Annotated in this window: 55 protein-coding genes (1 of these 55 cut by a window edge); 27 read left to right on the plus strand and 28 right to left on the minus strand. The window is 74.9% G+C overall.

Annotation, left to right across the window (positions count from 1 at the left end):
- Positions 1–195 precede the first annotated feature (195 nt).
- A complete protein-coding gene (locus tag KMZ30_RS20960; protein WP_215514421.1) occupies positions 196–633 on the plus strand; it encodes a VOC family protein in 438 nt (145 codons plus the stop codon).
- A gap of 15 nt (positions 634–648) precedes the next feature.
- On the opposite strand, the gene KMZ30_RS20965 is transcribed toward KMZ30_RS20960, so the two are convergent.
- The 6 genes from KMZ30_RS20965 to hrcA all read right to left on the minus strand — a co-directional run bounded on the left by KMZ30_RS20965 (position 649) and on the right by hrcA (position 5444).
- Positions 649–1497 (minus strand): hypothetical protein, encoded by an 849-nt coding sequence (locus KMZ30_RS20965; protein ID WP_215514422.1) that lies wholly within the window; start codon positions 1495–1497, stop codon positions 649–651.
- On the minus strand, positions 1494–1847 hold the full coding sequence (locus KMZ30_RS20970; RefSeq protein WP_215514423.1) for an ArsR/SmtB family transcription factor: 354 nt from the start codon (positions 1845–1847) through the stop codon (positions 1494–1496). The genes KMZ30_RS20965 and KMZ30_RS20970 overlap by 4 nt, the downstream gene beginning before the upstream one ends.
- 211 nt (positions 1848–2058) lie before the next feature.
- Positions 2059–2343, minus strand: a complete 285-nt coding sequence (locus KMZ30_RS20975) for a DUF1905 domain-containing protein (RefSeq protein WP_215514424.1) — start codon at positions 2341–2343, stop codon at positions 2059–2061.
- Between the two features lie 120 nt (positions 2344–2463).
- Positions 2464–3207 (minus strand): 16S rRNA (uracil(1498)-N(3))-methyltransferase, encoded by a 744-nt coding sequence (locus KMZ30_RS20980; RefSeq protein WP_215514425.1) that lies wholly within the window; start codon positions 3205–3207, stop codon positions 2464–2466.
- A 32-nt stretch (positions 3208–3239) separates the two neighbouring features.
- Positions 3240–4367, minus strand: a complete 1128-nt coding sequence (gene dnaJ / locus KMZ30_RS20985) for a molecular chaperone DnaJ (protein ID WP_215514426.1) — start codon at positions 4365–4367, stop codon at positions 3240–3242.
- Between the two features lie 48 nt (positions 4368–4415).
- Positions 4416–5444: a heat-inducible transcriptional repressor HrcA gene (gene hrcA, locus KMZ30_RS20990; RefSeq protein ID WP_215514427.1), complete on the minus strand. Its 1029-nt coding sequence runs from the start codon at positions 5442–5444 to the stop codon at positions 4416–4418.
- Between the two features lie 169 nt (positions 5445–5613).
- Between hrcA and KMZ30_RS20995 the strand changes: the two genes are divergently transcribed.
- On the plus strand, positions 5614–6489 hold the full coding sequence (locus tag KMZ30_RS20995) for a DUF3097 domain-containing protein (protein ID WP_215514428.1): 876 nt from the start codon (positions 5614–5616) through the stop codon (positions 6487–6489).
- A 3-nt stretch (positions 6490–6492) separates the two neighbouring features.
- Here the strand turns inward: KMZ30_RS20995 and KMZ30_RS21000 are convergent, their stop codons facing one another.
- The gene (locus KMZ30_RS21000) at positions 6493–6795 is read right to left on the minus strand and encodes a TfoX/Sxy family protein (RefSeq protein WP_215514429.1); all 303 of its coding nucleotides are present in this window, start codon (positions 6793–6795) and stop codon (positions 6493–6495) included.
- Positions 6796–6942: 147 nt separating this feature from the next.
- On the opposite strand from KMZ30_RS21000, the gene KMZ30_RS21005 reads away from it, so the two are divergent.
- Positions 6943–7533 (plus strand): DUF4870 domain-containing protein, encoded by a 591-nt coding sequence (locus KMZ30_RS21005; protein ID WP_215514430.1) that lies wholly within the window; start codon positions 6943–6945, stop codon positions 7531–7533.
- Between the two features lie 40 nt (positions 7534–7573).
- Here KMZ30_RS21005 and hemW read toward each other — a convergent pair whose 3' ends face one another.
- Entirely contained in the window at positions 7574–8794 is a 1221-nt protein-coding gene (gene hemW, locus KMZ30_RS21010; protein WP_215514431.1) for a radical SAM family heme chaperone HemW, read from the minus strand.
- A gap of 78 nt (positions 8795–8872) precedes the next feature.
- On the opposite strand from hemW, the gene KMZ30_RS21015 reads away from it, so the two are divergent.
- Positions 8873–9655 carry a tyrosine-protein phosphatase gene (locus KMZ30_RS21015; RefSeq protein ID WP_308279899.1) on the plus strand — a complete coding sequence of 261 codons (783 nt, stop codon included), beginning with the start codon at positions 8873–8875 and terminating at the stop codon, positions 9653–9655.
- Positions 9656–9667: 12 nt separating this feature from the next.
- Here the strand turns inward: KMZ30_RS21015 and KMZ30_RS21020 are convergent, their stop codons facing one another.
- Positions 9668–10138, minus strand: coding sequence for a hotdog fold domain-containing protein (locus tag KMZ30_RS21020; protein ID WP_215514432.1), 471 nt, complete (start codon positions 10136–10138; stop codon positions 9668–9670).
- Between the two features lie 51 nt (positions 10139–10189).
- Between KMZ30_RS21020 and KMZ30_RS21025 the strand changes: the two genes are divergently transcribed.
- From KMZ30_RS21025 to KMZ30_RS21075, 11 genes are all read left to right on the plus strand, one after another.
- The gene (locus KMZ30_RS21025) at positions 10190–10771 is read left to right on the plus strand and encodes an NUDIX hydrolase (protein WP_308279900.1); all 582 of its coding nucleotides are present in this window, start codon (positions 10190–10192) and stop codon (positions 10769–10771) included.
- A 103-nt stretch (positions 10772–10874) separates the two neighbouring features.
- The gene (locus tag KMZ30_RS21030) at positions 10875–11444 is read left to right on the plus strand and encodes an AfsR/SARP family transcriptional regulator (RefSeq protein ID WP_215514434.1); all 570 of its coding nucleotides are present in this window, start codon (positions 10875–10877) and stop codon (positions 11442–11444) included.
- A 181-nt stretch (positions 11445–11625) separates the two neighbouring features.
- Complete coding sequence (locus KMZ30_RS21035; protein WP_215514435.1) at positions 11626–16191, plus strand: choice-of-anchor D domain-containing protein; 4566 nt, start codon at positions 11626–11628, stop codon at positions 16189–16191.
- A 156-nt stretch (positions 16192–16347) separates the two neighbouring features.
- Positions 16348–17265: an AfsR/SARP family transcriptional regulator gene (locus KMZ30_RS21040; RefSeq protein WP_215514436.1), complete on the plus strand. Its 918-nt coding sequence runs from the start codon at positions 16348–16350 to the stop codon at positions 17263–17265.
- 70 nt (positions 17266–17335) lie between these two features.
- Positions 17336–18028 carry a response regulator transcription factor gene (locus tag KMZ30_RS22570; protein ID WP_215514437.1) on the plus strand — a complete coding sequence of 231 codons (693 nt, stop codon included), beginning with the start codon at positions 17336–17338 and terminating at the stop codon, positions 18026–18028.
- A complete protein-coding gene (locus KMZ30_RS22575) occupies positions 18015–19355 on the plus strand; it encodes a sensor histidine kinase (RefSeq protein ID WP_215514438.1) in 1341 nt (446 codons plus the stop codon). The genes KMZ30_RS22570 and KMZ30_RS22575 overlap by 14 nt, the downstream gene beginning before the upstream one ends.
- A gap of 78 nt (positions 19356–19433) precedes the next feature.
- Positions 19434–19805, plus strand: coding sequence for a response regulator (locus KMZ30_RS21055; protein ID WP_215514439.1), 372 nt, complete (start codon positions 19434–19436; stop codon positions 19803–19805).
- 77 nt (positions 19806–19882) lie between these two features.
- Positions 19883–21589, plus strand: a complete 1707-nt coding sequence (locus tag KMZ30_RS21060) for a multicopper oxidase family protein (protein WP_215514440.1) — start codon at positions 19883–19885, stop codon at positions 21587–21589.
- Positions 21590–21594: 5 nt separating this feature from the next.
- Positions 21595–22146 (plus strand): signal peptidase I, encoded by a 552-nt coding sequence (lepB, locus tag KMZ30_RS21065; protein WP_215514441.1) that lies wholly within the window; start codon positions 21595–21597, stop codon positions 22144–22146.
- Positions 22143–22802 (plus strand): copper resistance CopC family protein, encoded by a 660-nt coding sequence (locus tag KMZ30_RS21070; RefSeq protein WP_215514442.1) that lies wholly within the window; start codon positions 22143–22145, stop codon positions 22800–22802. The genes lepB and KMZ30_RS21070 overlap by 4 nt, the downstream gene beginning before the upstream one ends.
- A complete protein-coding gene (locus KMZ30_RS21075) occupies positions 22799–24493 on the plus strand; it encodes a CopD family protein (protein WP_215514443.1) in 1695 nt (564 codons plus the stop codon). Before KMZ30_RS21070 ends, KMZ30_RS21075 begins: the two co-directional genes overlap by 4 nt.
- Positions 24494–24609: 116 nt before the next feature.
- Here the strand turns inward: KMZ30_RS21075 and KMZ30_RS21080 are convergent, their stop codons facing one another.
- The gene (locus tag KMZ30_RS21080) at positions 24610–25812 is read right to left on the minus strand and encodes an MFS transporter (protein ID WP_215514444.1); all 1203 of its coding nucleotides are present in this window, start codon (positions 25810–25812) and stop codon (positions 24610–24612) included.
- A complete protein-coding gene (lepA, locus tag KMZ30_RS21085) occupies positions 25809–27665 on the minus strand; it encodes a translation elongation factor 4 (RefSeq protein ID WP_308279901.1) in 1857 nt (618 codons plus the stop codon). The genes KMZ30_RS21080 and lepA overlap by 4 nt, the downstream gene beginning before the upstream one ends.
- A gap of 166 nt (positions 27666–27831) precedes the next feature.
- Here lepA and KMZ30_RS21090 point away from each other — a divergent pair, with 166 nt between their 5' ends.
- Positions 27832–28833, plus strand: coding sequence for a phosphotransferase family protein (locus KMZ30_RS21090; RefSeq protein WP_215514445.1), 1002 nt, complete (start codon positions 27832–27834; stop codon positions 28831–28833).
- 22 nt (positions 28834–28855) lie between these two features.
- Here the strand turns inward: KMZ30_RS21090 and KMZ30_RS21095 are convergent, their stop codons facing one another.
- Positions 28856–29212 carry a DUF2200 domain-containing protein gene (locus KMZ30_RS21095; RefSeq protein ID WP_207022904.1) on the minus strand — a complete coding sequence of 119 codons (357 nt, stop codon included), beginning with the start codon at positions 29210–29212 and terminating at the stop codon, positions 28856–28858.
- A 102-nt stretch (positions 29213–29314) separates the two neighbouring features.
- Here KMZ30_RS21095 and KMZ30_RS21100 point away from each other — a divergent pair, with 102 nt between their 5' ends.
- The gene (locus KMZ30_RS21100; RefSeq protein ID WP_215514446.1) at positions 29315–29866 is read left to right on the plus strand and encodes a type II toxin-antitoxin system PemK/MazF family toxin; all 552 of its coding nucleotides are present in this window, start codon (positions 29315–29317) and stop codon (positions 29864–29866) included.
- Between the two features lie 158 nt (positions 29867–30024).
- Positions 30025–30876 (plus strand): lysozyme, encoded by an 852-nt coding sequence (locus KMZ30_RS21105; protein WP_215514447.1) that lies wholly within the window; start codon positions 30025–30027, stop codon positions 30874–30876.
- 73 nt (positions 30877–30949) lie between these two features.
- Here the strand turns inward: KMZ30_RS21105 and rpsT are convergent, their stop codons facing one another.
- Both rpsT and holA read right to left on the minus strand, forming a co-directional pair.
- Positions 30950–31210 (minus strand): 30S ribosomal protein S20, encoded by a 261-nt coding sequence (gene rpsT / locus KMZ30_RS21110; protein WP_207022901.1) that lies wholly within the window; start codon positions 31208–31210, stop codon positions 30950–30952.
- A 199-nt stretch (positions 31211–31409) separates the two neighbouring features.
- Entirely contained in the window at positions 31410–32405 is a 996-nt protein-coding gene (gene holA / locus KMZ30_RS21115) for a DNA polymerase III subunit delta (protein WP_215514448.1), read from the minus strand.
- Positions 32406–32470: 65 nt separating this feature from the next.
- On the opposite strand from holA, the gene KMZ30_RS21120 reads away from it, so the two are divergent.
- Positions 32471–33034: a P-loop NTPase family protein gene (locus KMZ30_RS21120; RefSeq protein WP_215514449.1), complete on the plus strand. Its 564-nt coding sequence runs from the start codon at positions 32471–32473 to the stop codon at positions 33032–33034.
- Positions 33035–33143: 109 nt separating this feature from the next.
- Here KMZ30_RS21120 and KMZ30_RS21125 read toward each other — a convergent pair whose 3' ends face one another.
- The gene (locus tag KMZ30_RS21125; RefSeq protein WP_215514450.1) at positions 33144–35417 is read right to left on the minus strand and encodes an ATP-dependent DNA helicase; all 2274 of its coding nucleotides are present in this window, start codon (positions 35415–35417) and stop codon (positions 33144–33146) included.
- A 161-nt stretch (positions 35418–35578) separates the two neighbouring features.
- Between KMZ30_RS21125 and KMZ30_RS21130 the strand changes: the two genes are divergently transcribed.
- On the plus strand, positions 35579–37282 hold the full coding sequence (locus tag KMZ30_RS21130) for a formate--tetrahydrofolate ligase (protein ID WP_372447535.1): 1704 nt from the start codon (positions 35579–35581) through the stop codon (positions 37280–37282).
- Here the strand turns inward: KMZ30_RS21130 and KMZ30_RS21135 are convergent.
- Positions 37275–38372 carry a GNAT family N-acetyltransferase gene (locus KMZ30_RS21135; RefSeq protein WP_215514452.1) on the minus strand — a complete coding sequence of 366 codons (1098 nt, stop codon included), beginning with the start codon at positions 38370–38372 and terminating at the stop codon, positions 37275–37277. The genes KMZ30_RS21130 and KMZ30_RS21135 overlap by 8 nt on opposite strands.
- A 223-nt stretch (positions 38373–38595) precedes the next feature.
- The gene (gene hflX, locus KMZ30_RS21140) at positions 38596–40059 is read right to left on the minus strand and encodes a GTPase HflX (protein ID WP_215514453.1); all 1464 of its coding nucleotides are present in this window, start codon (positions 40057–40059) and stop codon (positions 38596–38598) included.
- A 93-nt stretch (positions 40060–40152) separates the two neighbouring features.
- Between hflX and KMZ30_RS21145 the strand changes: the two genes are divergently transcribed.
- On the plus strand, positions 40153–40758 hold the full coding sequence (locus KMZ30_RS21145; protein WP_215514454.1) for a class I SAM-dependent methyltransferase: 606 nt from the start codon (positions 40153–40155) through the stop codon (positions 40756–40758).
- Here KMZ30_RS21145 and ggt read toward each other — a convergent pair.
- Both ggt and dapF read right to left on the minus strand, forming a co-directional pair.
- Positions 40749–42632, minus strand: coding sequence for a gamma-glutamyltransferase (gene ggt, locus KMZ30_RS21150; protein WP_215514455.1), 1884 nt, complete (start codon positions 42630–42632; stop codon positions 40749–40751). The genes KMZ30_RS21145 and ggt overlap by 10 nt on opposite strands.
- Before the next feature lie 56 nt (positions 42633–42688).
- Positions 42689–43567 (minus strand): diaminopimelate epimerase, encoded by an 879-nt coding sequence (gene dapF, locus KMZ30_RS21155; RefSeq protein WP_215514456.1) that lies wholly within the window; start codon positions 43565–43567, stop codon positions 42689–42691.
- A 174-nt stretch (positions 43568–43741) separates the two neighbouring features.
- Between dapF and KMZ30_RS21160 the strand changes: the two genes are divergently transcribed.
- Together KMZ30_RS21160 and KMZ30_RS22580 are read left to right on the plus strand one after the other, a co-directional pair.
- Positions 43742–43963 carry a tautomerase family protein gene (locus tag KMZ30_RS21160; protein WP_215514457.1) on the plus strand — a complete coding sequence of 74 codons (222 nt, stop codon included), beginning with the start codon at positions 43742–43744 and terminating at the stop codon, positions 43961–43963.
- 52 nt (positions 43964–44015) lie between these two features.
- Positions 44016–45695 (plus strand): helix-turn-helix domain-containing protein, encoded by a 1680-nt coding sequence (locus KMZ30_RS22580; RefSeq protein WP_215514458.1) that lies wholly within the window; start codon positions 44016–44018, stop codon positions 45693–45695.
- Here KMZ30_RS22580 and miaA read toward each other — a convergent pair.
- Positions 45692–46612: a tRNA (adenosine(37)-N6)-dimethylallyltransferase MiaA gene (miaA, locus tag KMZ30_RS21170; protein WP_215514475.1), complete on the minus strand. Its 921-nt coding sequence runs from the start codon at positions 46610–46612 to the stop codon at positions 45692–45694. The genes KMZ30_RS22580 and miaA overlap by 4 nt on opposite strands.
- Entirely contained in the window at positions 46609–47247 is a 639-nt protein-coding gene (gene def, locus KMZ30_RS21175; RefSeq protein ID WP_215514459.1) for a peptide deformylase, read from the minus strand. The genes miaA and def overlap by 4 nt, the downstream gene beginning before the upstream one ends.
- Positions 47248–47391: 144 nt before the next feature.
- Here def and KMZ30_RS21180 point away from each other — a divergent pair, with 144 nt between their 5' ends.
- Together KMZ30_RS21180 and KMZ30_RS21185 are read left to right on the plus strand one after the other, a co-directional pair.
- Entirely contained in the window at positions 47392–47583 is a 192-nt protein-coding gene (locus tag KMZ30_RS21180; protein WP_215514460.1) for an antitoxin, read from the plus strand.
- 179 nt (positions 47584–47762) lie between these two features.
- A complete protein-coding gene (locus tag KMZ30_RS21185; protein WP_215514461.1) occupies positions 47763–47966 on the plus strand; it encodes a hypothetical protein in 204 nt (67 codons plus the stop codon).
- Positions 47967–48137: 171 nt separating this feature from the next.
- Here KMZ30_RS21185 and miaB read toward each other — a convergent pair whose 3' ends face one another.
- The 5 genes from miaB to KMZ30_RS21210 are packed head-to-tail and all read right to left on the minus strand — an operon-like array spanning position 48138 to position 54389.
- Positions 48138–49649, minus strand: a complete 1512-nt coding sequence (gene miaB / locus KMZ30_RS21190; RefSeq protein ID WP_215514462.1) for a tRNA (N6-isopentenyl adenosine(37)-C2)-methylthiotransferase MiaB — start codon at positions 49647–49649, stop codon at positions 48138–48140.
- Complete coding sequence (locus KMZ30_RS21195; protein WP_215514463.1) at positions 49646–51025, minus strand: DedA family protein; 1380 nt, start codon at positions 51023–51025, stop codon at positions 49646–49648. Before KMZ30_RS21195 ends, miaB begins: the two co-directional genes overlap by 4 nt.
- 55 nt (positions 51026–51080) lie before the next feature.
- Positions 51081–51920, minus strand: coding sequence for a transglutaminase family protein (locus KMZ30_RS21200; RefSeq protein ID WP_215520189.1), 840 nt, complete (start codon positions 51918–51920; stop codon positions 51081–51083).
- Position 51921: 1 nt separating this feature from the next.
- Positions 51922–52848: an alpha-E domain-containing protein gene (locus tag KMZ30_RS21205; RefSeq protein WP_215514465.1), complete on the minus strand. Its 927-nt coding sequence runs from the start codon at positions 52846–52848 to the stop codon at positions 51922–51924.
- Positions 52842–54389 carry a circularly permuted type 2 ATP-grasp protein gene (locus KMZ30_RS21210; protein WP_215514476.1) on the minus strand — a complete coding sequence of 516 codons (1548 nt, stop codon included), beginning with the start codon at positions 54387–54389 and terminating at the stop codon, positions 52842–52844. The genes KMZ30_RS21205 and KMZ30_RS21210 overlap by 7 nt, the downstream gene beginning before the upstream one ends.
- A gap of 272 nt (positions 54390–54661) precedes the next feature.
- Here KMZ30_RS21210 and KMZ30_RS21215 point away from each other — a divergent pair, with 272 nt between their 5' ends.
- Together KMZ30_RS21215 and KMZ30_RS21220 are read left to right on the plus strand one after the other, a co-directional pair.
- A complete protein-coding gene (locus tag KMZ30_RS21215) occupies positions 54662–55087 on the plus strand; it encodes a hypothetical protein (RefSeq protein WP_215514466.1) in 426 nt (141 codons plus the stop codon).
- A 70-nt stretch (positions 55088–55157) separates the two neighbouring features.
- The gene (locus KMZ30_RS21220; protein WP_215514467.1) at positions 55158–55568 is read left to right on the plus strand and encodes a YccF domain-containing protein; all 411 of its coding nucleotides are present in this window, start codon (positions 55158–55160) and stop codon (positions 55566–55568) included.
- A gap of 22 nt (positions 55569–55590) precedes the next feature.
- Here KMZ30_RS21220 and KMZ30_RS21225 read toward each other — a convergent pair whose 3' ends face one another.
- The gene (locus KMZ30_RS21225; protein WP_215514468.1) at positions 55591–56391 is read right to left on the minus strand and encodes a regulatory protein RecX; all 801 of its coding nucleotides are present in this window, start codon (positions 56389–56391) and stop codon (positions 55591–55593) included.
- A gap of 11 nt (positions 56392–56402) precedes the next feature.
- On the minus strand, positions 56403–56560 hold the final stretch of the coding sequence (gene recA / locus KMZ30_RS21230; RefSeq protein WP_030529245.1) for a recombinase RecA. The gene runs 901 nt beyond the window's last position; the window shows 158 of its 1059 coding nt (coding positions 902–1059); its start codon lies off the right edge, out of view; it ends in the stop codon at positions 56403–56405.

Consider the following 56560-nt stretch of genomic DNA (forward strand, 5'->3'; position numbering starts at 1 on the left):
TTCAGACGAGCGTTAGCGTGGGCCACGAGAACCTCCGGGCGGTGTAGGACCTAGACAATCCACACCTCACCCGGAGGTTCTCCTCGTCGTCAACGCCTACGCGTCACCAACGTCCCGGCCGAGTACACCTAGACGCCCGGGCGGGTGTCGGCGGGTCGTGCTGCACTGGGGCGGTCGACGACGAGGAGGAGCGGCATGACGGTGCGGTGGACGGTGACCGTGGACTGCGCGGAGCCCGGGAGGGTCGCCGCCTTCTGGCGCGAGGCGCTCGGCTACGTCGACGCGCCGCCACCGGAGGGCTTCGGCTCGTGGGAGGAGTGGAACCGCACCTTCGGGGTCCCGGAGGAGGAGTGGGACGACGGCGCGTTCCTCGTCGACCCGGACGGCGCGCTCCCCCCGCTCTCGTTCCTCAGGGTGCCCGAGGCCAAGGTGGCGAAGAACCGGCTGCACCTCGACCTCCAGGTGAGCGGTGGCCGGCACCGTCCGCCGGCCGAGCGTCGGGCCGCACTCGACGCCACCGTGCGCCGGCTGCTGGCGGCGGGGGGCTCGGTCCTCGCCGAGCACCACCACGACGGCGCGCTCGACCACGTCGTCGTCGCCGACCCCGAGGGCAACGAGCTCTGCGTCGTGTGACCCTCGCGGCCGGCGTCACATGGTCGGGCGCGCCTGCGCGAGACGCCAGGTCCGGCCCTCCGGGTCGACGACCTCGAAGAACGGCAGCCCCCAGGGGCTGACGACCTCCCCCACCGCATCGCCGCCACGGGCCGCCGCGCGCTCGCGCTCGGCGTCGAGGTCGTCGACGTAGAGCCACGGCTCATCGGCCACCGCGTCGAGCGTCGCACCCTCGGGCAGGGGCTCGACGACGACGGAGGCGCCCCCGGCCCGCAGCTCGAGCCACGGATGGCCGTAGGCGGTGTGGGGCAACGGGTCCGGCCCCTGCGGCAGGGGGTCCGGCCCCTGCAGGCCGAGCACGTCCGCGAGCCACCGGGCGGCGGCCGCCGGCCGCGCGTAGCGCACCGTCAGGCCGAAGCGGGCGATGTCGTGCACAGCCCGGTCGGCGCCCTCGCGACGCTGCACCCACGGCCCGAACCACTTCGGCACGGTGCGGACCCACGCGGTCCCGCCGGCGTCTCGGCCACCCGGACGCAGGGTGGCGATGACGCTCACCAGCGTGCCCGCCGCGACGGCCTCGAAGGTGACCTCGGTCGTCACGTCGTCGAGCGAGCTGTCGAAGGCGAGGCGCCGCCCGGGCTCCCACGCGGTGATGCGCGCGAGCTCGAGGACGTCCTGTCCCGCCTCGTCGTACACCTCGAGGAGCCGGCCGCCCGGTCCGGGCTCGCAGCGCATCGAGCGCAGCCGGCCCCCGTCGACGTGGTTGATCGGCCCGCGCACCCACCAGAGGTCGAGCTCGTCGGTGAAGACGGCGAACGCGACGTCCGGCGGCGCCGGGACCTCCACCCGCGAGGTCGTCGTCGTGCCCTGCTCCTGCTCGGTCATCCGTCCGCTCCCGTCGTCGTGCGCAGCTCGACGTGGCGGCGGTAGGCCGCGAGCTGCTCGTCCCACCCGGCCTGCACCCGGTCGAGCCAGGTGCGGACCTCCTCGACCGGCCCGCCGTCCAGCCGGAAGACACGCAGCCTCGCGTCACCCTCTCCGCGCGCGTCGACCACGAGGCCTGCCGCCAGCAGGGTGCGCAGGTGCTTGCTCATCGTCGGGGCGCTGACCCCGACCCGCCGGGCCAGCTCCCCGGCCGGCTGCGGTCCGGCGGCAAGCTCCTCGACGACGCGGGCCCGCACCGGGTCCGCGAGCGCGCGCAGCACGCTCGTCCTCGCCGTCACTTCCGTGCTCATGACGGCAATGTTTGCCGCTAATGGCAAGTGATGTCAAGGGCCCCCACCCGAAGAACCTGCGTGCGGACGTGCATCATCTGACGAAAGTGTCAGTTCCTGCACGCCTCGGCCCGCACGAGACGTGCATCACCTGACGAAAGTGTCAGTTCCTGCACGCCCCGCACGGCACCCCCGCGCGCAGGAGTCGACGAATGTGTCGGTTCCTGCACGGTCAGACGCCGAGCGAGACCGACACCGTCACGACGTCCCCGAGCTCGACGCCCTCACGGCGCCGCACCGCGAGCTTGAGCGGCAGGAGGTAGCCGCCGTCCTTGGGGAACAGCGACGTCGTGAAGTCGCTGCCCCCGAGCCGGCCCGCCACCGGGATGCAGCCCCAGCCGTAGGTCGCCAGCCGTGCGACCTCGTGGACGCGGGCCTCGGCCTCGGGCAGCGCGACGAAGTGGTGCGGCGCCGGGCCGCGCCACTCGACGACCTCCCCCGTGAACTCCAGGTCCATCGCGCCAGCGTAGGACCGTCCCCGAGCCCCGCGCCCATCGCGAACGCGTGTGAAACCGCCGGGCTCCCCCGGCGGTTTCACACGCGTTCGGGCAGAGGGAAGGGCGGCGGAGAGGTCGGGTCAGCGCCAGCGGGAGGCGGCGCTGAGCACCGCCAGCGCGGCCGGCCCGGCGCTCGAGGCCCGCAGCACGGTCGACCCCAGCCGCACCGTCCGCGCCCCGACCGCCTCGAGCGCCGCGACCTCCTCCGGGGCGATGCCGCCCTCGGGGCCGACGACGACGAGCACGTCCCCGGCGTCCGGCAGCGACACCCCGGCCAGCGGCGCCTCGGCGTCCTCGTGCAGCACGAGGACGAGGGCCGCCTCCCGGGCGCGCTCGACGAGCCCCGCGGTCGTCACGGTCGGGCCGAGCACCGGGCGACGGGTGCGCCGCGACTGCTTGGTCGCGGCGACGAGCACGGCGTCCCACTTGCGGCGTGCCTTCTCGCCGCGCTCCCCGCGCCACTGGACGATGCTGCGCGCGGCCTGCCACGGCACGACCTCGTCGACCCCGCACTCCGTCGCGGACTCGACCGCCTGGTCGTCGCGCTCCCCCTTGGCGAGGGCCTGGACGAGGACGAGGCGCGGCGCGGGCTCGGGCTCGTCGCGGACCTCGTCGACCCTCAGGTCGAGGGCGTCCCGGTCGACCCCGACGACCTCCCCCTCGACGGCTCGCCCCGACCCGTCGGCGAGCACCAGCCGCTCGCCGACCCGGGTGCGCCGCACCGCCACCGCGTGCCGCCCCTCGGCGCCGTCGAGGCGCACGACCGACCCGGGCCCCACGGCGTCGAGGGTCCCGGCGGGGACGAGGTGGACGGGCAGCGTCATCGGGCTGGGAGCGTCGTCGGACGAGCCGGAGGTCAGCGGGCCTTGAAGGCGTCGCGCAGCTTGCCGAAGAGACCGCCGTCGGCGGGGTTGGCCATCCTCCCCTGCGGACGCTCCTCGCCGCGCAGCGCCGCGAGCCGCCGCAGCAGCTCCTCCTGCTCGCCGTCGAGCCTCGTCGGGGTCTGCACGCTCGTGTGGACGATGACGTCGCCGCGCCCGCCGCCGCGCAGGTGGGTGACGCCCAGGCCGCGCAGGGTCAGGGTGTCGCCGGACTGCGTGCCGCGCTTGATGTCGAGCTCCTGCGCCCCGTCGAAGGTGTCCATCGAGAGGGACGCCCCGAGCGCCGCGGCGGTCATCGGCAGCTCGACGCTCGCGTGGAGGTCGTCGCCGCGCCGCTGGAAGACGGGGTGCTTGCGGACCGCGACCTCGACGTAGAGGTCACCCGCCGGGCCGTTGCCGGGGCCGACCTCGCCCTCACCGGCCAGCTGGATGCGGGTGCCGGTGTCGACACCGGCCGGGACGCGCAGGGTGAGGGTGCGGCGGGTGCGGACCCGGCCGTCGCCGCTGCACTCGTAGCAGGGGTCGGTGATGATCTGGCCGAACCCCTGGCAGGTCATGCACGGACGGGTCGTCATCACCTGGCCGAGGAAGCTGCGCTGGACCTGGCGGATCTCGCCGCGGCCCTCGCAGACGTCGCAGGTGCGCGTCCCGGTGCCGGGCTGGCGGCCGTCGCCGTGGCAGGTGCCGCAGCCGACCGCGGTGTCGATGGTCAGCTCCTTCTCGCCACCGAACACGGCGTCGCCGAGGTCGATGTCGAGGCGGACGAGCGCGTCCTGGCCGCGAGCGGTGCGCGAGCGGGGGCCGGCGTTCGGCCCGGCCGCCTGCCCGCCGAAGAACGCGTCCATGATGTCGCTGAACGAGAAGCCCTGGCCGAACCCGGCGGCGCCCCCGGAGTAGGGGTCGGCGCCCATGTCGTACTGGCGGCGCTTGTCGGCGTCGGAGAGCACGTCGTAGGCCTGCGAGACCTTCTTGAACTGCTCCTCGGCCTCGGGGCCGGGGTTGACGTCGGGGTGCAGCCGGCGCGCGGCCTTGCGGTAGGCGCGCTTGATGTCCTCGGGGCTCGCGTCGCGCGCGACGCCGAGGTCGGCGTAGTAGTCGTTCACGGGTGGGGGGTCCTCCGTGGGTCGGTGTGGTGGCGGGGTCCGCGCGGGTCAGTCCGCGAGGATCCGGGAGACGTAGGTGGCGACGGCACGCACGGCGGCCATCGTCGAGGGGTAGTCCATGCGGGTGGGGCCGACGACTCCGAGGCCGGCGACGAGGTCGGTGCCCGACCCGTACCCGGTGCTCACCATCGACGTCGACTGCAGCCCGGCGTAGGGGTTCTCGTGCCCGATGCGCACCGCGAGGCTGCCGCCCTCCTCGGCGACCGTGCCGAGCAGGCGCAGGAGGACGACGTGCTCCTCGAGCGCCTCGAGCACCGGGCCGATGCTCGCCGTGAAGTCGCCGCCGGCGCGGGCGAGGTTGGCCGTGCCGGCGAGGACGAGCCGCTCCTCGCGCTCCTCGACGAGGGAGTCCTCGAGCGCGCCGACGACCGCCCGCACGACCGGACGCGCTTCAGCGTCGAACCGCTCGGGGACGCCCGCCAGCTCGGACGAGGCGTCGGCGAGGGTCCGGCCCGCCGTCGCCGCGTTGAGCTCGGTGCGCAGCGCCGAGAGGACGCGCTCGCCGTCGGTCGTCAGGTCGGTGGGGACCTCGATGACCCGCTGCTCGACCCGGCCGGTCGTCGTGATGAGGACGACGAGCAGCCGCTGGGGGCCGATCGGCACGAGCTCGACGTGGCGCACCGAGGACCGCGACAGCGACGGGTACTGGACGACGGCGACCTGCCGGGTCAGCGACGCCAGCAGCCGGACGGTGCGGTCGACGACGTCGTCGAGGTCGACGGCCCCCTCGAGGAAGTGCGCGATCGCGCGCTGCTCGGCAGTCGACATCGGCTTGATCTGGGAGAGCCGGTCGACGAAGAGCCGGTAGCCGGCGTCGGTCGGCACCCGGCCGGCGCTCGTGTGCGGCGCGGCGATGAGGCCGTCCTCCTCGAGCGCGGCCATGTCGTTGCGCACGGTGGCCGCGGAGACGCCGAGGTGGTGGCGCTCGAGCAGCGCCTTGGAGCCGACCGGCTCGGACGTGTGCACGTAGTCCTGGACGATGGCCCGGAGCACGCGCAGGCGGCGATCCTCGCTCATCGGGGCTCCTCCTCGGGCGGCTCGTCGGGTCGGGCGGCACGGCGGGCTCTGGCACTCTCGCCGTCCGAGTGCCAATGCTACGTCGTCGCACCGTCCCGCGCGAAAGCCGAGGGGGGCTCCCGCGTGCCGCTCCCGGCGACCGTCGCCGCCCGCGGCTAGCCTCGCGGCCGTGGTGGACAGGTACGGATCCGACGTGCTCTCGGGCGACTGGCGCGCTCCCCGGCGGGGGCGCTCGGTCGAGCTGCCGGCCGAGCCCGGCACGGTCGTCGAGGACGTGGAGACCGGATGGGTCGGCGCCGTCGTGCGCGTCGAGAAGGCCGGCGGCGTCCACGTCGTCCACCTCGAGGACCGGCGGGGCCGGAGCAAGGGTTTCCGGCTCGGGCCGGGCTTCCTCGTCGACGGCTCCCCCGTGACCCTCGTCGCGCCGCGGGCCGCCGAGGCCCGGCGCCTCGCCGCCGCCAAGGCCGCGGGCACCCGGACGGCCAGCGGCTCGGTCGCGGTCCACGGGCAGCGCGCCCGCGTCGCGAGCGGCTCGCGCATCTTCGTCGAGGGCAAGCACGACGCCGAGCTCGTCGAGAAGGTCTGGGGGCACGACCTGCGCGTCGAGGGCGTCGTCGTCGAGATGCTCGACGGCGTCGACGACCTCGCCGGCGCCATCCGCGACTTCGCCCCCGGCCCCGGCCGCCGGATGGGCGTGCTCGTCGACCACCTCGTGCCGGGCACCAAGGAGTCGCGCGTCGTCGACGAGGCACGCGCGCTGCGTCCCTGGGCGCAGCACGTGCTCGTCGTCGGCCACCCCTACGTCGACGTCTGGCAGTCGGTGAAGCCCGGCCGCCTCGGGATGGACGCGTGGCCGGTCATCCCGCGGGGGACCTCGTGGAAGCACGGCATCGCGGCGCACCTCGGCTGGCCGCACGCGACCCAGGCCGACATGGCGCAGGCGTGGCGGCGCATCCTCGCCTCGGTCGACTCGTGGACCGACCTCGAGCCCGAGCTGCTCGGACGCGTCGAGGAGCTCATCGACTTCGTGACGGCGCCCGAGTAGGCGTCAGCGGGCGGCCCGTGCGGCGGCGACGCCGACCTCGAGCCAGCCCGCCAGCGCGTCGTCGTCCTCGAGGACCGACGCGTGGACGTCGACCCAGCCCCGGCTGGCCCGCCCCTTCATGACCATCGGCTCGACCCCGGGGCGCGCGACGAGCTCGTCGAAGCGCTCCGGACCGGTCCGCACGAGGAGCCCGCGCGACCCGACCGAGCACGCGAGCGCACCGTCGACCATGAAGGCGACGCCCCCGAACATCCGCTTCTCCTCCGCGGGCGGCAGCGCCGCCCGGACCCGCTCGAGCAGCTCCACGGGCCCAGTGTGGCCCCGGTGCCCGCGCCGGCGGTAGGGGTCGGCCCTGAGCGCACCCCGACCCGGACCCCGACATGCCCCCGGAACCCCTTGGGCCGCGCGGCCGTCGGGTGTTCGATGGTCCCAGACCCACCCCAGGAGGAAGAGATGAGCGAGAACACCCCTCGCGACGACGTCCCGCGCGACGAGCCCACGCAGAGCGTGCCGCCGCCCCCCGCCGGACCGCCGGCGCCCCCCGCCGCTCCCGCGCCGACGCCCGGCTGGGAGACCCCGGCCGCCGGCGAGGTGCCCCCGCCCCCGCCGCAGCCCCAGTACGCGCAGCAGCAGTACGGCCAGCAGCAGTACGGACAGCCGGCCTACGGGCAGCCGCAGTACGCGAGCGCGGCGCCGCTGACCGCGCAGGAGGAGAAGACCTGGGCCCTGCTCAGCCACGCGGCCGGGCTCGTGGCGATGGTCGTCAGCGCGGGGACCCTCGGCTTCGTCGGCAGCCTCGTCATCTACCTCGTCTACAAGGACCGCGGGCCGTTCGTGCGGGCCCACGCGGCGAACTCCCTCAACATCCAGATCACGACCGCCATCGGCGTCGTCGTCTCGTTCATCCTCATGTTCGTGCTCGTCGGGTTCGTGACGATCTTCCTCGTGGGGATCTACGCGTTCGTCATGCACATCATCGGAATGGTCAAGGCCAACAACGGGGAGTGGTGGAACCCGCCGTTCACGCCGCGCTTCGTCAAGTGACCCGCCGCTGACCCCGGCCCGTGCACCGGCCGCTCGCCCGTCAGGGACCGAGCAGCCGGCGCACGACCGTGTCGGCGAGCAGGCGGCCGCGCAGGGTGAGGACGGCCCGCCGGTCGCGGACGGCGGCGGGTCCCTCGAGCAGCCCGTCGGCGACGAGCCCGGCCACGGCCGTGCGGCCCGCGTCGTCGAGCCGACCGAGGTCGAGCCCCTCGCGCAGGCGCACCCCGAGGAGCACCTCCTCGTCGTGGCGCTGCTCGGCGGTGAGGACCTCGCGGGCCGCCGCCGGGGACTCGCCCGCGGCCAGCCGGGCCGCGTACGCGCGCGGGTGCTTGACGTTCCACCAGCGCACACCGCCGACGTGCCCGTGGGCTCCGGGGCCGATGCCCCACCAGGCGTCCCCGCGCCAGTACCCCTCGTTGTGGCGGCACCGGTCGGCCGGCGTGCGCGCCCAGTTGCTCACCTCGTACCAGTCGTAACCCGCCTGCGCGAGAACCGTGTCGGCGAGCTCGTACTTGTCCGCCTCGTCGTCGCCCTCGGGCTCGGGCAGCTCGCCGCGGGCCACCTGCCGGGCCATCCGGGTGCCTTCCTCGACGACGAGGGCGTACGCCGAGACGTGGTCGGGCTCGAGCGCCAGGGCGGCCTCGAGGCTCGTGCGCCAGTCGTCGAGCGACTCCCCGGGGGTGCCGTAGATGAGGTCGAGGCTCGTCGCGAGGCCGGCGGTGCGCGCGGCGGCGACGGCCTGCGCGACCCGTGCCGGGTCGTGCGTGCGGTCCAAGGTGGCGAGGACGCTCGGGACGGCGCTCTGCATCCCGAGGCTCACCCGCGTGAAACCACCCGCCGCGAGGGTCTCCAGGCCCTGCGGCGTCACGGAGTCGGGGTTGGCCTCGGTCGTCACCTCGGCGCCGTCGGCGAGCCCGAACCGCTCGCGGACGCCGTCGAGGAGCCGCACGAGGTCGTCGGCCGGCAGCAGGGTCGGCGTCCCGCCCCCGACGAAGACGGTGTCGACGACCGGCGCGGCGTCGCCGAGCACCCGGGCGGCGAGGTCGAGCTCGGCCAGCGCGGTGCCGGCGAAGTCCTCGGTCGACGCGCCAGGTCCGAGCTCGGTCAGCGTGTAGGTGTTGAAGTCGCAGTAGCCGCAGCGCACCGCACAGAAGGGCACGTGGAGGTAGAGGCCGAACCGTCCGTCGGCAAGGCGGGCGACCGCGTCGGCGGGCAGCTCGCCGGAGGCCGGCGCGGGGTCGCCGTCGGGCAGTCGGGGCACGGGTCCAGTCTCGCAAGGTCCACCCACCGGCCGCTCCCCCGCCCCCGGCCGTCCACCGGCGCTGCCTAGGATGGCGAGGTGACAGACCGCTGGATCCACCTCGACGGACTCGTCAACATGCGCGACCTCGGCGGGCTGCCGACCCGCGACGGCCGCACGACCGTGCCGGGGCGCCTCATCCGCTCCGACAACCTCCAGGACCTCAGCGACGCCGACGTCGACCGGCTGGTCCGCCAGCTCGGCGTCAGCGACGTCGTCGACCTGCGGACCGAGGCCGAGGTGCACGTCGAGGGTCCGGGGCCGTTGCACGCCGTGGGGTCGCTGACCCACCACCACCACTCGCTCATCCAGGAGCGGCTGCCCAGCGAGAGCCTGCGCGAGACCGCCGAGCGGGCCCTGCCGTGGAGCGAGGACGAGCCCAAGCGCGACGCCGCGTTCTGGGCGAAGCACTACCTCGGGTACCTCGCCAAGCGCCCGGAGGCGGTCGCGGCCGCGCTCGACGTCGTGTCCCGCGCGAGCGGCGCCGCGGTCGTGCACTGCGCCGCGGGCAAGGACCGCACCGGCACGGTCGTCGCGATAGCCCTCTCGGTGGCCGGCGTCCCGCGCGAGGAGGTCGTCGCCGACTACGTCCTGACCGGGGAGCGGCTCGAGCAGATCGTCGGCCGGCTCAGGCCGCGGCCGGCCTACGGCGAGGCCCTCGCCCGCCAGAGCCTCGAGGACCAGCGGCCCCGCGCGGAGTCGATGGAGGCCATCCTCGACGCCGTCGACGAGGGGTGGGGCGGAGCGGCCGGCTGGCTGCGCGCCCAGGGCTGGTCGGACGCCGACGTCGAGCGCCTGCGCGACCGCCTCACCCTGAACTGAGACCGGTCGCGTTCAGCGCGAGGGCCGTTCGCTGACGTAGATGGTGATGACGCCCTCCACCACCACCGTGCCGTCGGTGCGCAGGGCCCGCACCCGGACCGGGACGTCGCCCGACGCGCCGACCTCCCAGTCGGCCGCCGAGGTCTCGGCCACGCAGAGCAGGTCCGTCGTCGACCTCGCGAGGTAGCGCACCTCCATGCCGCGCGGGATCCAGCGGTGGGTGGCGGGGGTCGTCGCCTCGGCGAGCAGCCCCATCGCCGCCTCGAGCCCGTTGCAGACGGCGATCGCGTGCACGGTCCCGAGGTGGTTCTGGACGCCCCATCGCTTGGCCACGACGAGCTCGGCGTGGTGGGGACGCACCTCGCGCACCCGGGGACGCACGGTCCGGAAGTAGGGCGCCTTGAGCGCGAAGAGCACCGAGAAGGCCTCCCGTCCGAGGGGTCGGGAGGCGAGGCGACGGTAGAGGGCGTGGGTGTCGGTCACCCGTCGATGTTACCCGCGGGTAGCAGCAGCGCCGTCGGTACCGTGGCGCCGGTGACCTCTCCCCTGCCCGGGCAGCCCGGCTTCGTCGTCCCCGACCCGTCGGACCGCCCGCACCACACCCGCCGGGCCGTGCGCGTGCTCCTGCTCGACGAGGACGACCGCGTGCTGCTCATCGAGGACTCCGACCTCGGCCTCGACCCCGTCGCGCACTGGTGGAACACCCCCGGCGGCGGTGTGGATCCCGGCGAGAGCGACGCCGAGGCGGTCGTGCGCGAGCTGCACGAGGAGACCGGCCTGCGCGTCACGGAGGCCGACCTCGACGGACCGGTGCTGGCGCGACGCGTCCTGCACGGGTGGAGCGACAAGGTCGTCGACCAGGAGGAGACCTTCTGGGCGGTGCGCGTCCCGGCGTTCGAGGTCGACACCTCCGGCCACACGGAGGAGGAGCGGATGACCGTCGTCGGCCTCACGTGGTGGGACCTCGACGCGCTCCAGGCCACCGGCGACCTCGTGTGGCCCGTCGACCTGCGTGCCGTCGTGGCCCTGGCCGCCGACCGTCACCGCTGGCGGGACGCGCCCGTCGACGGCGGGCGGGTGGAGGAGTCCACGGTGCCCGTCGACCCCCACGTCTGAGGGGGTCGCCCACCCTGCACCTGCGGGTCGCCGGAGGGGGTCGCAGAGCGGACACTCGAGGGGACCCGCGACAGCCCGTCGCGCCCTGACCGGAGGACCGTCGATGCGCCTGGTCCGGCTGTTCGGCACGACCGCCGTCGTCGTGAACGGCACGACGCTGCTCACGGGCGACGCGCTCGGCGACGACCGCAGCCGGCGGCTGCTCGCCCGGCTCGCCCTCGCGGCACCCGCCCCCGTGCCCCTCGAGCGCCTCGAGCGCGACCTGGGACGGCAGACGCTCCTGCGGCGCGACGCCGCCACCCTCGCCCACGCGCTCGGCACCCCGGGGCTCGTCGTCGAGCAGGAGGACGGCTGGGTGCTGCGCCCGGGCTGGGCCCGGGTCGACGTCCAGGTCGCCCACGCCCTCTTCGCCCGGGCCGCGTCGGCACCACCGACGACAGCGCTCGCCCTCGTCCTGCGGGCGCTGCGCAGCTGCTGCACGGCGACCCTCCTGGCCTCCGAGGACGACATCCATCCGTGGGTGTCCACCGCCCGGGCGCGGCACGACCGCGTGCTGCGCGACGCGCTCGTCCGCGCGGCGGCCGCCGCGACGGTCCTCCACGACGACGAGCTGGCCGCCGAGCTGATGGCCCGCGCGCTCGCCGACGCCCCGCTGCAGCGTCGCGCCGGCTGACCGCTCGCCGCGTCCTCGCCCGCCGCGTCCTCGCCCGCCCCGTCCTCGTCCGTCGTACGCGCGGGGTCGGGATCCTCGTGTGCCCGCGGGCCGGCTCCCTTGGGCGCCACAGGCTTTCCCCAAGGTGACGCTGGGTCAATGGCCCTGTCCATGGCGACCTGCGGACCCGAGGAGCACGGCCATGACCGCGACCACCATCCATCCCCACCGTCCGGCCACGGCGCCCCGCCGCGGGCTGACGACGGCCCTCGTCGCGCTGCTCGCCGTGGCGCTCGGCCTCGTCGCGTTGCCCGCCCGGGACGCCCTCGCGGCGGGTGGGCAGCCGGCCGTGTCGCCGGTGCTCGACGCCGGGCACGGCTTCCCGACGTGGTTCGAGGACTCCGGCGGGACCCGGCTCGCGCCGTGCCTCGACCCGACCGACACCCGGTGCGTGGTGCTCGCCGACGCGGGATACGACCCGGCCCGCCCGCAGGTCTTCCCGACCAACTTCCCCGAGGAGTTCTTCTATCTCGTCGCCGACTCGCAGCGGCTGACGACCGGCGGCTGCTCGGGCACCAAGCGCGGCACCGCCACGCTGCGCCTGGCCCTCGAGGGCGCCTTCGCCAACGGCGCGCCCGTCCCCGGCGAGCAGATGGTCTTCGGGCGGGTCCGGCTCTCGGTCAGCAGCGGCCTGTGCGCCAACGGCACCTACACCGCGACGACCCCGTTCGGTGCGATCTCCTTCCGGGCCGACGCCTCGGGCGCCCTGGCCCGCAACCAGGGGACGACCGACGTCGGGTGCGTCCCGGTCGCCCCGGCCACGTGCGACTGGCGCCTGGCCCTCTCGAGCCCCGTGGCCCGCAGCTTCCTCCGCTGGGACCCGGCGGTCGCCCCCGCAGCCCCCGCGGGGTACCTCGGTGACGCCGTCACCGCGCACCGCATCGTCGGCGCCACCTACACCGCACCGGGTGAGGCGTCCCCGGCCAACTACTTCAGCATCGCCGGCACCAAGCTGGCGACCCCGCTGCGCACCGACCTCTTCACGGTCGCCGGCAAGGTCGCCGGTCCCCTCGAGGTCTCCCCCGCGGCGGTCACCATCGGCTCGACCGAGGTCGGCCAGTCGTCCTCGGTGCGAGACATCACCGTCCGCAACGTCGCGGCGGGGACCACCACGCCGAGCAGCGTCACGGTCACCGGAGCCGCCGCGGACGACTTCCAGATCGTCGACTCGAGCTGTCCCGCAACGCCTCTGGGCCGCGACGCCACGTGCGTCATCCGGGTCCGGTTCGCCCCCACCGCACTCGGTGCCCGCACCGCGACCCTGACCGTCGCCCACGACGGCCTGCGCTCCCCCACCACCGTCCCGCTCGCCGGCGAGGGCACGGCGCCGCACCAGGCCCCGCACGCCACCGCCGACCCCTCCTCCCTCGGCTTCGGCCAGGAGCGGCTGCGCGTCCCCTCGTCCGCGCGGACCGTCACGGTCGGCAACACGGGCACGGCTCCTCTCACGCTCGGCACGCTCGAGCTGGCCGGCTCGGACCGGACCCACTTCGAGAAGGGCTTCGACACCTGCACCGCAGCGGTCGTCCCGGTGGGCGGCACCTGCCGCGTCGACGTCTCCTACCTCCCGCAGGCCGTCGGCGAGCACTCCGCGACGCTGCGGATCCCCTCGGACGACCCCGCCGGCACGCTCGACGTCGCCCTCGAGGGCACCGGGTTCGGCGGGGTCGCGAAGACCTCCCCGGTCATCGACACGGCGACCGGCTTCCCCACCTGGTACCAGGACGAGCGCGGCGTGCGCGTCGCGCAGTGCATCGACGCCACCGACCCCAACTGCATCGTCCTCGCCGGTGGCACCTACCCCGGCAGCGGGCCCGTGGCGTTCCCGACGACCTTCCCCGACGAGTTCTTCTACAGCGTCGTCGACAGCGACATCATCACCACCCCCGGCTGCGGTGACAGCCCGCCCGGGAAGATGATGGTCCGCATGGCCCTCGAGGCCGCCTTCGTCAACGGCGAGCCCGTGAGCGGCGAGCAGATGACCTTCGGGCGCATCCGCGTCAACGCCACCAGCGGCCTGTGCGCCGGTCAGGAGTACTCCGTCGTCCACCCGTACGGCACGTACACCTTCGTGGCCGACGACGCCGGCGGCCTCAAGCGGACCACCGGGACGAGCGACGTCGGCTGCCTCGCCGCCACCGCGGACGCCCCCTGCGCCTGGGACCAGGCCATCTCCAGCCCCGTCCTCGCCGGCTTCCTGCGCTGGGACCCGGCCCGCGGCGCCGCCGCCCCGGCCGGCTACCTCGGGGACGCGACGACCCTGCACCGTGTCGTCGGCTCCTCCTACGTCCCCGTCGGCGAGTCGGCACCGGCCAACTACGTCCGGCTCGTCCGCGCCGGGGCGACCGTCGCGCAGACCGACCTCTTCACGGTCATGGGCAAGCTCGCCGGTCCGCTCGTCGCCGACCCCGAGGTCGTCGACGCCGGTGCCGTCGAGGAGGGTAGCTCCGGGCCGGCCCGGGTGACCCTGCGCAACGAGGGCATCGAGACGCTCGGCGTCACCTCGCTCTCCGTCGCGGGCAACGACGCCGCCGACTTCGCGGTGGGGAGCGATGCCTGCTCCGGTCGCGACCTCGCCCCGGGTGCCGCCTGCCAGGTCGACCTGACGTTCACCCCCGGTGCCGTCGGTGACCGCAGCGCGCTCCTGCGGGTGCGGCACACCGGGCTCAACGACCCGTTCGAGGTGCGCCTGCGCGGCGTGGGCTCGGTCGCGCAAGGGATCGCGGCCCTGTCCACGTCCGGCGCGCTCGCCTTCGAGCAGCGCCACGTCGGACGCGCCGCCGTCGTGCAGTCCGTGACGGTCTCCAACCGGGGCGGCACCGCGCCGCTGGTCCTCGACGCCCCCACCCTCGTGGGCGGCGACGCGGCGGACTTCTCGGTCGTCGGCACGACCTGCGACACCGAGGTCCCCGTCGACGGGACGTGCACCGTGACCGTCGGGTTCACCCCCTCGGCCGCGGGCACCCGGACGACCGCCCTGCGCCTCACCGCGCCGGGCGCACGGCCCTCGCAGGTCGACGTCGGGCTCTCCGGCCGCGGCAGCACCTCGGACCCGGCGGTCTCGGCCGGGCGTCGGGCGGACGGGTTCCCGCTCTGGTACCAGGACGCCGACGGTCTGCGGCTGGACCTGTGCGACGACCCGACCGACCCCGGCTGCATCGTGCTCGGCGGCGACGGGTACGACCCGACGCAGCCGATCTCGTTCCCGGACAACTACCCGCCGGAGCTGTTCTACGCGGTCGCCGACAGCGAGCCGATGCCGACCCCGGGCTGCGACACCGTCGCTCCGGGCACCGCCGCCCTGCGCGTGGCACTCGAGGGCGCGTTCACCGGGCCGACGGCCGAGGCCGGCCAGCAGCTCGTCTTCGGACGCCTCCGCTTCCACGCCACCGGCCTCTGCCCGGACACCGACTACACCGTGACGACCCCGTACGGACCGCTCTCGGTGCACACGGACGCCTCCGGGTCGGTGGCCCGCAACGCCGCGACGCAGAACGTCGGGTGCGGGGCGGCGCCCTGCGACATGGGCGAGGCGCTCGCCTCCCCGGTCGTCGGGAGCTTCCTGCGCTGGGCCCCGGGCGTCGGACGTGCCGCGCCGGCGGGTCACCTCGGTGACGCCGTGACCTTCCACGAGGTGGTCGGCGGCACCTGGGCCCCGGACGGCGTCCCGGTCGAGCACGTCGCGGTCACCGGACCCGAGGGCGAGGTCGCGCGCACCGACCTCTTCGCGGTCGCCGGTCGCTACGCCACCGGCCTGACCGGGGACGCGAGCCTGGCCTTCGGGGACCACGACCTCGGCACGACGACGGACCTCACGGCCACGCTGCAGAACGTGGGCACCGGCGCGCTCCCCCTCGGGACGGTCCGCGTCACCGGTCCGCAGGCCGCCGCGTTCACGCTCGGTGCGGGCACCTGCGCCGGCGCCACGCTCCCCGGTGACGGGACGTGCACGCAGACCGTCCGCTGGGCCCCGACGACGGCCGGCGACGCCACCGCGACGCTCGAGGTGCTCGGGGCGGACGGGAGCGTGCTGTCGCGCACGTCGCTGACCGGTCACGGCATCGAGCCGCCGACCCCGGCCCGCGCCGCGGTCACCCCGACGACCCTGACCTTCGCGGGTCAGCGCGTGACGACCACGTCGGCCGTGCAGCTCGTCGGCGTCCGCAACTCCGGCGGCGCTCCGCTGACCGTCACCTCGGTGGCGCTCTCGGGCACGGCGGCGGGCGACTACACCGCGACCGCCGACCCGGAGTGCGCCTCCGTCGTGGCCGGCGCCTCGTGCTCGGTCCGGGTCACGTTCTCCCCAAGGGCGACCGGGACGCGCGCCGCGACGCTGTCGATCCGCAGCAACGACCCCGGCGCGGCCCCGGCCGTGGCCCTCACCGGCACCGGGACGAGCTCCGTCCTCACCCCGAAGTCGACGTCGGTGTCGCTCGGCACGGTGAAGATCGGGCGGTCGGCCTCCTCGAGCGTGACGATCACCAACACCGGGACGGCGTCGCTGTCGATCACCGGCACGACGTCGACGAGCACGGCCTACAGCGTCGCCCTCGGCACCTGCGCCGTGGCGGTCGCCCCCGGCCGGAGCTGCTCGGTCACGGTGACGCTCAACGCCCAGGCGGTCGCGGGGTCCTACCCGGCGACGATCGGGTTCGTCAGCGACGCGGCCAACCGCGCGACGGTGTCGTTCACCGCCACCGTCCGCTGACCCCAGGGCCGACGACACCCGACGGAGTCCGTACCCCACAAATGAGGGGTACGGACTCCGTCGTCTGCATCTGCCCGCTCGAGTGGCGGAATCCCATACTCGGTGGTAGGACGCCCTCTGCAGGGGAGGGCGACCGGAGCCGCAGGGGGTTCCACCATGCACGAGAACACATGCACCACCCACGAGATCACGCTGTTCGGCACGACGACGGTGGCCGTCGACGGGCGCACGGTCAGCGGGCCGGCGCTCGGCGGGGCCAAGCCCCGCCAGGTGCTCGAGCTCCTCGCCGTCGCGGACGGCGCACCGGTCACCAAGGACCGGCTCGTCGAGCTGCTGTGGGGCGATGAAGCCCCCGCGTCGGCCGTCGCCACGCTCGAGAGCTACGTCTGCGTCGTGCGGCGGGCCATCGGCACCCCGGGCGCCGGGCGCGACTCGGTCGTCCGGACCACGTCGGCCGGCTACCGCCTCGACACCTCGCGCGTCGTCGTCGACCGCTCGGAGTGCCTCTCGCTCCTCGAGCGGTCGACCGGGGCCTCCCCCCAGGAGGCCGTCCGGATGGTGCGGGAGGCCCTCCGCCTCGCGAGGTCCCCGCTCCTGGCCTCCGAGACCCGGTCGGCGTGGGCCGACCGGGAGCGGGACGTCGTGACGACGCGCCTCGCCGAGGCCTGCGCCGTCGTGGCCGGGCGTGCCCTCGACGCCGGCGACGTCGCCGCCGCGACCGAGCTATCGGCGCGGGCCGCCGACCTCGCACCGTTCGACGAGCGCGCCGCCACGGTGCGGATGGCCGCTCTCGAGGCCACCGGCCGCCGGGCGGAGGCCCTGCGCTGCTACCTCGACCTGCGGCGTCGCCTCGTCGACGAGCTGGGGGTCGAGCCCGGTGCCGAGGCGCGGGCGGGCTACCTCCGCCTCCTCGCCGGCTCCGGCGACGCGGTCACCGAGACCCCGTCGCGGACGGAGATCGCCGCGCTGCTCGAGCTGCTGCGCGAGACGCTCGGGCGCGTGCCGGGACTCGACCCGGCACCGGTCGACCGGGCCATCGGGAGCGTCGCGAGCACCGCGTTGGCCCTCCTGTGAGGTCGGCCGTCCGGCCATCCGGGGGCGAAAAGGTGCAGACAGCGGGACGCCGACCGGTCACACTGATCGCGTGAGCGACAGGGGGCCCACGGGCGGGCCGTCACGGGCGGACGCCCCGCCGGTGCGGCGCGTCCTCGTCGTCGACGACCACCGCACGTTCACCGACCTCCTCGGTCGGGCCATCGACGCCGAGCCGGACCTCGAGTGGCTCGGCGCCGCGCACACCGTCGACGACGCGCTCTCCCGGACCCGCGCGCTCGTCCCGGACGCGGTCGTCATGGACGTGCAGATCGGGGAGGGCGACGGTCTCGAGGCCACGACGGCGCTGCTCGCGCACCTCCCGGACCTGCGCGTCGTCGTGCTGACCGCCTTCGCCACGCAGTCCCTCCTCCAGCGCGCCATGGCCGCCGGCGCCCGCGCGCTGCTGCCGAAGGACGGGCGGCTCGAGGACCTGCTGGAGGCGCTGCGCGACACCGCCGACAGCGGGTTCCGCGTGCACCCCGCGCTCCTGCGACGGCTCCTCGAGCTGCAGGGCTCGGCCGCGCGTCCCGAGGAGACCGTGCGGCTGACCGCCCGGGAGGACGAGGTGCTCCACCTCCTCGCCGACGGCCTCGACCCGGCCTCGATCGCCCGCCGGCTCGGCATCTCGCGCCACACCTCGCGGGGCTACGTCGCCGCGCTCCTCGGGAAGCTCGACGCCCACTCGCAGCTGGAGGCCGTGGCCGTGGCCCGACGCCGCGGGATGATCCGTGACCGCGCCTGACCCCGGGACCACCACGCGCCCGAGCCGCGCGGTCGTCCGCACGGCGATCCGACGCTTCGTGGTCCTCAGCGTCGTCACCCTGCTCGTGCTCGGCGCGGGCGCCGCATGGGTGTGCCACCGCATCGCCCGGGACTCAGCGCTCGCCGAGGCGCAGCTGCGCGGCGCGACGCTGGCCGGCACCGTCGCGGCCCCTCTCGTCGACGAGCGCGTGCGCGAGCAGGATCCCGGGGCGATGGCCAGCCTCGGCGCGGTGCTGCGCCGGAGCATGGAGGTCGGGTCGATCCGGCACGTCAAGCTCTGGACACCCGAGGGCCGCATCCTCTGGTCCGACGAGACCCCGCTCATCGGACGGACCTACGAGCTCGAGCCCACGGTCGGCAACCTCGTCGGGACCGACCGCACGGTCGCCGAGCTCTCGAGCCTCGACAAGGCCGAGAACGTCTCCGAGCGCGCCGAGCGCGAGCTGCTGGAGGTGTACGCGGGGGCGCAGGACGCCGACGGCAACGACCTCGTCTTCGAGGCGTACTACTCCACGACCGAGATGCGGGCGCGCGAGCAGGAGATCCTCCGCGCGATCCTGCCGGTCGCGCTCGGCGGCCTCCTGCTGTTCCAGGTCGCCGTCATGCCGCTCGCGATCTCGCTCGCCCGGCGGGTGGAGCGCGGCGAGCTGCAACGCATCCGCCTACTGCGGCAGACCGTGCTCACGACGCACCGCGAGCGCCTGCGGATCGCCCGCGACCTCCACGACGGCGTCGTCCAGGACCTCGCCGGGCTGCGCTACGCCCTGCCCGTCGTCGCCGCGCACGTGTCGGACGCCCCGGAGGCGGCGGGGGCCCGGGACACCCTGGAGCAGGCGCGCGAGATCCTCGGGCGGGACGTCGAGGCGCTGCGCTCGCTCCTCGTCGACATCCATCCGCCGGGCCTCGAGGGGACGGCCTTCCGGGACGCGGTCGAGGACCTCGCCGAACGGACCCGCCGCGCGGGACCCGAGGTCTGGCTCGACATGCCCGAGCGCGCGGAGTGGTCGATCGACGTCGCCCGCGTCTGCTACCGCGTCGTGCAGGAGGCGCTGCGGAACGTCGCGACGCACGCCGACGCCGCCAACGCGTGGGTCGACGTCACGACCGTCGACCGGCAGGTGCGGGTCAGCGTCGCCGACGACGGTCGCGGCCTGCCCGAGGGGGTCGCGCCGGAGGGTCACGTGGGCCTGCGCCTGCTCGCGACCCACCTCGAGGACCTCGGCGGGTCGCTCGAGGTGGCACCCCGGCCGGGCGGCGGTACGCTCCTGAGAGCGCTCGTCCCCGCCGACCTGCCGGCCGGTGCCTGAGCCACAGGGTTTCCCCAAGCGGACTGCCGCAGACTGCGTTCCGTCACACCGTCCCCCACACCCTGTCCGGGAGGACCGATGATCCGCATGGTCCTCGCCGACGACCACGAGGGCATCCGCCTGGGCGTGCGTGCGCTCGTCGACGCCGAGCCGGACCTCGAGCTCGTCGGGATGGCGACGACCGGTGAGGACGCCGTGCGGCTCGCTGGCCGCGAGGACCCCGACGTCGTGCTCATGGACCTGTCGATGCCCGGCCGCGGAGGGCTCTGGGCCCTCGCCGAGATCCGCCGGGTGCGACCGGCCACCCGGCTCGTCGTGCTGACGAGCGACGGGCGGGCCGCGACCCACCGCGCGGCCGTCGCCGCGGGGGCCGACCGCTGCGTCGGCAAGGACGAGGAGGTCGAGGAGCTGCTCCTCGCCGTCCGGGGGGCCGCGCCGACCCCAAGGTGACCCCAAGGCGCCTCGCCCATCCTCGATCCGGGGCCGTCCGGCCCCATCAGGATCCGTGGGCAAGGCAGGGACTTTCCATGGGAATCACCCGTCGTGATGCACTCAAGCTCGGTGTCGTCGGAGGGGCCCTCGCGGCCCTCCCGCTGGAACGGATGGCGTTCGCCGGCACCATCGTCAACCGGATGCCGGCGAGCAAGATGGTGAAGCCGTTCACCCTCCCGTTCGTCGTGCCGCCGGTCCTCTCGCCGACCGGGTCGCAAGAGGTCGCCTGCTCGGACGGGCAGATGCGTGCCTACGACCTCTACGAGATCGCCCAGACCTTCTCGGTCGCGTCGATCATGCCCGGCTACAAGACGCCGTTCTTCGGCTACAACGGCGTCACCCCGGGCCCGACCATCGTCAACCGGCGCGGTCGCCCGATCGTCGTGCACCAGACGAACCTGCTGCACCAGCCGCCCGCGAGCGCCCCGAACGCGGCCGTGCCGTCGCGCTACTCCAGCGACCCCCTCGACCGGTGGACCTCGACGCACCTCCACGGGTCGGCCTCGCTGCCGCAGTACGACGGCTACGCCTCGGACGTCACGCTGCCCGGCCGGACCAAGCGCTACGTCTACCCGAACTCCCAGGAGGCGCGCACGCTCTGGTACCACGACCACGGCGTGCACCACACCTCGCAGAACGCGTACAACGGCCTCGCCGGTATGTACGTGCTCCACGACGAGGTGGAGCTCTCGCTCGGCATCCCGCAGGGCCGCTACGACGTCCCGATGATCGTCAAGGACGTCATGCTCGACACCAAGGGCGGCCTGATCTACGAGGACAACAGCGAGTCGGGCGCCTACGGCGACATCGTCCTCGTCAACGGGGTGCCGTGGCCGGCGATGCAGGTCGAGCCGCGCAAGTACCGCTTCCGCATCCTCAACGCCTCCGTGTCGCGCTCCTACGAGTGGCAGCTGCACGACGGCAGGAGCGCCGTGCCGATGACGGTCATCGGCACCGACGCCGGGCTGATGCCCCAGCCCCAGGTCGTCTCCTCGCTGCGGCACGGCATGGCCGAGCGCTACGAGGTGGTCATCGACTTCGCGCCCTACGCGCAGAAGCCGGGGACGGCCGCCGCGAAGCTGACCCTGAAGAACCTCGGCCCGAAGAACAACGTCGCCGAGGCCACGGCCCTGTACGCGATGCAGTTCGTCGTCGGCCCCGAGTCCTCGGTGCAGAGCACGGAGAACAACTCCGTGCCGACCCTGTGGAACTCGGCGGTCGAGCCCGAGGAGTGCATGACCTGGACCGAGGCCGACCTGGTGGCGCAGGGCGTCCCCCAGCGGCGCTTCGCGTTCGTCCGCGCGAACGGCCACTGGACGATCAACGGCGAGACCTGGCAGGACGTGGTCGACAGCGACTACACGCACTGCATGGCCGAGCCGGAGCAGGGCGCGATCGAGATCTGGGAGCTGGCGAACACCTCCGGCGGGTGGTTCCACCCGGTGCACATCCACCTCGTCGACTTCCAGGTCCTCTCGCGCAACGGCAAGGCGAGCCTCGTGCGCCCTCACGAGAAGGGCGCCAAGGACGTCGTGTACGTCGGCGAGAACGAGACGGTCAAGGTCGCCATGCGCTTCGCCGGTCCCTCGGCCGGTGAGGGCTGGCAGGTCCCCAAGGGGCGCTACATGATGCACTGCCACAACCTGGTCCACGAGGACCACGACATGATGATGCAGTTCAGCGTCGGCGACCCGGACCACGACCCCGAGTGCGACCCGATCACGGCCGACCCGGCGTGGTGAGCACCGTGACCACCACCGCGCCGCCGGCCCGTGCGGCCGGTGCGCCGACGCCGGTCCGGCGCCGTGGCCGGATGGTCGACCTCGCGCTCGTGCTGGCCCTCGTCCTCGTCGTCGGTCGGTTCGCGCTCGAGCCGGTGCTCGTGCCGACGGCCAGCATGGAGCCGACGCTGCACGCCGGCTCGCACGTCCTCGTCGACCACGTCGGTCCACTGCTGCGCGGCTACCATCGGGGCGACGTCGTCCTCCTCGACGCGCCGGACGGCAGCGGGCTGCTCGTCAAGCGGGTCGCCGCCGTCGCCGGCGAGGACGTCGCCATCCTCGACGGCGTGCTGACGGTCGACGGGGTCCCGGTCGAGGAGCCGTGGGTCGACCCCGGTGACGTCGACTCGGTCTACGCCGAGCTCGGGCGGGTGCCGGCCGACCACGTCGTCGTGCTCGCCGACCACCGACCGGACGCCCGGGACTCGCGCACCTTCGGCCCGGTCGCCGTCTCCGCCCTGCACGGGCGGGTCGTCGCGACGGTCTGGCCGCTCGGCGCCCTCGGAGGCACCCCGTGACGCCGCGGGCGCCCGGCCGGCGTCGCGTGCCGCGCCTGCTGGCCGTGGTGCTGCTCCTGCTCGGGCTCGCCGTGGTCACGGCAACTCCGGCGGCCGCGCACACCGGCCTCGAGAGCAGCACGCCGGCCGACGGCAGCACCCTCCGCCGGTCGCCGACCACCCTCGTCCTGCGCTTCGCCGACCCCGTCGTCCCCGGTACCGCCGTGGGCGCCCTCAGCGGCCCGGGGGGCCGCACCTCCCTGCGGGCGCCCACGGTCCGGGGAGCGACGGTGCGGATGACCCTCGCCGAGCCGGCCGCGCCGGGCCGCTACCGGCTCGCCTGGCGCGTCGTGGCCGACGACGGGCACCCCGTCTCCGGGACGCTGCGGTTCGAGGTCGCTGGCGCCCCGGCGGCGAGCCCGTCCCCGGAGCCCACCTCCTCGGAGGCCGTCGCCGCGCCGCCGTCGCCGCCGTCGGACACCGCTCCCTCGGCGCCCGAGGGTTCAGCGGTGGACGCGCTGGCGGCGGTCGAGGGCGCGGGCGCGGGCGACTCCACCACCACACCGACCGCCGGGGGCCCGATGGTCGCCTGGGCGTTGCTGGCCGCGCTCGTGGCGCTCGGCGCCGCCGGGCCCGCCGTCCTGCGCCGCCGGACCGTCGCACGGACGACGTCGTGACCGCGCCCGGTCTCCCCCTGCGGGTCGTCTCCCCCGGCCGGGCGGTCGTGGCGGCCGCGGTGCTCGGCGCCGCGACAGCCCTCGTCGTCCTCGCCCTCACGACCCCGGTGGCGGCTCCCGCCTCCGCGCTGCCCGACGCCGGACCGGGCGTGCCGCTCCTCGCGACCGGCGCCCGGCTCGCGGCACGGGTCTGCGCGGTCGTCGTCGTCGGCGGGCTCCTCGTCCCCGCCTGGCTGCTGCGCACCGCCCCTGCCCCCACGCGGGTGCTGCGCGCGGTCCGGGTCGCCGCGTGGGCATGGGTCGTGGCCTGCCTCCTGGGGATGCTCGCCGCGGCCGCCGAGGCCCTCGCCGTCCCACTGCCCGGGGCGTTCACGGCCGCGCGGGTCTGGGCCTTCGTGCCGAGCCTCGAGGGCGGTCGCGCCCTCATGGTCACGGCGGCCCTCGCCGCCGTCGTCGCCGGCGGCAGCCGGCTCGTCCGCTCCCCCGCCGAGACGCTGGCGCTGCTCGGCGTCGCCGTGCTCGCGGTCCTCCCGACCTCGCTGACCGGCCACGTCGCGACCTCCGAGCTGCACGTCCCCGTCAGCGTCGGCACCGCCGTGCACGTCGTCGCCGCGGTGCTGTGGGTCGGCGGGCTGGTGGGCCTGGCGCTGGTCGGGCGCGCTCCCGCGCTCGCCGACGCGGTCGGCCGCTTCTCGGGGCTCGCGCTCGTCGCCGCCGTGCTCGTGACGGTGAGCGGGCTGCTCTCGACGTGGTGGCGCCTCGGTGCCGTCGCCGAGGCGTGGCGGACCACCTACGGCGCACTCGTCGTGGCGAAGGTCGCGCTGCTCGTCGTCCTCCTCGCGCTCGGCGCGGCCCACCGCCGCGCCAGCATCCCGGCCCTGCGTCGTGGGTCGAGCCGGGTGTGGTGGCGGCTCGCCGGCGTCGAGACCGCCCTCATGGGTGCCGCCCTCGGCGCCGCCGTCGCCCTGGGACGTACCCCGACCCCGACCCGCCCCGACGTCGTGGCCCTCCCGCACGGCGGCGTCACGACCGTCGACCGGGCCCTGCCCGCCCCGACACCGTGGCGCCTCCTGGTCGAGCCCCGCGCCTCCGCGACCGGCGTCGTCGCCGTGGCCCTGCTCGTCCTCGTCGTCGTGCTCGCCGCCAGTCGGCCGGGCGTCGACCCGCGGGCCGCCGTGCGCGGCCTCGTCGCGGGCCTGGCCGCCTCGGGCGTCCTGGCGTGGCTGCTGCTCGGCGGTCCGGGCGCCTACGGCAGCGCGCTGCTCACCGTGCACGGCCTCCGGCTCGTCGCCGCCGCGCTCCTCGTCCCACCGCTCCTCGTCCGCGCGGCCCACCACCTGCTCCCCGGGGCCCTCCCGCGCGGCACGCGCAGCCCCGTGGACGCCGTGCTGCCGGTCGTCCTCCTCGTCGCGGTCGTGCTCGGCAGCCCGCTGCTCGGCATCTCGCTGGCCCGCGAGTCCGTCGACACGGCCCTCGTCGCGGGTGCCGCCCTCGCCGGCCTGCCCGCGGCACTGCTGCGGGAGCGCGGCGACCGACGCTGGGCCGCGGGCCTGCTCCTGGGGCTCGGTGTCGTGCTGCTCCTCGTCCTCCTGACCCGACCCGACGCGTTCGCGGCCCAGTGGTTCGCCGACCTCCCCCTCGACTGGGCCGACCCGGTGCGCGGCACCGGCATCGGCGAGCGCGCCCCCTGACCCCACCCGCCCCTCCGCCCTCAACGTGTCGGGGTCACCCCGACATGTCCACGAGACCCCGGTTCCGAACCGGGGTCTCGTGGACGAACCGGGGTGACGCGGCCCCGGAGCCGGGCTCAGGCGGCGCGGCGGGCGGTGGCGGCGCGGGTCAGGCGCGGCGTCACGAGGACCACCATCCCGACGAGGACGAGCAGCCCGCAGCCGAGGAAGACCCCGGAGTACCCCAGCGCGCTCGTGCCGCCGAGCGCGATGACCGGCCCCGCGACGATGGCCCCGACGCGCGTGGTGTTCATGAAGAGCGACGAGGCGAGCCCCGGCCGGCCGACGACGTCCTGGAAGAGCGTCAGGCCCACCCCGGACATCGTCGCGATGAACACCGCGTTGGGCAGCTGGCCAACGACGAGCACGACCGGCGACGCCGCGAGCGTCATCGCCGCGTAGTAGACGAGCCCGGCCAGGCAGCCGACGGCGACGACGCGCCGCGGGCCGAAGCGCGCCGTGATGCGCCCCAGCAGGACGAGGATCGGGATCTCGAGGGCGGCGCACGTCCCCAGCGCGATGCCGCTCCACTCGACGTCGAGCCCGAGCTCGCCGGTGACCAGCAGCGGCAGCGACGAGACCGCGGCGTTGAGTGCGGCGCCGAGCGCGACGAAGGTGCCGAGCAGGACGAGGACCTCGGGCCGCCGCAGCGCGACACCCATCGGCTCTCCCTGTGGCGGAGCGGCGTTCGCGTGCGGCGACGTGGCGTGCGCGTGCATCATCACCCGCGTCAGCGCGAGGCCGAGGACCCCCAGCGCCGCGACGACCCAGAGCACCGAGCGCTGGCCGAGCACACCCATGAGGAACGCGGCGAACGGCGGGCCCCCGACCCACGCGAACGAGAACACGGCCCGCGTCCGCATGATCTGCTGCACGCTCGCGCCGGTGTGCCGCTGGTAGGCGAAGAGCAGGCCGATGGCGATGCCGGCGGGTCCGCCGAGCGCCACGAGGGCGAGCACCGCCAGCGGCAGGGTCGTCGCGAGCGCCAGCGCGGTCGTCAGCGCGATCGTGAAGCCACCGCACCACAGCAGCGGCCGCAGGTAGTCGCCGCGCCGGTCGGCCCGCGTCGGCACGACGAGCGTCGAGACGAAGCCGCTGACGTTGTAGGCGGCCAGGGCCAGTCCCACCTCCCCCGCCGACGCCCCGTAGAGCGAGACGAGGATGATGCCGATCGCCGGGTTGAGGAAGGCGAACTGCGTGCCCCACAGCAGCGCCGCGGAGGGGACGAGGAGCGAGCGTCGGTGCCCGGCGAGGAAGCCGGAGCGCGCGACGGGCGTCACTTCTTGGTGGCCTGGGCCCCGGCGCCGTCGGACGTCAACGCGGCGATGAAGGCCTCCGGCGGCACCTCGACCGAGCCGATGTTCTTCATCCGCTTCTTGCCGGCCTTCTGCTTCTCGAGCAGCTTGCGCTTGCGGCTGATGTCACCGCCGTAGCACTTGGCGAGGACGTCCTTGCGGATGGCGCGGATGTTCTCGCGGGCGATGACCCGGGCGCCGATGGCCGCCTGGATCGGCACCTCGAACTGCTGGCGCGGGATGAGGTCCTTGAGCTTGCCGGCCATCATCAGGCCGTACGAGTACGCCTTGTCCTTGTGGACGATCGCCGAGAACGCGTCGACCGTCTCGCCCTGGAGGAGGATGTCGACCTTGACGAGGTCGGCGGCCTGGTCGCCGTCGGGCTCGTAGTCGAGGCTCGCGTAGCCGCGGGTGCGCGACTTCAGCTGGTCGAAGAAGTCGAAGACGACCTCGGCGAGCGGCAGCGTGTAGCGCATCTCGACGCGGTCCTCGGAGAGGTAGTCCATCCCGAGCAGCGTCCCGCGCTTGCCCTGGCAGAGCTCCATGATCGCGCCGATGAACTCGCTCGGGGCGAGCACGGTCGTGCGAACCTTCGGCTCGCGGACCTCGGCGATCTTGCCGCCGGGGAACTCGCTCGGGTTGGTGACGACGACCTCGGTGCCGTCGTCCATCGTCACGTCGTAGACGACGTTGGGCTGCGTCGAGATGAGCTCGAGGTTGAACTCGCGCTCGAGCCGCTCGCGGACGATCTCGAGGTGCAGCAGGCCGAGGAAGCCGCAGCGGAAGCCGAAGCCGAGCGCGACGGAGGTCTCGGGCTCGTAGACGAGCGCGGCGTCGTTGAGCTTGAGCTTGTCGAGGGCGTCGCGCAGGTCGGGGTAGTCCGAACCGTCGAGGGGGAACAGACCCGAGAACACCATCGGCTTGGGGTCGCGGTAGCCGCCGACGGCCTCCGTCGCCGGCTTGGCCGCGTTGGTGACGGTGTCGCCGACCTTGGACTGGCGCACGTCCTTGACGCCGGTGATGAGGTAGCCGACCTCGCCGACGCCGAGGCCCTTGCCGGGCACCGGCTCCGGGCTGATGACGCCGATCTCGAGCAGCTCGTGCGTGGCCTTGGTCGACATCATCGCGATGCGCTCGCGCGGGTTGAGGTTACCGTCGACGACCCGGACGTAGGTGACGACGCCGCGGTAGGTGTCGTAGACGGAGTCGAAGATCATCGCGCGGGCGGGCGCGTCGGCGTCACCGGTCGGCGCCGGGATCTGCGCGACGATCGCGTCGAGCAGCGGCTCGACGCCCACGCCGGTCTTGCCCGACACCTGGAAGCAGTCCTCGGGCTCGCAGCCGATGAGGCCGGCGAGCTCCTCGGCGTACTTCTCGGGCTGGGCGGCCGGCAGGTCGATCTTGTTGAGGACCGGGATGATCGTGAGGTCGTTCTCCATCGCGAGGTAGAGGTTCGCGAGGGTCTGCGCCTCGATGCCCTGCGCGGCGTCGACGAGCAGGACGGCGCCCTCGCACGCGGCGAGGCTGCGCGAGACCTCGTAGGTGAAGTCGACGTGGCCCGGGGTGTCGATCATGTTGAGCACGTGGCTCGCGCCGTCGACCTCCCAGGGCATCCGGACGGCCTGGCTCTTGATCGTGATGCCGCGCTCGCGCTCGATGTCCATCCGGTCGAGGTACTGCGCGCGCATCGCCCGGTCGTCGACGACGCCGGTGATCTGGAGCATCCGGTCGGCGAGGGTCGACTTGCCGTGGTCGATGTGGGCGATGATGCAGAAGTTGCGGATCGCCTCCGGCGGTGTCGCGTGCGGCGGCAGCACGGTGCGGGCGCGGGGTGACACGGGTGCGCGGTTCCTTGCGGTCGGGGGCGAGCGGGCGGTGCGCCCAGTCTCCCACGCCGGGCGGACAGGTCCGAACGCGACGAGGACGATCGCCACGGCGGGACCACGACGGCACGGCTCGGTGAACCCGGTCGTGCCGGCGCACGGCGCATGGCACGGTGGGCGGGTGACTCCCCCGGTGCCCGAGGTCGACTACGGCCGCACGAGCCGGCGCCCCGCCTTCGACACCCTGCCGGTCGCGGTCTCCGACGCGGTGACCGCGGTGGCCGGCAGCGCCGTCGTCGGGGCGCACGCCCCCGTGGGCTCGGGGTTCGGCGGCGCCTTCGCCGGTGCCGTCGACCTCGCCGACGGCCGGACGGTGTTCGTCAAGGCGGCGGGTCCCTCGACGCCGCACGTGCTGCGCGCCCTGCGCCGGGAGTCGGAGGTGCTGCCGGGGCTCGCCGCGCTCACCTGCACTCCGCGGATGCTGGGCCGGGTCGACGTCGAGGCCGGCGGCGGCTGGCGGGTCCTCGTCCTCGACCACGTCGACGGCACCCGCCCGGGTGACCCGTGGACGCCGCCGGACGTGGCGGCGGTCCACCACGCCTGCCGCGAGATCGCGGCCACGCCCGCGTCCGTCGTGGAGCCCCTGGGGCTGGCGACGGTGCGCGACGAGCTCGCCGGCGCCACCGCGTCCGTCCCCGCACTCCGCCGCCTCGCGGAGGGCTCGCAGCCCTGGCCGCGCGGCCACGCCGGGCCCGACCGGGCCGCGACCGCCGAGATGGTGCGGCTGGCCTCGCGGGTCCTCGACGCCGTCCACGGCGACGCGCTGACGCACCTCGACCTGCGCCCGGACAACCTCCTGCGCGAACCGGACGGCCGGATGCGCGTCGTCGACTGGAACCAGGCCGCCGTCGGCCCCCAGTGGTTCGACCTCGTGACCCTCTGGCCGCTCATGCACCACCACGGCATCGACCTGACCGACCTCGAGCGCTCCCCCCTGCTCGAGGACGCCGCCGACGACGACGTCGACGCGGTGCTGGCCTTCCTCGTCGGCTTCATGCTCGAGGACCTCGACGCGCCCCCGCCACCCGGCTGCACGGAGGCTCTGCGGGCGCACGCACTCTTCTTCTCCGACACCACGACCCGCCTGCTCGCGCACCGCCGCGGCTGGTCCCTGACCGGTTGAGCGGACCCCCACGCGGGAGGGGTCAGGCGCTGCCTCGCTTGATCGACGACATCTTCTTGCCGCGCGCGACCTCGTCGACGAGCAGGTCGAGGTAGCGGATGCGCTGCATCAGGGGGTCCTCGATCTCCTGGACCCGGTGGCCGCAGATCGTGCCGGTGATGAGCCCGGCGTGCGGCGTGAAGGCCGGAGCCCGGTCGAAGAAGGTCTCGAGGTCGCGCTCGTCCTCGAGCGCCCGGCGCAGCCCGGCCTCGTCGTAGCCGGTCAGCCAGTGGATGACCTCGTCGACCTCGGCGCGCGTGTGTCCCTTGCGCTCGGCCTTGGCGACGTAGTGCGGGTAGATGCTCGCGAACGGCGTCCCGAAGATGCGGTGTCCCGTCACGGGTCCTCCTCCACGTCGTGGGCCGGCGCCCCGACGGCCGCCCTCTGCGGAGCCTAGGAGACCTCGGTCGCCGCGTCACGGTCCGCGGCTAGGGTCGGGCCCATGCAGTGGCAGCGCATCCTCCGCCCGGTCCTCGACGGCGCCCTGCGCGAGCTGCTGCGCGGCTCACGGCGCGCACCCGGCGCGGACGCCCCCACTGCGCGGCAGCGCTCACCGCGCTCCGGCCCGCCGGCACCGGTCCGGCGGACCGGTGGCTACCCGGGCGACTACACGGGCCCGCTCGACCCGGTCTACGCGCCGCGCCCCGACGGCCGCCCCGACCCCGGCGAGATCGTCTGGACGTGGGTGCCCTACGAGGAGGACCACACGCAGGGGAAGGACCGCCCGGTCCTCCTCGTCGGCCACGACGGTGACTGGCTGCTCGGCCTCCAGCTGACGAGCAAGGACCACGACCGCGACGCCGAGCAGGAGCGGCGGGCCGGGCGGCGCTGGGTCGACATCGGCACCGGCGCCTGGGACCGGCAGGGCCGTCCGAGCGAGGTGCGCGTCAACCGCGTCCTGCGGGTCGACCCGGCCGCGGTCCGCCGCGAGGGCGCGGTCCTCGACCGCGCTCGCTTCCTCGAGGTGGCGGCCGCCGTCCGCGCGACCCGCTGACCCGTCGCGGGCGCAACGTCCCGCCCCGTCTGCCGAGCGGAAGATTTCCACGCCCTTGACCCGATGAGTGGAAGTTCTTACCTACACCAGACCCGGCCCGGACCCGGGCCGTCCTAGCGTCGAGGCGCTCCCCCAGCCCCGACGCAGGAGACCCACCGATGCGAGCACACCGCACGAGCCGACGCAGGGGTCTCGCGGCCCTCGCCGCCGGGGCCACCGCCCTCGCGGGCCTCGTCGCCGCCCTCCCGGCGCAGGCCGCCCCCGCACCGCACCCGACCGCGCAGGCCCGCGCCGCCGGCATCGACCGGACCGGCGACGCCTTCATGGGATGGTCCGCCGCCCGCGACACCGGGCGCTCCGCCCCGGACGCGGCGGCGTCCCGCACCGCCGTCACCCAGACGCCGGGCATCGACGTCTCGAAGTGGCAGGGCACCGTCGACTGGGCGTCGTGGTGGGCCAAGGGGACGAAGTTCGCCTACGTCAAGGCGACCGAGGGCACGACCTACCGCAGCCCCACCTTCAGCGCGCAGTACACCGGCTCCTACGACGTCGGCATGATCCGGGGCTCGTACCACTTCGCCCTGCCCGACTCCTCCTCCGGTGCGGCGCAGGCCGACTGGTTCGTCGACCACGGTGGCGGCTGGAGCGCCGACGGGCGCACCCTCCCGGGGGTGCTCGACATCGAGTTCAACCCCTACGGCGCGACCTGCTACGGCAAGAGCCAGAGCGGGATGGTCTCGTGGATCCGCGACTTCACCTCTCGGTACAAGGCACGGACCGGCCGCGACGCGGTCATCTACACGGCCACGAGCTGGTGGACCCAGTGCACCGGCGGCAGCACCGCCTTCGCGACGACCAACCCCCTGTGGGTCGCGCGGTACAGCACCAGCGTCGGCACGCTGCCGGCCGGGTGGGGCTACTACACGTTCTGGCAGTGGACCGACAGCCCGCTCGACCAGGACCGCTTCAACGGCGACCTCGCCGGGCTGCGCCGGCTCGCCCTCGGCTGACCCGGGTCCCCCGCGAACGCCCGAGGGCCCGTCACCGGTTCGGTGACGGGCCCTCGGGCGTGGGCTGCTCCGCTCAGAGCGAGGCGGCCCGCTTGGCCATCGCGGACTTCTTGTTCGCGGCCTGGTTCTTGTGGATGACGCCCTTGCTCACGGCCTTGTCGAGCTTGGTCGACGCGACCTTGAGCGCCTCGCGCGCCTGCTCGGCGTTGCCGGAGTCGGCCGCCTCGCGGAAGCGACGGATGGCCGTCTTGAACTCGCTCTTGACGGCCTTGTTGCGCTCGGTCGCGAGACGGTTCGTCTTGATGCGCTTGAGCTGGGACTTGATGTTCGCCACTGTGAAATCGTGCCTTCGGTCGAGGAATCGGTTGCCGTTAGAGGGCGGCAGTCGCGGGTCGGGACCGGGCGTGGGGCACCCGTGGTTGACTCGCGCTGGGTGGTGCTCGTGCGCGCGCGACCACACGCGCACGCAGTCGACAAAGGTACCAGCGGCCCGCACCCCCGCCAAAACGGGCGGGCGAGGGGATGACGCGTGCTCAGCCCTCGCGGTGCCGACCGTGCTGGGCGGTGATGGTGAGCACGGCCCGCTCGACGGCGTAGACGGGGTCGCGGCCGCCGCCCTTGACCTCGGCGTCGGCCGCCGCGAGCGCCTGCAGCGAGGTCGCGAGCCCCTCCGCGGTCCAGCCCGACAGCGTCCGCTTGGCCCGGTCGACCTGCCACGGAGCCATCCCGACGTCACGGGCGATGTCGGCGGGGCGCCCACGGCCCGCCGACCCGACCTTGATGAGCTGGCGCACCTGCTGGGCGAGCACCGCGACGATCGGCACGGGGTCGACCCCGACGGCGATGGCGTGACGCAGCAGCCGCAGCGCCTCGCCGGGGTCGCCCGCGAGCGCGGCATCGGCGACCCGGAAGCCCGTGGCCTCGACCTTGCCGCCGTGGTAGGTGAGGACGACCTGCTCGTCGATGACGCCCGTCGTGTCGTCGACGAGCTGCTGGCAGGCGGCCGCGAGCTCGCGGACGTCCTTGCCGACGGCCTCGACGAGCGCGTGGACGGCCTCGGGGGTCGCCTTGCGCCGCGCGCGCCGGAACTCGTGCGTCGCGAAGTCGGTCTTGTCGCGGTCGGTCTTGACCGCGGGGGCGTCGAGCACGCGGGCGCCGGCACCGCGCAGCGCGTCGAGCACCTTCTTGCCGCGCTGGCCGCTCTTGTGCATCACGACGAGCGTGAGGTCGGGCTCGGCCGGTGCGGCGAGGACGGCGAGCACGTCGGCCTGGAGCTCGTCCGGGGCCTCGTCGAGGTCGTGGACGACGACGCACTTGGCGCCCCCGAAGAGCGACGGGCTCGTGTGGAGGACGAGCTCACCCGGCTGGTAGGACGCCGCGTACACCCGGATGACCTCGAGGTCCGGGCTCGTGACCCGGAGGTCGTCGAGGGTCTGCGCGAGGGCGCGCTCGGCGAGGATGCCCTCGGGCCCCGAGACGAGCACGAAGGGCGGCACGCGGTGCGCGACGGCGACGACGTCCTCGGTCATGCCGACACTCTGCCACCCGGCGCCGACGCCGCGCGCCGACCCCCGAGGCGTCCTAGGATCTCCCGGTGCTCCTCGACGCCCCCTTCGACCCCGCCCGCCACCGCCGGGTGGTCGTCGTCGGCGTGACCGGGTCGGGCAAGTCGACGTTCGCCGCCCGGCTGGCGGCCGCCACGGGGGTCCCCCACGTCGCGACGGACGACCTCATGTGGCGCCCCGGGTGGGTGCAGCTCGGCCCGGCCGCGCAGGTCGGGGCCGTGCGCCCCCACGTCGAGGGTCCTGCGTGGGTCATGGACTCCCTGTGGAGCGCGACGCGCGACCTCGTGCTCGAGCGCACGGACCTCGTCGTCGCCCTCGACTACCGGCGCCGGGTCTCCCTCGGCCGCCTGCTCCGGCGCACGGCGCGGCGGCTCGTCGACCGCGAGGAGATCTGCGGCGGCAACGTCGAGTCGTGGCGACAGACCTTCTCGCGCGACTCGATCCTCGCGTGGCACCACCGCTCGTTCGGCAAGAGGCAGCAGCAGATCGCGGCGATGTGCGCCGCCCCCGACGGCCCACCCGTGCTGCGCCTCACCGACCCGCGGGCGACGGAGACGTGGCTGCACTCGCTCGAGCGGGCGCGGGTGTCCTGACCCGGACCCCCGATCCCGCTCCTGAGGGGAGGCGACACGCAGAGGATCCAGTGCGCTCCCGTGCGTGTTGCCTCCTCTCGAGGAGGCGGGTGGATGCGGACCGTGGTGGTCAGTCGAAGGTGAGGGTCGGGCCCTTCCCGGCCTCGAGGCCCAGGCCGGTCAGCCGCGCCTCGACCGCGGACGGCGGCAGCTCCATCGACTCGGCGAGCTCGCCGAGCGAGAGTCCGAGCTCGACGCCGTCACGCAGCTCCTCGTCCTCCTGCGCGGTCCACGCGTGGCCCTCGGTGACGGCGGTGCGCGAGGACGGCGGGGGCGGTGGGGCGTCGGCGACCGGCCGCTCGTCGGCCTCGGTGACCCCGGCGACCGGGGCGGCGGCCGCCATCGACGTGCCGGCGACGGCGCCGGTCAGCCCGCGCCGGGTCGGCTCGAGGACCGGGAGCGGCGGGGGCGCGATCTCGTCGAGGCGCCTCAGCGCCCCGAGGACCATCTCGCGGTCGGCCGTGGGCCAGAAGGGCGGGAGCGATCGCTGGAGGAAGCCGGCGTAGCGGGCGGTCATCATCCGCGAGTCGAGGAAGGCGACCACCCCGCGGTCGTCGCCGCGGCGGATGAGCCGGCCCGCGCCCTGCGCCAGCCGCAGCGCGGCGTGCGTGGCGGAGACGGCCATGAACCCGTTGCCGCCCATCCGGGCGATGGCCTGCGAGCGCGCCGACGCGAGCGGGTCGTCGGGGCGCGGGAACGGCACGCGGTCGATGATGACGAGCTGGCACGACGAGCCCGGGACGTCGACGCCCTGCCACAGCGACAGCGTGCCGAAGAGGCAGGTGCGCACGTCGCGGGCGAACTCGCGCACGAGGGTCGAGATCTGGTCCTCACCCTGGCAGAGGACGACGATGTCGGTGTCCTCCAGCCGGTTCCGCATCTCCTCGGTGGCCTCGCGGGCGGCGCGCATCGACGAGAAGAGGCCGAGCGTGCGTCCGTTCGCGGCCCGCACCAGCGCCTCGATCTCGTCGAAGGTCTGCGGCGCCGTGCCGTCACGACCCGGCGGCGGAAGGTGCTTCGCGACGTAGGCGATGCCCTGCTTCGGGTAGTCGAAGGGGCTGCCGACGTCGAGCCCCCGCCAGCGCGGCGCGCCCTCGCCGCGCAGGCCGATGGTGCCGGCGACGGCGTCGAAGGTGCCGCCGAGCTCCAGTGTGGCGGAGGTGATGACGACCGTGCGGTCCTCGAAGACCTTGTCGCGCACCAGCATCGCGACGCTCATCGGCGCGACCCGCAGCACCGGGCCGCGGCGGGGGTCCTTGGAGAGCCAGACGACGTCGAGCTCGCGCTCCTCGAGCATCCGGGCGGCCGTCTCGAACAGGTCCTCGACGGCGGCGCGCGCGACCTGCTTGGCGCCGTCGACCTCCTCGCCCTGCTGCGGCTTGAGCTCGGTCTGCGCCTGGCGGGCGACGTCGCGGATGCGCCCGAGCGCCAGCGCGAGCGAGTCGGGCACCGCGGTGAGCCGCCCCTCGGGCATCGGCTCGAGGACGGACTCGAGGAGCGCGGCGGCGTCGTCGAGGGCCTCGGCGGAGTCGGCTTGGCGCCCGGCGCGCTTCGAGGCGGCCCGCACCGACCCGGGGGTCAGCTCGTCGGTGATGGTCGAGGTGACGCGGTCGACGAGCTCGTGGCCCTCGTCGACGACGAGGACGTCGTGCTCGGGCAGCATCTGGCGGCCCTCGAAGGCGTCGATGGCCATGAAGGAGTGGTTGGTGACGATGACGTCGACGTCGCGCGCGGCCTCGCGGGAGCGCTCGACGAAGCACTCGGCGACCATCGGGCAGCGCGACCCGAGGCACTCCTCGGCGCTGACCGACACCTGGCGCCAGGCGCGCTCGGAGACACCGGGCACGAGCTCGTCGCGGTCGCCGGACTCGGTGACCTCGGCCCAGTCCCGCAGGCGGACCACCTCGGCGCCGAGGCGCGAGGCGGCGCGGTCGACGTCACCGACCGCGAGCAGGCTGTCGGCGTCGTCGTCCGGGAAGCCGCCCTCGAGCTTGTGCAGGCAGACGTAGTTGCGCCGGCCCTTGACGAGCGCGTAGGTCGGGCGGCGGCCGAGCACGGGCGTCAGCGACTCGGCGAGGCGCGGCATGTCGCGGTCGACGATCTGCGCCTGGAGGGCGAGGGTCGCCGTGGCGACGACGGCGGTCTTCCCGGTGGCCATCGCGTGCTGGACGGCGGGCACGAGGTAGGCGAGGGACTTGCCGGTGCCGGTGCCCGCCTGGACGAGGAGGTGCTCGCCGGTCTCGACGGCCCGGGCCACCGCGTGCGCCATCTCGACCTGGCCGGGGCGCTCGGTGCCGCCGACGCCCCCGACGGCGGCGTGGAGGAGGTCGTCGAGGTCGGGCACCCGAGCAGCCTAGGCGGTCGGCCCGACGCGCCCCGGCGGCCGTCCCCCGGTAGCGTCATCCGGGCGGGAGCCGTCTTCTGGTGTTGCGTATCGCGCGGCGTGTTGCGTTCAGCGCGTCGCTTCCCTTGTCGCGCGGCCCGGCGGGTGCCACGATGGCGCCCGTGACCACGAGTGCGCAGACCCGTCCCGTCCCGCCCGACATCGAGATCGCCGAGGCGGCCGAGCTCACCCCGATCGCGGAGCTGGCGCGCGAGAAGCTCGGCATCGACCCCGAGCACCTCGTCCCCTACGGGCACACGAAGGCCAAGGTCTCGCTCGGCTTCGTCAACTCCCTCGCGGACCGCGCCGAGGGTCGCCTCGTCCTCGTCACGGCGATCTCCCCGACGCCGGCGGGCGAGGGCAAGACGACGACGTCGGTCGGCCTCGCGGACGCGCTCGCCTCGCTCGGGGAGAACGCGATGGTCGCCCTGCGCGAGCCGTCGATGGGACCGGTCTTCGGCATCAAGGGCGGCGCGGCCGGCGGAGGCTACGCCCAGGTCGTCCCGATGACGGACATCAACCTCAACTTCACGGGTGACTTCGCGGCCATCGCCGCCGCGAACAACCTGCTCTCGGCGGTCCTCGACAACCACCTCCACCACGGCAACGCCCTCGGCCTCGACCCGCGCACCATCACCTGGAAGCGCGTCGTCGACCTCAACGACCGTGCCCTGCGCGACGTCGTCGTCGGGCTCGGCGGCGTCGCCAACGGCGTGCCGCGCGAGGACGGCTTCGACATCGTCGTCGCCTCCGAGGTGATGGCGATCCTCTGCCTCGCGACCTCCGTCGCCGACCTGCGCGAACGGCTCGGGCGCATCGTCGTCGGCTACACCCGCGACAAGCAGCCGGTGCACGCCCGTGACCTCAAGGTGCACGGCGCGATGACCGTCATCCTGCGAGATGCTTTGGCGCCCAACCTCGTGCAGACGCTCGAGCACACGCCGGCGATGATCCACGGCGGGCCGTTCGCCAACATCGCGCACGGCTGCAACTCGGTGATGGCGACGCGCACCGCGCTCAGGCTCGCCGACTACGTCGTGACGGAGGCCGGCTTCGGGGCGGACCTCGGCGCCGAGAAGTTCGTCGACATCAAGTGCCGCACCTCGGGCCTGCGCCCGTCGGCGGTCGTCGTCGTCGCCACCGTCCGCGCCCTCAAGTACCACGGCGGCGTCGCCGTCGCCGACCTCGGGCCGGAGTCGGTCGAGGCCGTGACCGCCGGGATGGCCAACCTGCGCCGCCACCTGCGCAACGTGCGCGACGTCTACGGGCTGCCGGCCGTCGTCGCGCTCAACCGCTTCCCGACCGACACCGACGCCGAGGTCGCCGAGGTCCTGCGCCTCGTCGAGGCCGAGGGCTTCCGGGCCTACGAGGCGACCCACTACGCCGACGGCGCGGCCGGCGCCCAGGCCCTGGCCCGCGGCGTCCTCGAGGTGATCGAGGACGGCACGGCCGACATGCAGCTGGTCTACCCCGACGACGCGCCGCTGGCCGAGAAGGCCCGCGCCGTCGCGACGAAGGTCTACGGCGCGGCCGACGTCGTCTTCGAGCCGAAGGCGGCCAAGCGGCTGGCGGCCATCGAGGCCGAGGGGTACGGCCACCTGCCGATCTGCATGGCGAAGACGCAGAGCTCGTTCTCGACCGACCCGACGCTGCGCGGCGCGCCCGAGGGCCACACGGTCTCGGTCCGCGAGGTGCGCCTGGCCGCCGGCGCCGGCTTCGTCGTCCTCGTCACGGGCGAGATCATGACGATGCCGGGGCTGCCGAAGGTTCCGGCGAGCGAGCACATCGACGTCGACGACGACGGGCGGATCGTCGGCCTCAGCTGAGCCGGCGCCCGTCGAGCCGGCGGGCCATCCACACGTCGTCGCGGTCGTCGCCCGGCGCCACCCGGATGCCGCCGGGCAGCCGGCCGACCTCCTCGTACCCCAGGCCCGCGTAGAACGCGTCGACACCCGTGCCGCCGCGGACCCCGAGCTCGACGACCTCGGCGCCGTCGGCGCGGGCCACCCGGTGCAGCGCGGCCATGAGCAGGCGGCCGAGGTTGCGGCCGCGCCGCTCCGGGTGCGACATCACGCGGTAGGCCGTGCGCCGGTGCGCGAGGAGTGGGTTCGGGCCCTCCACCCACCAGCCGAGCGCCACGAGGGTGCCGACCGGGTCGCGCAGCAGGACCGCGACGGCACGGCCGTCGGCCATCGAGTCCTCGTGCGCCGCGAGGGCCTCGGCCACCCGTCCGCGGGCCGCACCGGGCAGGAAGCCCACCGCGCCGCCGGCGTCGTTGACGGCACACCAGAGGTCGAGCACCTCGGCGCGGACCCCGGGGTCGAAGGGGGACCGGTGGACGTGGACGGACGGCGCGACGAGCACGACCGGCGCGGGCACGTCGGCGGGGTCGGCGGCCCGGGCGCGCGCGACGACCTCCGGCGGCACTCCCGGCAGGTGAGCACCCTCGTCGGCAGCGCCGACGTGCGTCAGACCGGCCCGCTCGGCGGTGCGGGTCGAGGCGAGGTGGTCCGGCCGCGCCGTGGCGACGAGCGGCAGGGCGGGGCCGTGCTCGAGCGCGTCCGCCACCACGGCCCGCGCCACCTCGGGTCCGAGCCCGCGCCCGTGGTGCGGACGGTCGAAGCGGTAGTAGAGGTTGAGGTGGCGCCCCTCACGGCCGTGGATGACCCCCGCGACGCCCACCGCCTCCCCCGAGCCCCGGTCCTCGACGACGCCGTACCCGAAGCCGTGCTCGGCCCAGTGCGCGAGGGCGAGGTCGAGCTTCTCCGCGGCCTCGTCGGCGGTGCTGGCCACGGCCCACGGCGCGAACGGGTACTGCTCGGGGTCGGTGTGCAGCCGCACCCAGACGTCACGGTCGTCCGGCGTGAGCGGTCGCAGCCGCAGGCGGTCGGTGAGCAGGGTGCGGGCGGTCGTCACCCGGGCACCCTATTGCAAACGCTTCGCAACAGCAGCCTGTGGGGCAGCGCGGGACGAGACCCCTCGAGCAACCGCGTCATCACCGTGACGACGCGGTTGTTCCCTCGTGACGGGGATGCATCCCCGTCCGCGGCCGGGTTCCGCGTCGTCACCGTGACGACGCGGAAGCTCGTGCCCGGAAACCCGGTCCCGCCGGGCACCCGACGCGCCGCAGATCAGCAGGTCAGACCGTGTAGGCGGAGAGGTCCTCGGCGAGCTCGGGGTCGACGCGGGCGGTGAGGCGCGTGCCGTCGGCGACGTGCTCGCTCGCGAGCACCTCCCCCGTCTCGTGGACCCGGCTCACGAGGTCGCCGCGCTCGTAGGGGACGAGCACGTCGACGTCGACGTCCGGCCGCGGCAGCTCCTCGGCGACGAGCGCGCGCAGCTCGTCCATCCCCTCTCCCGTGCGGGCCGAGACGACGATCGAGTGCTTCTCGTGGCGGCGCAGCCGGTCGAGCACCTCGGGGTCGGCGAGGTCGGCCTTGTTGACGACGATGACCTCCTTGACGTCGGTCGCGTCGACGTCGGCGAGGACGGCGCGGACCGCGGAGATCTGCCCCTCGGGGTCGGGGTGTGAGCCGTCGACGACGTGGAGCAGCAGGTCGGCGTCGGCCACCTCCTCGAGCGTGGAGCGGAAGGCCTCGACGAGCTGGTGCGGCAGCTGGCGGACGAACCCGACCGTGTCGGCGAGCGTGTAGAGGCGCCCGTCGGGCGTCTCGGCACGGCGCACGGTGGGGTCGAGCGTCGCGAACAGCTGGTTCTCGACGAGCACCCCGGCGCCGGTCAGCCGGTTGAGCAGGCTCGACTTGCCGGCGTTGGTGTACCCGGCGATCGCGACGCCCGGCACGCGGTTGGCCCGACGGCCCCCGCGCTTGGTGTCGCGGGTCGTCTTCATGTCCTTGATCTCGCGGCGCAGCTTCGCGATCCGGCTGTTGATGCGCCGGCGGTCGAGCTCGATCTTCGTCTCACCCGGGCCGCGCGAGCCCATCCCCTGGCCGCCGGCGGCCTGGCCACCGGCCTGCCGCGACATCGACTCGCCCCAGCCGCGCAGGCGGGGCAGGAGGTACTGCAGCTGCGCGAGCTCGACCTGCGCCTTGCCCTCCCGGCTCTTCGCGTGCTGGGCGAAGATGTCGAGGATCAGCGCGGTGCGGTCGATGACCTTGACCTTGACGACGTCCTCGAGGGCGCGGCGCTGGCTCGGCGCGAGCTCGGTGTCGCAGATGACGGTGTCGGCGCCCTCGGCGATGACGACGTCGCGCAGCTCGGCGGCCTTGCCCTTGCCGAGGTAGGTCGCGGGGTCGGGGTTGGTGCGGCGCTGGATGACGCCGGCGAGCACCTCGGAGCCGGCCGTCTCGGCGAGCGCCGACAGCTCGCGCAGGGAGTTCTCGGCGTCGACGAGCGTGCCGTCGCACCACACGGCGGCGAGCACGACGCGCTCGAGCCGCAGCTGGCGGTACTCGACCTCGGTGACGTCCTCGAGCTCGGTCGAGAGCCCGGAGACGCGGCGCAGCGCGGCCCGCTCCTCGCGGTCGTACTGGTCGCCGTCGTAGTCGAAGGCCTCGTCGTCGAGCACGAACCCGGCGTCGTCGAGGCGGGTGGAGTCGGCGAGCGCCGCGGCCCGCCCGGTGATGGTGTGTCGTCCAGTCATGTTCTCCCTAGGGTCTCACCGTCCAACGCCCGGAGGCGACCGCATTCTTCCGGTTCACGCCCGCGAGGGCGTCGCCGCTAGCCTCTCGACCCGATGAGCGAGCACGAGCACTACTTCACCGCGCAGCCCGCGAGCGACGCCGAGCGGCATTCCCTGCGGGTCCGCCTCGCCGGGCGGTCGGTCGAGGTCGAGGTCGCCCGCGGCATCTTCTCGCCCGGCGGCCTCGACAAGGGCACGGCGGTCCTCCTGGACGAGGTCGCCCCTCCCCCGCCCGCCGGGACCTTCCTCGACCTCGGCTGCGGCTGGGGGCCGGTCGCCCTCACGCTGGCCCTGCGCTCGCCGGCGGCGACGGTCTGGGCGGTCGACGTCAACGAGCGCGCCCTCGACCTCGCCCGCCGCAACGCCGCCGCCCTCGGGCTCGACGGCGTGCACGCCGGCACCGCCGACGCAGTCCCCGCCGACGTGCGCTTCGACGTCATCTGGTCCAACCCGCCGATCCGGGTCGGCAAGGCGGTGCTCCACGACCTCCTGGGCACCTGGCTCCCCCGCCTCGCGCCGGACGGCGTCGCCTCGCTCGTGGTCCAGAAGAACCTCGGCTCGGACAGCCTCCAGCGCTGGGTGCAGGACGAGCTCGGGATGCCCTGCACCCGGCGCACCTCGGTCAAGGGGTTCCGCGTGCTCGAGGTCCGTCAGGGCTGACGCCCCTGCGGCCGCACGACCATGGCCGAGCCTCCACCACGGCGCACCTTCTCGGCGACGGCCGTGTAGCGCCCGTCGCGCAGCACGCTGATGGCGGTCGCCGCCCCGATCTCCGACGTCTGCGACAGCCGGTGCCCGAGCGCGGCCAGGCCGGCCCCGGCGGGGCCGCCGGCGATCGCCGGCTCCGCCTGTTCGCTCGTCCCGTTGCGGCTCGAGAGCCGCGGGGCCTGGAGCGCCTCCGCGACGGTGAGCCCCCGCTCGTAGTGCCCGAGGAGCACCTGGGCCACCGTCGTGATGATGGTCGCGCCGCCGGGGCTGCCGGCCACGAGGTCGAGCCGTCCGTCGTGGAGGACGATCGTCGGCGCCATCGACGAGCGCGGCCGCTTCGAGGGACCGGGCAGGTTCGGGTCCGGGACGCCGGGGGTGACCGGGACGAAGTCGAAGTCGGTCAGCTCGTTGTTGAGCAGGAAGCCCCAGCCCGGCACGGTGATGCCGGAGCCGCCGGTCTGCTCGATCGTCGAGGTGTAGGACACGGCGTTTCCCCAGCGGTCGACGACCGAGAGGTGGGTCGTCGACATCCCGTCGTGCGGTAGCACCCCGGAGGCGGTGCCGTCGTCGCACCCTGCGTAGTCGCCGTCGGGGCTGCCGAAGGGGACGGGGCGGGCCATCGCCGCGGTGCCCGAGAAGAGGCAGGCCCGCTCGTCGGCGAAGGCCTGCGAGACGAGCTCACGGGCCGGGACGCCGCGCACGTCGCCGACGTACCGGTTGCGGTCGGCGAAGGCGGTGGCCGACGCCTCCGAGAAGCGGTGGAGGTACTGCACCTCGTCGACGCGCGAGGTCGGGGTGCCGGTCCGGGCGTCGTACGCCTCGACGAGGTTGAGGATCTCGGCGACGGCGATGCCGCCGCTGCTCGGCACCGGCATCCCGTAGACGTCCCGCCCGTCGTAGCGGGAGTGGACGGGGTCCTTGTCGAGCGCCCGGTAGCGGCGCAGGTCGGCGCGGGTCAGCTCGCCCCCGGCGACGCTCGTCCCCGGCACGGTGGCCGGGCGGCGCGACGCGGCGAGCACGGCGTCGCCGAGGCGCCCGCGGTAGAGGCTGTCGACGCCGTGCGTGCGCAGCTCGCGGTAGGCACGGGCGAGGTCGGGGTTGCGGAAGACCGACCCGACGGCCGGCGCCTCGCCGCCCGGCAGGAACACGCGCGCCGTCGCGGGGAAGACCGAGAAGCGCTCGGCGTTGTCGGCGGTCTGGTCGTGGAAGGTCTGGTCGACGACGAAGCCTCGCCGGGCGATCTCCTCCGCCGGCTTGAGGAGCGTGCCGAGCTTCCGTGTGCCCCAACGGTCGACGGCACGCTGCCAGGTCGCGGGCGTGCCGGGCACCCCGACCGACTGGCCGGAGCCGACGACCGTGGCGAAGTCGAGGGCGGTGCCGTCGGGGGCCCGGAACTGGTCCGCGTCGTAGGTGGCCGGGGCGGCCTCGCGGCCGTCAATCGTCTGGACCCGGTGCCGGCGCGCGTCGTAGTGGACGAAGAAGCCACCGCCGCCGATGCCGGTCGAGTACGGCTCGGTCACCCCGAGCGCGGCCGCCGTGGCGACGGCGGCGTCGGTCGCGTTGCCGCCGGCCCGCAGGACGTCGATGCCGACCTGGCTGGCCACCGGGTCGACGCTCGCGACCGCGCCGCCCGAGCCCGTCATCACCGCGACCTTGGGCAGCGCGTGCCCGACCGGGGGCGGTCCCCCGTGCCCCGGGTGCCCCGGTCCGCCGTGCGCCTGCGCCGACGGGGTGCCGGCGGCGAGCGCCGTCACGAGACCGAGGGCGAGGCCGGCGGCCGCGAGGCGGCGTGGGCGGACGGGTGCGACGGCGGATGTGGTCCCCATCACAGCACCGTAGACCGGGGTCCGCGGCCTGTCGCGGCGAGCGCCGGCGGAGCGCCTCAGGCCGGGAGGAGCCCCAGCGGCACGGTCCCGTCGGCAACGAGCACCGAGGGCCCGGCGAGCTCGACCCCGCCGCCGTCCGAGAGGCGCACCGCGAGCCGGCCGCCCGGGACGTCGACGACCCACGAGGCGCCGGTGTCGAGGGACCCGGCCCAGAAGCTCGTCGCGATGGCCGCCGCGCAGGCCCCGGTGCCGCACGAGCGCGTCTCGCCGACCCCGCGCTCGTGGACGCGCAGGACGACGTGGCCGGGCCCGACCGGGCGGACGAGCTCGACGTTGGTGCCGTGCGGCGGCTCGGGGCGCACGACCGGCGCGCGGGTCAGGTCGAGCGCGTCGAGGTCGACCTCCTCGGGCAGGGCGACGACGGTGTGCGGGTTGCCGAGGTCGACCGAGAGCGCCGAGTACGGGTCGCCCTCGCCGACGTGCACGAGCGCGTCGAACCCGTCGCGCTCGGCCGCGACCGGGTCGGCGAGCCGCCACGGACCGAGGCCGACGGCCCAGTGGTCGCCGTCGCGGCGGACGACCTTGGCCCCGGCCCGGGTCGCGATGACGAACTCGTCGGCGGTCTCGAGCCCCTCGCGGCGCAGGTACTCGGCGAAGACGCGCGTGCCGTTGCCGCACATCTCGGCGGCGGACCCGTCGGCGTTGCGGTAGTCCATGAACCACCGTGCGTCGGAGGCCTGCTCGCGTACCGACGGCTCGTCGGCCGCCTCCGTCGGCACGACCCGGATGACGCCGTCACCGCCGAGGCCGGCCCGGCGGTCGGCGAGCCACGCCGCCCGCGCCGCGCTCAGCCCGAGGGCACCGTCGAGGTCGGGGACGAGGACGAAGTCGTTCTCGGTCCCGTGCCCCTTCGTGAACGCCATCCGGTGAGCCATGCCGTCATCATCCCAGCCCGGCAGCGTGCCACCCACATCCGGGCCGGATGGCCCGGACGGGCCATGCCCGGACGTCGGCCCGGATGGCCGGACCCGGCGATGCGGCGCGCACCCTCCGCGCGCGACGGTGGTCGCAGTCCCCGCACCGGGTGGGGACGAACCAGAGGAGAGAGCATGCCGTTCATCCAGGTCAAGGTCATCGAGGACGTCTTCACCCCCGACCAGAAGCGCCAGATCGTCGAGCGCCTCACCGACGCGCTGGTCAGCGTCGAGGGCGAGGCCATGCGGCCCGTCACGTGGTGCGTCGTCGAGGAGGTGCGCTCGGGCGACTGGGGCATCGCCGGCAACGTGCTGACGACCGCCGACGTCCACGCCCTCGCCGCGGCGAAGGGCTGACCGTCCGCGGGCGGCGCTGGTGCCGGGTGGGCAGAGGGGCCACGCTGGACCCGTGACCCCGCCCCCGCCCGGCCCAGAGCCGTCCCCCGCCGACGCGACGGGGGACGGCCGGGACGCCGCGGGCGAGGCCCTCGCCGGGGCCCGCTGGGTGGAGGCCCGGGACGGGTTCGCCGCCCTCCTCCGCGTCGACGCCACCGACGCGGAGGCGTGGAACGGTGTCGCCACTGCGCAGTGGTGGCTCGACGACGGCCCCTCCTGCCTCGCCGCCCGCGAGAGCGCCTACCGGGCCGCGCGCGAGGCCGGCGACCTGCGTTCCGCCGCCACCGCGGCGGCGACCCTCGGCTACGACGCCGCCCTCTTCGGACAGGGGTCCGCGGTGGCCCTCGGGTGGTTGGGCCGGGCCCGGGCCCTCCTCGACGGGCTGCCGGAGGCCGGTCCGGAGCACGGCTGGCTGGCCATGCGGGAGGCCGAGCTCGCCCTCCAGGTGACCCACCGCCCGGACGTCGCGCACCGGGCAGCGCGCGAGGCCGTGGACCTCGGGCACGCGCTCGGGCGGGCAGACCTGGCGGTAGTCGGCGAGGGCCTGCTCGGGCTCGACGACGTGCTGCGCGGGGGGCTGCAGGCGGGCATGCAGCGGCTCGACGCCGCAGTGGCGGCCGCGCTCACCGGTGAGCTGCCCGACCTCATGTGGGCGGGGAAGGTCTGCTGCTGGCTCGTCGTCGCCTGCCGCCAGGCCCAGGACCTGCCCCGGGCCCTCGAGTGGTGCGAGCGGGTCGACGCGCTGTGCCGGGAGCACGACCTTGCGCCGCTGCTCACTGCGTGCCGCATCCACCACGCCTCGGTGCGGCTCGCGAGCGGGCACTGGATCGACGCGGAGCGCGAGCTCGTGGCGGCCATCGAGCGGATGCACGGCTCGCGGCGAGCGACGCGTACCGACGCCGTCGTACAGCTCGCTCACCTGCGCCGTCGGCAAGGGCGGCTCGACGAGGCCGACGCCCTGTACGCGCAGGCCGGCTACGCCGCGCAGGCCCTCGTCGGCCGCGCGCTCGTGCACCTCGAACGCGGCGAGGCGTCGGCCGCGTGGACCCTCGCCGCGGACGTGCTCGACGACGTGCCCGTCGACGACCGGCTCGCCCGGGGCACCGTCCTGCTGCCGGTGGTGCGGTGCGCCGTGGCCGTCGGCGACGCCGGCGCGGCGGGGGCCGCCCGGGACGAGCTCATGGGCATCGCCGAGGGCGTCGGGACGGACGCACTCCGGGCAGCGGCGGCGGCGGCCCGGGCTCTCGTCGCGGGAGGGCCGAACCGCGACCCGCGGGGCGCGCGCGCGGCGTGGCGTGCCGCGGCCAGGGCGTTCCACCGCGCGGGCCTGCCGGTCGACGAGGCCGAGGCGCGCCTGGCGCTCGCCCGCCTGCTCGGCGACGAGCCGCTCGCAGCCGAGATGGAGGTGCAGGCGGCCGTCGCCACCCTCGAGGAGGTCGAGGCCCCCGAGCGTCTCGCCGCCGCCCGCGACGTCCTCGCGGCGCCCCGCCGACGCGACCCGGGGTCGCTGACGACGCGTGAGCTCGAGGTGCTCCGGCTCGTCGCGGAGGGCCGGAGCACCGGGCAGATCGCGGCGTCCCTGGTGCTCAGCGAGCACACCGTGCACCGCCACGTGGCCAACATCCTCACCCGCCTCGGTGAGCCGACGCGCGCTGCGGCCGTCGCCCACGCCGCGCGGGCCGGGATCCTCTAGGCCGTCGCCGCCCGCTCGACGAGCGCGAGGGCCTCGTCGAGCAACCGGGGGCCGGTCGCGTCGAGCCAGTGGATGCGCGGGTCCGCGCCGAACCACGACTCCTGGCGGCGCACGAGGCGCCGGGTGCGCAGCGCGGTGTCCTCGACCGCCTCCTCGAGCGTCGACCTGCCGTCGAGGACCGCGAGCGCCTGCGCGTAGCCGACCGCCCGGCTCGCGGTGCGGCCCTCGCGCAGCCCGTGCTCCACGAGGCCGCGCGCCTCCTCGACGAGGCCGCCGTCGAACATCGCCCGGGTGCGCCGGGCGATGCGGGCGTCGAGCTCGGCGCGGGGCACCCGCAGACCGACGATCACGGTGGGGCGCAACAGCTCACGGGTGGGCATCGTCGCGCTGAACGGCCGGCCGGTCAGCCGGACGACCTCGAGCGCGCGCACGACCCGCCGGGTGTTGTTCGGCTCGATGGCGGCCGCGGCCGCGGGGTCGAGCACCGCCAGCTCGTCGAACAGCGCCGGCGTGCCCTCGGTGTCGGCGCGGGCCTGCAGCGCCGCCCGGACCTCGGGGTCGGTCGGCGGGATCTCGAGCCGGTCGAGCGCCGCCCGGACGTAGAGGCCAGAGCCGCCGACGAGGAGGGGCACCCGCCCCCGGCCGAGCACCGCCTCGAGGTCGGCGCGTGCCTCCCGCTGGTAGGCCGCGAGGCTCGCCTCCTCCACGATGTCGAGGACGTCGAGCTGGTGGTGCGGCACGCCCTCGCGCTCGGCGAGGGTCAGCTTGGCCGTGCCGACGTCCATCCCGCGGTAGAGCTGCGAGGCGTCGGCGGACACGACCTCACCACCGAGCCGGTGCGCGAGCGCGACCCCGAGGCCGGACTTGCCGGTGGCCGTGGCCCCGACGACGGCGACGACGGGCGGCGCCGGGCTCAGCGGGCCTCGTCCCCGTGGTCGTGGCCGCCGCCCTCGGCGTCGAGCCCGTCGTCGTCGACGTCGTCGTGGCCGAACGGGTCGCGGTCCTCGCCCGGCATCCACGAGAGACCGGGGACGCCCCAGCCGTTGGCCTTGACCGCCTTCTTCGCGCGGCGGGCCCACTTGCCCTGGAGCCGGTCGACGTAGAGGAAGCCGTTGAGGTGGTCGTACTCGTGCTGGAGCATCCGGGCGAACCACCCGGTGGCCTCGTAGCGCAGCTCGGAGCCGTCGAGGTCCTGGCCGGTGAGGACGGCGCTCTCGCCGCGGCGCAGCGGGTAGGCCTCGCCGGGCACCGAGAGGCAGCCCTCGGACTCGTCGTGCGGGTCGGGGTCGCCGGGCACCGCCTTGGCGGGGACGAGGTAGGGGTTGATGACGACCCCGCGGGCCGGGATGCCGTCCTCGTTGCCGAGCTGCCAGGTGAAGATCCGCAGGCCGACGCCGATCTGGGGGGCCGCGAGGCCGACGCCGCGCGCGGCGTCCATCGTCTCGTACATGTCGGCGACGAGCTCGCGGATGCCGTCGTCGATGACCTCGACGGGCTCGGCGCGTCGGTGGAGCACGGGGTCGCCACAGATGACGACGGGTCGGATGGCCATGCGCGCGATTCTTCCAGAGTGCGCCGACCGGCCCGCACCGCACCCGGGACGGAAAGGGCTGGCGCGGCGGGCACCCCCGGGTGTCCACTGGAGGGGCGCCCCGTCGCGGGCGCGCCCTGTCCCCGAGACGGAAGGAGGTCGCCGATGGGATTCCTCGACAGTGCCAAGGAGAAGCTCACCGAGCTGGCCGAGCAGCACCCGGACCAGGTCGAGTCGCTGAGCGACCAGGCCATCGAGCGCGGCGGCGACGCCGTCGACTCGCTGACCGGCGGCAAGTACGCCGACCAGGTCGACAGCGCGCAGACCCGGGCCGACGAGGCGATCGGCGGACGCTGAGCCGAACCGCGGCCGCGGGACCCCCGACCGAACGACCGGTCGGGGGTCTCGTCCGTTCGGTCACGGTCTTCTCGGGGTTCGGTCAAGACCCGTGTCGCGGGCCCGGATCCGGCGCGAACGACCCGCTGCGGGCCCTATGGTCGACAGGCCGCTCCCCCATCCCGACGAGAGGATCCTCCGTGTCGCACTGGCACTCCGGTCTGCCGAAGCTCGACATCGAGCCCTTCGACCCGACGCCGCTGTACGACGCCGTGAGGTCCACGCAGGCGGAGCAGGCCGTCGTGACGCGTCGGCGCCGGTCCGCGCTGCGGGTCGTCGGGGGACTCGCCGCCGTGCTCGCCGTGTGCGCCGGGGCCGGCTGGCTCGTCGCGACCCTCGTCTGAGCCGCGACGCTCGGCCGCCCCACCGCGGTCGAGGTGAACAGCGACCCCGTGGTGGTCGGGTTTAACCTCGGCTCCAGCTCCCCCACTGCGGTCGAGGTGAAAGGCGACGCTCAGGTGGTCGGGTTTCACCTCGACCCGCGTCGCGTCAGGGGCGCACAACGCCCCCGGCGCTCAGGCGGAGCAGGCCGGGGCCGCAACCGGGGCCGGGCGACCCACGCCGGGCATCCCGAGCGACACCGCCGGCTTGCCGGGCACGGGCGCGTCCTGGAGCGCCGACCACGCGTCGCCGCCCGCCGTGCGGCGCAGCCGGTAGGTCCCGCCCTGCACGCCGCTGTCGGCCACGAGGTGGTGCGGGGCACCGTAGGTGACGCCCACGGTCACGACGTCCCCGGGACGCGGCCGCTCGGCGCCGTCCGGCACGGCGAAGTGCACGAGGCGGTTGTCGCGCGCGCGACCGCTCATCCGGGCCGTCTCCCCGTCCTTGCGCCCCTCGCCGGGGGCGACGAGGACCTCGACCTCGCGGCCCTCGAGCGTCCGGTTCTCCGCCCAGGACACGCGCTCCTGGAGCTCGATGAGCCGCTCGAACCGCTCCTGGACGACGGCCTTCGGGACCTGGTCCTCCATCGTCGCGGCCGGCGTGCCGGGACGGATGGAGTACTGGAAGGTGAACGCGCTCGAGAAGCGCGAGGCCTCGACGACGCGCAGCGTCTCGGCGAAGTCCTCCTCGGTCTCGCCGGGGAAGCCGACGATGAGGTCGGTGGTGATCGCGGCGTCGGGGATGGCCGCGCGCACGCGGTCGATGATCCCGAGGAACTTCTCGCTGCGGTAGCTGCGGCGCATCGCCTTGAGCACCCGGTCGGACCCGGACTGCAGCGGCATGTGCAGGCTCGGCATGACGTTCGGCGTCTGCGCCATCGCGTCGATGACGTCGTCGGTGAAGGCCGCCGGGTGCGGGCTCGTGAAGCGCACGCGCTCGAGGCCGTCGATCTCGCCGCAGGCGCGCAGGAGCTTGCCGAACGCGAGGCGGTCTCCGAACTCGACGCCGTAGGTGTTGACGTTCTGGCCGAGCAGCGTCACCTCGACGACGCCCTGCGCGACGAGGGCCTCGATCTCGGCGAGGACGTCGCCGGGGCGACGGTCCTGCTCCTTGCCGCGCAGGCTCGGGACGATGCAGAACGTACAGGTGTTGTTGCAGCCCACCGAGATCGACACCCAGCCGGCGAACGCGGAGTCACGCCGGGTCGGGAGGGTCGAGGGGAAGGTCTCGAGCGACTCGAGGATCTCGACCTCGGCGCGCTTGTTGTGCCGGGCGCGGTCCAGCAGGGCCGGCAGGCTGCCGATGTTGTGCGTGCCGAACACGACGTCGACCCACGGGGCGCGCTGGACGATCGTGTCGCGGTCCTTCTGCGCCATGCAGCCGCCGACGGCGATCTGGAGGTCCGGGTTGGCGGTCTTGGCCGGCCGCAGCTGCCCGAGGTTGCCGTAGAGCTTGTTGTCGGCGTTCTCGCGCACCGCGCAGGTGTTGAACACGACGACGTCGGCGACGTCGGGCCGCTCCGCGTCCGGGACGCTCGCGAGGTCGACGTAGCCGGCGGTCTCGAGCAGGCCCGCGAGGCGCTCGGAGTCGTGGACGTTCATCTGGCACCCGTGGGTGCGCACGTCGTAGGTCTTGGCAGCAGTCATGGCCCGTCAAGGGTACGCGGCGCCCCGGCGGGCTCGGTCACGCCGGCGTCGGCCGGCGCGCTCGGCGGCCGGACCGCGGCGGCGAGCAGCGCCGCCCACGCCAGCCCCACGCCGAGCGCCAGCACGACCTCGCTCGCCGTCGAGTAGCCGACGACGAGCCGCGCGCCGACGAGGACGAGGACCACGGCGGCGGCGGCCGTCCACGCCGCCACCCGCCCGGCCCACGGCAGGACCGGGGACGCGAGGACGACCGCGAGCACGAGGGCGGTGAGGACCACCGGCAGCTGGTTGAGGAAGAGGTAGCGGGCCTCCCCCAGCTCGGCCGGCCCGCGCACGGCGTCCGCCGCCCACTTCGTCGCGACGGCCAGGGCGACCAGCCCACCGACCCCGACGACCGCCCGCACCCGCGCCTCGGCGCCTGGCACCGAGCGGGAGAGGACGACGAGGGCCACGAGCACCGCCGCGCCGACGACGAACGGTGTGCGCAGCACGTGGACGACGGTGTCGGCGGCGTCCGTCGCGGCGCCCGAGGCGTGCGCGGCGAACCACGCGCCGACGGGCTCGTCGAGCGAGCGCAGGCCGGTGCGCCCCACCGCGAAGGCGACGACGGCCGTCGTCAGCACGCCGACGAGCACGGCGGCCACGACCCACACGAGACCCGACACCACCTGCGCCGCGCGCCCGCCGGCCAGGGCGGAGGTCCGGCGCTCGACGCGCCGGCGGACGAGGGTGGAGGCCGCCTGCGCGCCGCGCGCCGCGGGCGCCGACCGCCACTCCGGGTGCATCGCGACCGTGCGCCCGAGCCACGTGAGGCCGAGGACGAGGCCGGTGAGGACCGCCACGGACACCATGGCCCGCCCGAGGAGGGCGCTCACCGCGTCCCAGCTCGAGCCGGCGAGGTGCCCCAGGAGCGTGAGCGAGACCGCCCAGGCCGTGGCCGCGGGGACGCTGGCCCGTGCGAAGCGCTGCCACGGCGTGCCCGACATCCCGATGATGCGGGGCACGAGCGTGCGCGCGACGACGACGAACTGGGCGACGACCACGGCCTGCGTCCCGCGCCGGGCGAGCAGGTCGTCGGCGAGGGCCCACCTGCTCTCGCCGACGCGCTGCCCCAGCCTCGAGGTGCGCACGGCGGCGCCGCCGTCACGCCCGGAGCGCCAGCCGAGGGAGGTGCCGGCGACCGCGGCCGCGACGGCGAGCGCGTAGACGACCGGGGCCGGGACCGCGCCCACGCCGGCGAGCACCCCGAGGCCGATGACGGCCGTCGTGCCCGGCAGGAGCATCCCGACGACGGTGCCGGACTCGGCGAGCACCGACGCGGCGAGCAGCACCGCGAGGGGCCACGCGGGCAGCGAGCCGAGGGCGTCGGTCAGCACGGGGCCAGCGTGGCACGCGCCGGCCCGCCCGCGGGAGGCCTCCGGGCCGCCCGGCCTAGGCGAGCCGCGTGAAGGCGACCCGGACCTCGAGCGAGGCCGTGGCCCGGCCGGAGTAGATGCCCTTGAACGGCGGGACGTCGTCGTAGTCGCGCCCGCGCGCGACGACGACGTGGTCGTCCGCGACCGTCGTGCCGTTCGTCGGGTCGGCCGGCACCCACGCGTCGTCCCAGAGCTCGACCCACGCGTGGCTCTCGCCGGTCGCGCTCTCACCGACCTCGAGGTCCCGCCGCGGCACGAGGTAGCCGGAGACGTACCGCGCGGGGATGCCGAGGGCCCGCAGGGCGCCGATGGTGATGTGGGCGAAGTCCTGGCAGACGCCGGCCCGCTCGCGCCAGGCCTCCTCACCGGTGCTGTGCACGGCCGTCGCGCCGGGGCGGTACTCCATCGCCTCGCGGACCCGCCCGCAGATCTCGTCCGCGGCCGCGCGCGGCGAGTCGAGGCCCCGGACCGCGTCGACGAGCTCGGCGATGCCGTCGCCCACCCGGGTGCGGTCGGAGACCATGAGCCACTCGTAGAGCCGGTCCTGGACGGCGGCGTCGCGCACGGTCGCCCAGGTGCACGTCGCCGCGGGGAGCGGTGCGGCCGACCGCTCCACGGTCGAGATCGCCTCGATGTCGAGGCGGTCGTGCTGGGCGAGGCTCTCCATCGCCATGACGCGCGCGCCCCAGTGGTCGCGGTAGACGTGGCTCCACGTCATCGGCCGGATGCGGATGCGGTTCTCGAGCGTCGTCTGCCCGGCCTCGTTCGGCGGGGTCATCCGCAGCTCGTTGTGGGCGGCGCGGACCGGGCCGTCGTAGACGAGCGACGTCGTGTGCACGATGCGGTAGCGGCGCACGTCAGACCACGTCCCTCGACCAGGTGGGCAGCGGGCCGGACTGGAAGTACCGGGCCGCGATGGCGGTCGACGCAGCGGTCACGGCGGACTGCACGCGGAGCATCTGCGCGGGCAGGTCGGCGATGACCTCGCCCGTCGAGCGGTACTCGAGGGAGGTGCGTACCCGGCCGAGCTGGCGGCGCGCCTCGTCCGAGACGCCGATGCGCTCGGCCTGCGGGGGCGAGAGCGCCTCGAGCCGGCGCTCGGCCTCGAGCAGCGAGAAGAACACCGACCGGGGGAACTCGCGGTCGAGGACGAGGAAGGCTGCGGCCCGGTCGTCGCTGAGCAGACCCCGCTGGCTGCGCATGAACGCCTGCTGCGCACCGCAGCTCGACAGGACCACCGACCACGGCGCGCCCCCGCCCGGGAGGCCGCCGGTGGCGACGAGGCGCGCGGTCATGTCGGCGCGCTCGATGCTGCGCCCGAGGACGAGGAAGTCCCAGGCCTCGTCGTGCGACATCGTCGAGTCGGCGATGCCGGCGACGAACGCGGCGCGCTCGCGCACCCACGACAGGTGCCGCTCGGTGACGGCCGCGCGGCCGAAGCCGTTCCACCGGTGCCACGTCGTGTTGATGCCCTCCCACAGCTCGGTCGAGAGGGTCTCGCGGGCCCGGCGGGCGTTCTCGCGGGCGGCGAACCACGCCCCGCTGATCGAGCTCGGGTTCGACCGGTCGAACACGAGCGACGCGCCGACGTCGTCGAAGGACACCGACCCCTCGTGCGGCAGGCCCATGATCACCGAGAGGACGGTGTGCGCGGCCTCGGACTCGACGGCCACGGGGTCCTCGAGCAGCTGGAGGCGGAGCACGTCGACGATGCGCGCGGTCCCGTCGGCGCGCTCGGTGTAGCGACCGATCCAGAACAGCGACTCCGCGATCCGGCTCAGCATCCGGCTGCACCCCCGTCGGTCGGTCGGCCCTGTTGCTGCTGTTGCTGCTGGGCGCGCATGCTGTCCTCGAGCGAGGCGGTCGGGGCGCTCATGACGACGACCTCGCGGTTGTCCGGGTGCGCGGTCGACGTCGGCGGCACGGCGCGGCGGTCGGAGAGGACCCAGGTGTCTTTCGAGCCGCCGCCCTGGCTGGAGTTGACGACGAGCTCGCCCTCCGGGAGCGCGACGCGGGTCAGGCCGCCGGGCAGGACCCGCACCCGCTCACCGTCGTTGACGGCGAACGGGCGCAGGTCGACGTGGCGGGGTGCGAGCCGGCCGCCGATGAGCGTGGGCACCGTCGAGAGCTGGACGACCGGCTGCGCGATCCAGCCCCGGGGGTCGGTGCGGATCGCCTCGCGGAGCCGGTCGAGGGTCGCGCCGTCGGCGCGCGGGCCGACGACGAGGCCCTTGCCGCCGGAGCCGTCGACCGGCTTGACGACCATCTCGTCGAGGTGCGCGAGCACGTGCTCGAGGCCGGCGTCGTCGGCGCAGCGGTAGGTGTCGACGTTGGGGAGGATCGGGTCCTCGTCGAGGTAGAAGCGGATGAGGTCGGGCAGGTAGCTGTAGATGAGCTTGTCGTCGGCGACGCCGTTGCCGATCGCGTTCGCGACCGTGACGCGGCCGGCGCGCATCGCCGAGACGAGCCCGGCCGCCCCGAGGACGGAGTCGCCGCGGAAGTGCACGGGGTCGATGAACTCGTCGTCGACGCGGCGGTAGATGACGTCGACCGGCCGGTCACCGGTCGTCGTGCGCATCCGCACCTGCCCGCCGACGCACACGAGGTCGCGGCCCTCGACGAGCTCGACGCCCATCATCCGCGCGAGGAGGGCGTGCTCGAAGTAGGCGCTGTTGAAGACGCCCGGGGTGAGGACGACGACCGTCGGGTCGCCGGCACCGTCGGGGGCGGCCGCACGCAGGGCGTCGAGGAGCATCCGCGGGTAGTCGTGCACCGGCCGGATGCGCATCGTCGCGAACGCCTCGGGGAAGACGTTGGCCATCGCGCGCCGGTTGGCGATGACGTAGCTGACGCCCGACGGCACACGGACGTTGTCCTCGAGGACGCGGAAGGTGCCCTGCTCGTCGCGGATGAGGTCGACCCCGGAGACGTGCACGCGCACGCCGTTCGTCGGGCGGATGCCCATGACCGCGCGGTGGTAGTGGCTCGAGCTGGCGATGAGGCGCCACGGGAGGATGCCCTCGTGCACCGCGCGCGGGATCTCGCCCTCGCGCGAGTAGATGTCGTCGAGGAACGACTCGAGCGCCGTGACCCGTTGCTGCACACCGGACTCGATGACCTGCCACTCGTGGGCGCTGATGACCCGCGGCACGGCGTCGAGCGGGAAGGGCCGCTCCTCCCCGGCGTAGTCGAACGTCACGCCCTGGTCGAGGTAGGAGCGCGCGAGGATGTCGGCCCGCTCGCGCAGCGTCGTCCCCGTCGTCGAGCGCAAGGTGTGGAAGACGGCCTTGTACGGGGTCCTCGGCTCCTGCGGGCCCGCGAGCATCTCGTCCCACGGCCCGCCGCCGAGCCGGTAGCCGTCGAACAGGCTCTCCGCGGCCTCGGTGCTGGTCGGCTCGGTCACGGGCCGAACCTAGGGCGAATCGGTGACCGTGTCATCACGAGCGTGTCTCGGCCGTGTTTCCGGGGTCCTGTGCCGTCGACCGACCGTGCCGCCCCCGCCGGTGTCGTTGCCGGATGCCCCGGCAGCTGCAGGGTGATCGCGCAGGATCCCCTGAGGCCTCCCACCGGCTCGCCCCCGCGGGTAGCCTCGCGCGCATGGGAGAGCTCGTCGGGGGGCCGGTGCCGCTCCTCCCCGCTGCCCGGCGACGAGCCGGGCGCCCCGCCGCTGCCGCCTCGCTGGCCGTGGCGTGCGCACTCGGCGGGTGCTCCGGCTCGGGTGAGGCGGTGGGCACGGTGACCTCTCCCGCCCCGACCGTCGTCTCGTGCCCGGGAGGGTCGGTGAACTCAGGTGTGCCGGACGGCGTGGCCGGCTCCGACGGTGTCGCCGACGTCCGCGAGCACGCCACCCGGTGGGCCGACGCCGCGGGCTTCGCCGACCGGTTCCCCGCGGCGCGCCTCGTCGTCGTGCAGTCGCCGGGCGAGGCCGCCGCACGCTTCGTCGAACGCGACGTCCTCCGCGCGAAGCTGACGTACTCGAGGTCGTCCGACGCCCGGGTGCTCGACGCGCTCGAGTACTGCTGACCGCCGGTGCGGCCGACGGAACGCTCCGGCCAGCGCGCCCGTTGCACCCGGTACCGACGAGAGGACAGGCGTGCGCACGCTGCTCAACATCATCTGGTTCGTCTTCGGGGGCCTCTGGCTGGCCCTCGGCTACGCCCTGGCCGGGGTCGTGCTCTGCGTCCTCGTCGTGACGTTCCCGCTGGGCGTCGCGTCCTTCCGGATGGCCAGCTACGCCCTGTGGCCGTTCGGCCGCGCGGTGGTCCAGAAGCCCGGCGCCGGAACGGGGTCCGTGCTGCTCAACGTCGTGTGGATCGTGCTCGCCGGCTGGTGGCTGGCACTCGGCCACCTGATGACCGCCGTCGCGCAGGCGGTGACGATCATCGGTATCCCGCTGGCAATCGCCAACCTCAAGATGCTGCCGGTCTCGCTCGTGCCGTACGGCAAGGAGATCGTGCCGACGGACGCGCTGCCGCCCGGCCGTCGCCCGCTGCACTCGCTCTGAGCCGGCGACGGATCCGCGGGAGTCAGTCCCGCCGGTGCTCCGGCGCCTCGCGGACCGCCTCGCGCACGACGCGCATCGTCACCTCGGCGTCGTAGCCCTTGCGCGCGAGCATCCCGGCGAGGCGTCGGGTCTGGACGTGCGGCTCCAGGCCGTGCATCGTGCGCATCTTCTTCGCGACGAGTGCGCGCGCCCGGTCCTCCTCGTCGTGCGGGTCGACCTGGGCGATGGCCGCCGCGGCGGTGTCGTCGTCGACTCCCTTGCGCCGCAGCTCCTGCCGCAGCGCTCGCCGGGCCAGGCCGCGCCCCGCCTGCTGGGAGCGGACGAGCATCCCGGCGTAGGCGTCGTCGTCGACGAGGCCGACCTCCTCCATCCGGTCGAGGACGGCCGCCGCGACGTCGTCGGGGCAGTCCTTGCGCCGCAGCACGTCCTCGAGCTGGTGACGGCTGCGCGGCGCCGCCGTGAGCTGGCGCAGCACGATCTGCCGGGCCCAGTCGTGCGGGTCCGGCTCGCTGCCCCGGGTCCGCGGGTCGGCCTCGGGGTCGGCGGGCCGGGAGCCGGCCCGGCCCCCGCGCCCCTCGGCCCGGCGACCCCGGGACCGGCCACCGCGCCCGCGCGGCCCGCCGCGCACCTCCCCGCTGCTCTCCTCGCGCGCGCCGTCACCCTCCGGCGGGGTCCACGCTCCCCCCGAGGACCCCGCGGAGCCCGGCGACCCGGTGGTCAGCGGGTCGCCGTCGCCCTCGATGAGCGCGCGGAGGTCGTCGAGGGACGGGGACGGCCCCACCGCCCACTCGGGCGGCGGGGCCGATCCGTCGCTGAACGCCATCGGCGTGGACCTCAGAAGTCGACCGGCACGTCCGGCACGGCCTCGAGCTCGGGCTTGACCCCGACCCCGAGCTTCTCCTTGATCTTGCGCTCGAGCTCGTCGGAGAGCTCCGGGTTGTCCTTGAGGAACGCGCGCGCGTTCTCCTTGCCCTGCCCGAGCTGGTCGCCGT

This window comes from Phycicoccus mangrovi (assembly GCF_018729305.1).
In the GTDB taxonomy this organism is placed as follows: domain Bacteria; phylum Actinomycetota; class Actinomycetes; order Actinomycetales; family Dermatophilaceae; genus Phycicoccus; species Phycicoccus jejuensis.

Bases quoted from the DNA above. Each gene is read 5' to 3' on its own strand.
- KMZ30_RS21055 (WP_215514439.1), top strand. From the start codon at position 19,434: ATGATCCGCATGGTCCTCGCCGACGACCACGAGGGCATCCGCCTGGGC.
- dapF (WP_215514456.1), bottom strand. From the start codon at position 43,567: ATGGCTCACCGGATGGCGTTCACGAAGGGGCACGGGACCGAGAACGAC.
- holA (WP_215514448.1), bottom strand. From the start codon at position 32,405: ATGACCGAGGACGTCGTCGCCGTCGCGCACCGCGTGCCGCCCTTCGTG.
- KMZ30_RS21040 (WP_215514436.1), top strand. From the start codon at position 16,348: ATGCACGAGAACACATGCACCACCCACGAGATCACGCTGTTCGGCACG.
- ggt (WP_215514455.1), bottom strand. From the start codon at position 42,632: ATGGGGACCACATCCGCCGTCGCACCCGTCCGCCCACGCCGCCTCGCG.
- KMZ30_RS21215 (WP_215514466.1), top strand. From the start codon at position 54,662: ATGGGAGAGCTCGTCGGGGGGCCGGTGCCGCTCCTCCCCGCTGCCCGG.
- KMZ30_RS21145 (WP_215514454.1), top strand. From the start codon at position 40,153: ATGAGCGAGCACGAGCACTACTTCACCGCGCAGCCCGCGAGCGACGCC.
- miaB (WP_215514462.1), bottom strand. From the start codon at position 49,649: ATGACTGCTGCCAAGACCTACGACGTGCGCACCCACGGGTGCCAGATG.
- KMZ30_RS20975 (WP_215514424.1), bottom strand. From the start codon at position 2,343: ATGGACCTGGAGTTCACGGGGGAGGTCGTCGAGTGGCGCGGCCCGGCG.
- hflX (WP_215514453.1), bottom strand. From the start codon at position 40,059: ATGACTGGACGACACACCATCACCGGGCGGGCCGCGGCGCTCGCCGAC.
- KMZ30_RS21225 (WP_215514468.1), bottom strand. From the start codon at position 56,391: ATGGCGTTCAGCGACGGATCGGCCCCGCCGCCCGAGTGGGCGGTGGGG.
- KMZ30_RS21210 (WP_215514476.1), bottom strand. From the start codon at position 54,389: ATGCTCGCGGGCCCGCAGGAGCCGAGGACCCCGTACAAGGCCGTCTTC.
- KMZ30_RS21035 (WP_215514435.1), top strand. From the start codon at position 11,626: ATGACCGCGACCACCATCCATCCCCACCGTCCGGCCACGGCGCCCCGC.
- KMZ30_RS20965 (WP_215514422.1), bottom strand. From the start codon at position 1,497: ATGACCGAGCAGGAGCAGGGCACGACGACGACCTCGCGGGTGGAGGTC.
- KMZ30_RS21060 (WP_215514440.1), top strand. From the start codon at position 19,883: ATGGGAATCACCCGTCGTGATGCACTCAAGCTCGGTGTCGTCGGAGGG.
- KMZ30_RS20960 (WP_215514421.1), top strand. From the start codon at position 196: ATGACGGTGCGGTGGACGGTGACCGTGGACTGCGCGGAGCCCGGGAGG.
- KMZ30_RS21005 (WP_215514430.1), top strand. From the start codon at position 6,943: ATGAGCGAGAACACCCCTCGCGACGACGTCCCGCGCGACGAGCCCACG.
- KMZ30_RS21030 (WP_215514434.1), top strand. From the start codon at position 10,875: ATGCGCCTGGTCCGGCTGTTCGGCACGACCGCCGTCGTCGTGAACGGC.
- KMZ30_RS21180 (WP_215514460.1), top strand. From the start codon at position 47,392: ATGGGATTCCTCGACAGTGCCAAGGAGAAGCTCACCGAGCTGGCCGAG.
- KMZ30_RS20980 (WP_215514425.1), bottom strand. From the start codon at position 3,207: ATGACGCTGCCCGTCCACCTCGTCCCCGCCGGGACCCTCGACGCCGTG.
- KMZ30_RS21160 (WP_215514457.1), top strand. From the start codon at position 43,742: ATGCCGTTCATCCAGGTCAAGGTCATCGAGGACGTCTTCACCCCCGAC.
- KMZ30_RS21205 (WP_215514465.1), bottom strand. From the start codon at position 52,848: ATGCTGAGCCGGATCGCGGAGTCGCTGTTCTGGATCGGTCGCTACACC.
- KMZ30_RS21105 (WP_215514447.1), top strand. From the start codon at position 30,025: ATGCGAGCACACCGCACGAGCCGACGCAGGGGTCTCGCGGCCCTCGCC.
- def (WP_215514459.1), bottom strand. From the start codon at position 47,247: ATGGCCATCCGACCCGTCGTCATCTGTGGCGACCCCGTGCTCCACCGA.
- KMZ30_RS20970 (WP_215514423.1), bottom strand. From the start codon at position 1,847: ATGAGCACGGAAGTGACGGCGAGGACGAGCGTGCTGCGCGCGCTCGCG.
- hrcA (WP_215514427.1), bottom strand. From the start codon at position 5,444: ATGAGCGAGGATCGCCGCCTGCGCGTGCTCCGGGCCATCGTCCAGGAC.
- KMZ30_RS21100 (WP_215514446.1), top strand. From the start codon at position 29,315: ATGCAGTGGCAGCGCATCCTCCGCCCGGTCCTCGACGGCGCCCTGCGC.